Origin of the sequence: Picosynechococcus sp. NKBG042902 (genome assembly GCF_963864045.1) — a bacterium.
In the GTDB taxonomy this organism is placed as follows: Bacteria; Cyanobacteriota; Cyanobacteriia; order Cyanobacteriales; family MRBY01; genus MRBY01.
In genome coordinates this window covers 171,570-228,504 of record NZ_CAWLTV010000077.1, presented here as the reverse complement: position 1 = coordinate 228,504, position 56,935 = coordinate 171,570, and the positions used below count along the sequence as shown (strand labels likewise).

57 protein-coding genes and 1 pseudogene (2 of these 58 only partly in view) are annotated in these 56,935 nt (G+C 49.7%); 37 read left to right on the top strand and 21 right to left on the bottom strand.

From position 1 onward, the window contains the following. Positions 1–101: the 3' portion of a 30S ribosomal protein PSRP-3 gene (locus AACR41_RS16225; RefSeq protein ID WP_012306380.1), read on the top strand. The gene continues 202 nt to the left of window position 1, outside the view; the window shows 101 of its 303 coding nt (coding positions 203–303); the start codon falls outside the window, past its left edge; the stop codon is at positions 99–101. 151 nt (positions 102–252) lie between these two features. Here AACR41_RS16225 and atpC read toward each other — a convergent pair whose 3' ends face one another. The 5 genes and pseudogenes from atpC to dusA form a co-directional block, all read right to left on the bottom strand. Further along, the gene (atpC, locus tag AACR41_RS16220) at positions 253–657 is read right to left on the bottom strand and encodes an ATP synthase F1 subunit epsilon (RefSeq protein ID WP_012306379.1); all 405 of its coding nucleotides are present in this window, start codon (positions 655–657) and stop codon (positions 253–255) included. Between the two features lie 100 nt (positions 658–757). Further along, positions 758–2,209: a F0F1 ATP synthase subunit beta gene (gene atpD / locus AACR41_RS16215; protein ID WP_012306378.1), complete on the bottom strand. Its 1,452-nt coding sequence runs from the start codon at positions 2,207–2,209 to the stop codon at positions 758–760. Between the two features lie 156 nt (positions 2,210–2,365). Beyond that, a pseudogene (rsmG, locus tag AACR41_RS16210) lies at positions 2,366–3,114 on the bottom strand (16S rRNA (guanine(527)-N(7))-methyltransferase RsmG). Between the two features lie 31 nt (positions 3,115–3,145). Continuing rightward, positions 3,146–4,459 carry a four-carbon acid sugar kinase family protein gene (locus AACR41_RS16205; RefSeq protein ID WP_030005976.1) on the bottom strand — a complete coding sequence of 438 codons (1,314 nt, stop codon included), beginning with the start codon at positions 4,457–4,459 and terminating at the stop codon, positions 3,146–3,148. A 13-nt stretch (positions 4,460–4,472) separates the two neighbouring features. Next, the gene (gene dusA / locus AACR41_RS16200; RefSeq protein WP_445260571.1) at positions 4,473–5,438 is read right to left on the bottom strand and encodes a tRNA dihydrouridine(20/20a) synthase DusA; all 966 of its coding nucleotides are present in this window, start codon (positions 5,436–5,438) and stop codon (positions 4,473–4,475) included. Positions 5,439–5,622: 184 nt separating this feature from the next. Here dusA and ebsA point away from each other — a divergent pair, with 184 nt between their 5' ends. From ebsA to ispG, 3 genes are all read left to right on the top strand, one after another. Then, a complete protein-coding gene (gene ebsA, locus AACR41_RS16195) occupies positions 5,623–6,003 on the top strand; it encodes a type IV pilus biogenesis protein EbsA (RefSeq protein ID WP_012306374.1) in 381 nt (126 codons plus the stop codon). 76 nt (positions 6,004–6,079) lie between these two features. Next, positions 6,080–7,168 (top strand): phosphotransacetylase family protein, encoded by a 1,089-nt coding sequence (locus AACR41_RS16190; RefSeq protein WP_030005974.1) that lies wholly within the window; start codon positions 6,080–6,082, stop codon positions 7,166–7,168. Between the two features lie 71 nt (positions 7,169–7,239). Next, positions 7,240–8,460 carry a (E)-4-hydroxy-3-methylbut-2-enyl-diphosphate synthase gene (ispG, locus tag AACR41_RS16185; protein ID WP_012306372.1) on the top strand — a complete coding sequence of 407 codons (1,221 nt, stop codon included), beginning with the start codon at positions 7,240–7,242 and terminating at the stop codon, positions 8,458–8,460. A gap of 162 nt (positions 8,461–8,622) precedes the next feature. Here the strand turns inward: ispG and AACR41_RS16180 are convergent, their stop codons facing one another. From AACR41_RS16180 to AACR41_RS16170, 3 genes are all read right to left on the bottom strand, one after another. Beyond that, complete coding sequence (locus tag AACR41_RS16180; RefSeq protein WP_223209842.1) at positions 8,623–8,889, bottom strand: hypothetical protein; 267 nt, start codon at positions 8,887–8,889, stop codon at positions 8,623–8,625. A gap of 70 nt (positions 8,890–8,959) precedes the next feature. After that, a complete protein-coding gene (locus AACR41_RS16175; RefSeq protein ID WP_030005972.1) occupies positions 8,960–9,328 on the bottom strand; it encodes a hypothetical protein in 369 nt (122 codons plus the stop codon). 15 nt (positions 9,329–9,343) lie between these two features. After that, the gene (locus AACR41_RS16170) at positions 9,344–10,318 is read right to left on the bottom strand and encodes an aldo/keto reductase (RefSeq protein WP_030005971.1); all 975 of its coding nucleotides are present in this window, start codon (positions 10,316–10,318) and stop codon (positions 9,344–9,346) included. Between the two features lie 498 nt (positions 10,319–10,816). Between AACR41_RS16170 and AACR41_RS16165 the strand changes: the two genes are divergently transcribed. The 9 genes from AACR41_RS16165 (at position 10,817) to psb29 (ending at position 17,940) form a co-directional block, all read left to right on the top strand. After that, positions 10,817–11,176: an ATP synthase subunit I gene (locus AACR41_RS16165; RefSeq protein WP_030005970.1), complete on the top strand. Its 360-nt coding sequence runs from the start codon at positions 10,817–10,819 to the stop codon at positions 11,174–11,176. 54 nt (positions 11,177–11,230) lie between these two features. Beyond that, positions 11,231–11,971, top strand: coding sequence for a F0F1 ATP synthase subunit A (gene atpB, locus AACR41_RS16160; protein ID WP_173867214.1), 741 nt, complete (start codon positions 11,231–11,233; stop codon positions 11,969–11,971). 161 nt (positions 11,972–12,132) lie between these two features. Then, positions 12,133–12,378, top strand: coding sequence for an ATP synthase F0 subunit C (gene atpE / locus AACR41_RS16155; RefSeq protein WP_012306367.1), 246 nt, complete (start codon positions 12,133–12,135; stop codon positions 12,376–12,378). A gap of 149 nt (positions 12,379–12,527) precedes the next feature. Next, on the top strand, positions 12,528–13,013 hold the full coding sequence (locus AACR41_RS16150; RefSeq protein WP_012306366.1) for a F0F1 ATP synthase subunit B': 486 nt from the start codon (positions 12,528–12,530) through the stop codon (positions 13,011–13,013). A gap of 129 nt (positions 13,014–13,142) precedes the next feature. After that, the gene (locus tag AACR41_RS16145; protein WP_012306365.1) at positions 13,143–13,670 is read left to right on the top strand and encodes a F0F1 ATP synthase subunit B; all 528 of its coding nucleotides are present in this window, start codon (positions 13,143–13,145) and stop codon (positions 13,668–13,670) included. Then, on the top strand, positions 13,667–14,224 hold the full coding sequence (gene atpH, locus AACR41_RS16140; protein ID WP_030005969.1) for an ATP synthase F1 subunit delta: 558 nt from the start codon (positions 13,667–13,669) through the stop codon (positions 14,222–14,224). Before AACR41_RS16145 ends, atpH begins: the two co-directional genes overlap by 4 nt. A gap of 101 nt (positions 14,225–14,325) precedes the next feature. Next, complete coding sequence (atpA, locus tag AACR41_RS16135; protein ID WP_030005968.1) at positions 14,326–15,843, top strand: F0F1 ATP synthase subunit alpha; 1,518 nt, start codon at positions 14,326–14,328, stop codon at positions 15,841–15,843. Positions 15,844–15,927: 84 nt separating this feature from the next. Beyond that, on the top strand, positions 15,928–16,872 hold the full coding sequence (locus tag AACR41_RS16130; protein WP_030005967.1) for a F0F1 ATP synthase subunit gamma: 945 nt from the start codon (positions 15,928–15,930) through the stop codon (positions 16,870–16,872). A 303-nt stretch (positions 16,873–17,175) separates the two neighbouring features. Continuing rightward, positions 17,176–17,940, top strand: a complete 765-nt coding sequence (psb29, locus tag AACR41_RS16125) for a photosystem II biogenesis protein Psp29 (protein WP_012306361.1) — start codon at positions 17,176–17,178, stop codon at positions 17,938–17,940. A 54-nt stretch (positions 17,941–17,994) separates the two neighbouring features. On the opposite strand, the gene AACR41_RS16120 is transcribed toward psb29, so the two are convergent. Next, positions 17,995–18,468, bottom strand: a complete 474-nt coding sequence (locus AACR41_RS16120; RefSeq protein WP_049761560.1) for a hypothetical protein — start codon at positions 18,466–18,468, stop codon at positions 17,995–17,997. 251 nt (positions 18,469–18,719) lie between these two features. On the opposite strand from AACR41_RS16120, the gene cimA reads away from it, so the two are divergent. From cimA to AACR41_RS16085, 7 genes are all read left to right on the top strand, one after another. After that, on the top strand, positions 18,720–20,336 hold the full coding sequence (gene cimA, locus AACR41_RS16115) for a citramalate synthase (RefSeq protein ID WP_030005965.1): 1,617 nt from the start codon (positions 18,720–18,722) through the stop codon (positions 20,334–20,336). A gap of 388 nt (positions 20,337–20,724) precedes the next feature. Next, entirely contained in the window at positions 20,725–21,186 is a 462-nt protein-coding gene (locus AACR41_RS16110; protein WP_045441383.1) for a DUF2231 domain-containing protein, read from the top strand. Positions 21,187–21,189: 3 nt separating this feature from the next. Next, a complete protein-coding gene (locus AACR41_RS16105; protein ID WP_030005962.1) occupies positions 21,190–21,789 on the top strand; it encodes a DUF2231 domain-containing protein in 600 nt (199 codons plus the stop codon). Between the two features lie 19 nt (positions 21,790–21,808). Next, positions 21,809–22,702: a cytochrome c oxidase subunit II gene (locus AACR41_RS16100; RefSeq protein WP_030005961.1), complete on the top strand. Its 894-nt coding sequence runs from the start codon at positions 21,809–21,811 to the stop codon at positions 22,700–22,702. 82 nt (positions 22,703–22,784) lie between these two features. Beyond that, on the top strand, positions 22,785–24,440 hold the full coding sequence (gene ctaD / locus AACR41_RS16095) for a cytochrome c oxidase subunit I (protein ID WP_030005960.1): 1,656 nt from the start codon (positions 22,785–22,787) through the stop codon (positions 24,438–24,440). A gap of 123 nt (positions 24,441–24,563) precedes the next feature. Further along, entirely contained in the window at positions 24,564–25,157 is a 594-nt protein-coding gene (locus AACR41_RS16090; RefSeq protein WP_030005959.1) for a cytochrome c oxidase subunit 3, read from the top strand. 72 nt (positions 25,158–25,229) lie between these two features. Further along, positions 25,230–26,720 (top strand): GMC oxidoreductase, encoded by a 1,491-nt coding sequence (locus AACR41_RS16085; protein ID WP_030005958.1) that lies wholly within the window; start codon positions 25,230–25,232, stop codon positions 26,718–26,720. Here AACR41_RS16085 and AACR41_RS16080 read toward each other — a convergent pair whose 3' ends face one another. Both AACR41_RS16080 and AACR41_RS16075 read right to left on the bottom strand, forming a co-directional pair. Continuing rightward, complete coding sequence (locus AACR41_RS16080; RefSeq protein WP_030005957.1) at positions 26,721–27,578, bottom strand: pentapeptide repeat-containing protein; 858 nt, start codon at positions 27,576–27,578, stop codon at positions 26,721–26,723. A 653-nt stretch (positions 27,579–28,231) separates the two neighbouring features. Next, complete coding sequence (locus tag AACR41_RS16075) at positions 28,232–28,873, bottom strand: transglutaminase-like domain-containing protein (protein WP_228657462.1); 642 nt, start codon at positions 28,871–28,873, stop codon at positions 28,232–28,234. 222 nt (positions 28,874–29,095) lie between these two features. Between AACR41_RS16075 and ureE the strand changes: the two genes are divergently transcribed. The 4 genes from ureE to AACR41_RS16055 all read left to right on the top strand — a co-directional run bounded on the left by ureE (position 29,096) and on the right by AACR41_RS16055 (position 32,736). Then, entirely contained in the window at positions 29,096–29,545 is a 450-nt protein-coding gene (gene ureE, locus AACR41_RS16070; RefSeq protein WP_030005955.1) for an urease accessory protein UreE, read from the top strand. A gap of 107 nt (positions 29,546–29,652) precedes the next feature. After that, entirely contained in the window at positions 29,653–31,011 is a 1,359-nt protein-coding gene (locus tag AACR41_RS16065; RefSeq protein WP_030005954.1) for an MFS transporter, read from the top strand. Between the two features lie 23 nt (positions 31,012–31,034). Next, the gene (locus AACR41_RS16060; RefSeq protein ID WP_030005953.1) at positions 31,035–32,198 is read left to right on the top strand and encodes a glycosyltransferase family 4 protein; all 1,164 of its coding nucleotides are present in this window, start codon (positions 31,035–31,037) and stop codon (positions 32,196–32,198) included. Positions 32,199–32,271: 73 nt separating this feature from the next. After that, a complete protein-coding gene (locus tag AACR41_RS16055) occupies positions 32,272–32,736 on the top strand; it encodes a hypothetical protein (protein ID WP_030005952.1) in 465 nt (154 codons plus the stop codon). 31 nt (positions 32,737–32,767) lie between these two features. On the opposite strand, the gene AACR41_RS16050 is transcribed toward AACR41_RS16055, so the two are convergent. Both AACR41_RS16050 and rlmN read right to left on the bottom strand, forming a co-directional pair. Next, positions 32,768–33,064: a TatA/E family twin arginine-targeting protein translocase gene (locus AACR41_RS16050; protein WP_012306345.1), complete on the bottom strand. Its 297-nt coding sequence runs from the start codon at positions 33,062–33,064 to the stop codon at positions 32,768–32,770. Between the two features lie 34 nt (positions 33,065–33,098). Continuing rightward, entirely contained in the window at positions 33,099–34,139 is a 1,041-nt protein-coding gene (gene rlmN, locus AACR41_RS16045; RefSeq protein ID WP_030005951.1) for a 23S rRNA (adenine(2503)-C(2))-methyltransferase RlmN, read from the bottom strand. Between the two features lie 192 nt (positions 34,140–34,331). Between rlmN and AACR41_RS16040 the strand changes: the two genes are divergently transcribed. The 5 genes from AACR41_RS16040 (at position 34,332) to AACR41_RS16020 (ending at position 39,277) form a co-directional block, all read left to right on the top strand. Then, complete coding sequence (locus tag AACR41_RS16040) at positions 34,332–35,165, top strand: alpha/beta hydrolase (RefSeq protein ID WP_052349571.1); 834 nt, start codon at positions 34,332–34,334, stop codon at positions 35,163–35,165. A 9-nt stretch (positions 35,166–35,174) separates the two neighbouring features. Further along, positions 35,175–35,930, top strand: a complete 756-nt coding sequence (locus tag AACR41_RS16035) for a phosphonate ABC transporter ATP-binding protein (protein WP_030005949.1) — start codon at positions 35,175–35,177, stop codon at positions 35,928–35,930. A 26-nt stretch (positions 35,931–35,956) separates the two neighbouring features. Next, the gene (locus AACR41_RS16030; RefSeq protein WP_030005948.1) at positions 35,957–37,756 is read left to right on the top strand and encodes an ABC transporter ATP-binding protein; all 1,800 of its coding nucleotides are present in this window, start codon (positions 35,957–35,959) and stop codon (positions 37,754–37,756) included. A 62-nt stretch (positions 37,757–37,818) separates the two neighbouring features. Next, positions 37,819–37,992, top strand: a complete 174-nt coding sequence (locus AACR41_RS16025; RefSeq protein WP_012306340.1) for a hypothetical protein — start codon at positions 37,819–37,821, stop codon at positions 37,990–37,992. Positions 37,993–37,996: 4 nt separating this feature from the next. After that, positions 37,997–39,277 (top strand): FAD-binding oxidoreductase, encoded by a 1,281-nt coding sequence (locus AACR41_RS16020; RefSeq protein ID WP_030005947.1) that lies wholly within the window; start codon positions 37,997–37,999, stop codon positions 39,275–39,277. Here the strand turns inward: AACR41_RS16020 and AACR41_RS16015 are convergent. Beyond that, positions 39,274–39,768, bottom strand: coding sequence for a PH domain-containing protein (locus tag AACR41_RS16015; protein ID WP_030005946.1), 495 nt, complete (start codon positions 39,766–39,768; stop codon positions 39,274–39,276). The genes AACR41_RS16020 and AACR41_RS16015 overlap by 4 nt on opposite strands. Before the next feature lie 277 nt (positions 39,769–40,045). Between AACR41_RS16015 and typA the strand changes: the two genes are divergently transcribed. Then, positions 40,046–41,839, top strand: coding sequence for a translational GTPase TypA (gene typA / locus AACR41_RS16010; protein ID WP_030005945.1), 1,794 nt, complete (start codon positions 40,046–40,048; stop codon positions 41,837–41,839). Positions 41,840–41,936: 97 nt separating this feature from the next. Here typA and AACR41_RS16005 read toward each other — a convergent pair whose 3' ends face one another. Then, complete coding sequence (locus AACR41_RS16005) at positions 41,937–42,554, bottom strand: cation transporter (protein ID WP_030005944.1); 618 nt, start codon at positions 42,552–42,554, stop codon at positions 41,937–41,939. Between the two features lie 83 nt (positions 42,555–42,637). Beyond that, a complete protein-coding gene (locus AACR41_RS16000; RefSeq protein ID WP_030005943.1) occupies positions 42,638–43,003 on the bottom strand; it encodes an ArsR/SmtB family transcription factor in 366 nt (121 codons plus the stop codon). Between the two features lie 257 nt (positions 43,004–43,260). Here AACR41_RS16000 and acsF point away from each other — a divergent pair, with 257 nt between their 5' ends. From acsF to AACR41_RS15980, 4 genes are all read left to right on the top strand, one after another. Then, entirely contained in the window at positions 43,261–44,340 is a 1,080-nt protein-coding gene (gene acsF / locus AACR41_RS15995) for a magnesium-protoporphyrin IX monomethyl ester (oxidative) cyclase (RefSeq protein ID WP_012306336.1), read from the top strand. A gap of 275 nt (positions 44,341–44,615) precedes the next feature. After that, on the top strand, positions 44,616–45,458 hold the full coding sequence (locus AACR41_RS15990) for an inositol monophosphatase family protein (RefSeq protein WP_045441381.1): 843 nt from the start codon (positions 44,616–44,618) through the stop codon (positions 45,456–45,458). A 62-nt stretch (positions 45,459–45,520) separates the two neighbouring features. Next, positions 45,521–46,543 (top strand): daunorubicin resistance protein DrrA family ABC transporter ATP-binding protein, encoded by a 1,023-nt coding sequence (locus AACR41_RS15985; protein WP_030005941.1) that lies wholly within the window; start codon positions 45,521–45,523, stop codon positions 46,541–46,543. Between the two features lie 83 nt (positions 46,544–46,626). Next, positions 46,627–47,397, top strand: coding sequence for an alpha/beta fold hydrolase (locus AACR41_RS15980; RefSeq protein ID WP_030005940.1), 771 nt, complete (start codon positions 46,627–46,629; stop codon positions 47,395–47,397). A gap of 2 nt (positions 47,398–47,399) precedes the next feature. Here AACR41_RS15980 and AACR41_RS15975 read toward each other — a convergent pair whose 3' ends face one another. After that, on the bottom strand, positions 47,400–48,326 hold the full coding sequence (locus AACR41_RS15975) for a homogentisate phytyltransferase (RefSeq protein WP_045441410.1): 927 nt from the start codon (positions 48,324–48,326) through the stop codon (positions 47,400–47,402). Positions 48,327–48,395: 69 nt separating this feature from the next. Here AACR41_RS15975 and AACR41_RS15970 point away from each other — a divergent pair, with 69 nt between their 5' ends. Together AACR41_RS15970 and AACR41_RS15965 are read left to right on the top strand one after the other, a co-directional pair. Further along, entirely contained in the window at positions 48,396–49,559 is a 1,164-nt protein-coding gene (locus AACR41_RS15970) for a class I SAM-dependent methyltransferase (protein ID WP_030005938.1), read from the top strand. Between the two features lie 27 nt (positions 49,560–49,586). Continuing rightward, positions 49,587–50,663 (top strand): hypothetical protein, encoded by a 1,077-nt coding sequence (locus tag AACR41_RS15965; RefSeq protein ID WP_030005937.1) that lies wholly within the window; start codon positions 49,587–49,589, stop codon positions 50,661–50,663. Here AACR41_RS15965 and AACR41_RS15960 read toward each other — a convergent pair. The 4 genes from AACR41_RS15960 to AACR41_RS15945 all read right to left on the bottom strand — a co-directional run bounded on the left by AACR41_RS15960 (position 50,660) and on the right by AACR41_RS15945 (position 55,777). After that, entirely contained in the window at positions 50,660–51,217 is a 558-nt protein-coding gene (locus AACR41_RS15960) for a hypothetical protein (RefSeq protein ID WP_030005936.1), read from the bottom strand. The two genes, AACR41_RS15965 and AACR41_RS15960, sit on opposite strands and share 4 nt — an antisense overlap. Before the next feature lie 8 nt (positions 51,218–51,225). After that, on the bottom strand, positions 51,226–52,464 hold the full coding sequence (locus AACR41_RS15955; RefSeq protein ID WP_012306328.1) for a type II secretion system F family protein: 1,239 nt from the start codon (positions 52,462–52,464) through the stop codon (positions 51,226–51,228). A gap of 65 nt (positions 52,465–52,529) precedes the next feature. Beyond that, the gene (locus AACR41_RS15950) at positions 52,530–53,636 is read right to left on the bottom strand and encodes a type IV pilus twitching motility protein PilT (protein WP_012306326.1); all 1,107 of its coding nucleotides are present in this window, start codon (positions 53,634–53,636) and stop codon (positions 52,530–52,532) included. Between the two features lie 119 nt (positions 53,637–53,755). Further along, on the bottom strand, positions 53,756–55,777 hold the full coding sequence (locus AACR41_RS15945) for a GspE/PulE family protein (protein ID WP_030005935.1): 2,022 nt from the start codon (positions 55,775–55,777) through the stop codon (positions 53,756–53,758). 409 nt (positions 55,778–56,186) lie between these two features. Here AACR41_RS15945 and grpE point away from each other — a divergent pair, with 409 nt between their 5' ends. Further along, positions 56,187–56,935: the 5' portion of a nucleotide exchange factor GrpE gene (grpE, locus tag AACR41_RS15940; RefSeq protein ID WP_012306324.1), read on the top strand. It continues 1 nt past the right edge of the window; the window shows 749 of its 750 coding nt (coding positions 1–749); its start codon is at positions 56,187–56,189; its stop codon straddles the right edge of the window (only 2 of its three bases are visible, at positions 56,934–56,935).

Below are 56,935 nucleotides of genomic sequence, written 5' to 3'. Positions count from 1 at the left end.
CCACAGAAGTTATCAATTACTGGCAAGAACATGGCAAAAAGACCAGTATGGCTGAAGCCCAGGCAAAATTCCCTGAAGTGGCCTTTAGCGGCAGTAACTAAAGTCAATTGCCCCTGTGCTTGTCTTAAATGTAATCACTATCTAAGTTTTTACGATTGTTATTTTGTAATTAATTTCTATAAAAAAATGGGCAGCTCTAGGGCTGCCTTTTTATTGCAAAATTTTTCTTTTGGCTCTAGGGCGACACATTGCCTATGCCATGCCACCAGCCGCCATGTAGCGGGCCCGGGTCCGCTTGAGTTCTTTGCGGGCATCAAGGATTGCTTTACGATCTGCCGCATTGACTTGATCAAGTTGTGCCTTTGCACTTTCAAAGGCCTTGCGGGCTTCTTCAAGATCGATGTCTTGACCTTTGGCTGCAGTGTTAACCAGCACCTTCACTTCATTAGCTTCTACCTCAGCAAAGCCATCGGTAATTGCGATGTTCTCCCAACCACTGGTCCGGACGCGAATGACGCCGGATTCGAGGGCTGTGAGGAGGGGCGCGTGGCCCGACAAAATACCGATTTGACCAGAACTACTGGGGAGGATGACTTCTTCGACACTGTCATCCAGTACCGTCCGGTCTGGGGTGATCACTCGTACTTTTAAAGCCATTTGCTTAAATCTAATTCAAAAAATAAGGAAAATTCTGACGTTCAAGGTCAGCACCCCGCAGAACGGTAGCACTGACCTGATGTCTTAGGCGAAGCAGGGTTTAGCCTTGCTCTTTGAGCTTCTTACCTTTGGCGATCGCCTCTTCGATGTTGCCAACGAGGTAGAACGCCTGCTCAGGTAGATCATCTAATTCACCAGAGAGGATGCGCTTGAAGCCTTCAATGGTTTCTTCAAGGGTCACATACTTACCAGGAGAACCGGTAAATACTTCTGCCACGAAGAAAGGCTGAGACAAGAAACGCTCAATCTTCCGGGCCCGGTCTACGGTCAGACGGTCTTCTTCAGAAAGTTCGTCCAAACCAAGAATTGCGATGATGTCCTGGAGTTCCTTATAGCGCTGGAGGGTAGACTGTACCGCACGCGCCGTGTTGTAGTGGTCTTCGCCCACGATGCTGGGCTGAAGCATTGTACTGGTGGAATCGAGGGGGTCCACAGCAGGATAAATCCCTTTAGACGCCAAAGCACGGGAAAGTACAGTAGTACCGTCGAGGTGAGCGAAGGTGGTTGCCGGAGCAGGGTCAGTCAAGTCATCCGCAGGGACATAAACTGCCTGGATCGAGGTGATAGAACCTTCCTTGGTGGAGGTAATGCGCTCTTGGAGATCCCCAACGTCAGTACCGAGGGTGGGCTGATAACCTACCGCAGAAGGCATCCGACCGAGCAGTGCCGATACTTCAGAACCAGCCTGGACAAAGCGGAAGATGTTGTCAACGAAGAGAAGTACGTCCTGCTTGTTTACATCACGGAAATATTCCGCCATGGTCAAACCAGACAGACCAACCCGCATCCGGGCTCCGGGGGGCTCGTTCATCTGACCGTACACAAGGGCGATCTTGGAATCGTTGAGGTTATCGGGGTTGATAACGCCAGATTCGATCATTTCGTTGTAGAGGTCATTCCCTTCACGGGTTCGTTCCCCTACACCGGCGAATACAGACACACCACCGTGGTTGGTGGCGATGTTGTTGATCAGCTCCATCATGATGACGGTTTTACCAACACCAGCACCACCAAAGAGACCAATTTTCCCACCACGACGGTAGGGAGTAAGAAGGTCAACAACTTTAATGCCCGTTTCAAACACAGAAGGAGCTGTGTCAAGTTCGGTCAGCTTAGGAGCAGGGCGGTGGATCGGGGAGGTTTCTTCTGCACCAACTTCGCCTTTTTCGTCTACGGGTTCACCGAGGACGTTGAAAATCCGACCGAGGGTTTTCTTCCCTACAGGAACGCTGATGGGAGCACCCGTGTCGAGGATATCCATGCCGCGAACGAGACCGTCGGTGGAGCTCATGGCAACGGCCCGGACTTGGTTGTCGCCGAGCAACTGTTGAACTTCACAGGTGAGGTTGATTTCTTGGCCGTAGGGGTTTTTGCCTTGGATTTTTAGAGCGTTATAAATCCGAGGCATTTTGCCACTGGGGAACTCTGCGTCAATGACAGGGCCAATGATCTGAGTGATTTTACCTAAAGTTTTTTCTTGTGTAGCTACCATGCTTCTCTATTATCGATTGGTTTCGCTCTAGGCCAAATGCTGGCTTTGTTCCTAAAGTTTTAACCAAATGTAAAAATTTGCCATACTCAGGGTACCATCTCTTGGGATCAAGTAAACAAGATTCGACAGAGGGCCAGGGAGCTTGATCTATAAGGCTTAAACCGGGGCGAGGGGGGATTGTTTCGGCAGGCCGATCGCCCTGGGGAATTGGGGGGCTGTGGTCTGGTTTTTCTCGATGTAGAGACAAGTACGCTGGCCTTGAGTAATCGGGGTTGTAAATTGTTGTACGGCGAGGAGTTGACCACCACATTGGGCGATCGCCCCTTGGAGTTGTTCTGTTTCGGCCTCAGACCATTGACCCCGATAGAGAACCGCGAGGCCGCTAATTTTGAGTAGGGGTAAGAGATACTCCACACAGAGGGAGGCTTTACCCACGGCGCGGATCGTCGCGATGTCGTAGCGTTCACGGTGATTCGGATCTTGACCTAGGGTTTCGGCTCGGTCAGCGATGCCCAGGGTATTCAGTTGGAGGGTTTGGCTCAGTTCAACGAGGAAATTAATTTTTTACGGGTGGAATCGAGCAGGGTAATTTGCCACTCAGGAAAGGCGATCGCCAAGGGAATGCCGGGAAAGCCGCCCCCAGTGCCCACATCGATGGCTTTTTGGGGCTGGGTTAAACGCTCCGCCAATACGTCTAGTTTCAAAGCGGCGTAGGAATCCCACAAATGCTTTTCCCAAAAGTCTTCTGGAGAGGTGATTCGGGTCAGATTCAACCGCTGGTTGCCGTCGCAAATGCCGTGGTAAAGGGCAGCAAGGGCCGGATAGTGGGAGGAATCGGGTTGCCAAAGGTGAGGATCGGCATAGCGCTGGCATAGGTCACGAAATAGGGCTTCGATGTCGTTCATGGTTTCAAGAAAAATAAAGCCTAGATTGGGATCAACGGGGAATTTGGAGGCGTTGGTAAGCGGTGACGAGACTGTGGTGATCGCCCACATTGCCAGGAAACAGTACCACAGGTAACTGGGGAAATTGCGGGTGATCATGCTCCGTTTGCACGAGGCAACAACCAGGGATAATTTGGCCGAGCAACTGAATCGCCGAAACCCGCAAACCTTTTTGGAGTAGGGCATTGGTGGTGTTACCGCCTTTACTAATCACAAAGCCGAGATCTGCGGGCAACTGGGCAAAAATTTCAAGGAATAGAGCCGTGATATTTTTACCAAATTCAAGGTTATGTTGGGCTTGGTCGCTGGCCGCCACTTGCCGACTGGTAAAGAGTACGGGGGTTTGTCCGGTCTGACGAATTTTTTGGATCTGCTCTAGCATCGCTACTGCTAGTTGATTACGGCCTAGGGATGTTTGGCACAGATCTACGTCGATTTCAATGCCGACAACGCTTGTCAATTGCAGTAATTCCGCGAGTTGTACAGTGGTTTTTTGCGTATGGGAACCGACGATAATCAGGCCTGGTTTTGGCGATCGCCGCACGGTAAAACTTTCTTCTGGGGGAATCGGCTGGGGGCCAAGAGCCGCGAGGGAAGTCAGCAAACTGGCGGCACTGCGAAAGAGAAACTTTTTACCCTGGTGAATCGCTCGGAAGAGGTCGGGGATTAAACGATCAAAATCAGCCTGTTGTTCACCGTCGAGGACAACGTATTTTCCCTGCTGAAGTCCGCAAAAATAGCCCTGGAGATTTCCTGGGAGCTTCTCTGGACTGAGGCAATCCACTTGATTCGCTGTCACTGCGCCCTGGGTTTTCGTCGCAATAAAATCAGGTAAAAAACTGTCCTGAAAACCAAAGAGGCGATCGCCCGCAAATTCTGTCTCAGCCACGGGGATCAAGCGTTCATTTTCCTGGACATAGTGAATGCCGTTGCGGGTAATGCGGCCCCCCTCAAAAAATGCTGGGGCAAAAAAACAAGCATCAAACGGCCCTAATACGTTGGCGATCGCCTCAGTTTCTGCCGGGAAATGGCCCCTCAAGGTGGAATCCGAGCGACTGACGATCAGATATTTCTGGATATTTTCCTGGGTCAGGGCAATTTTGAGATTCCGACAAACTGCTGTGGTGGTGGCGATCGCCTCTGGTTCCGTCAAAGCGCGGGTATTCGCCAAAATAAAAATAATGGGGGCACTATTCCGTAAACCCAACCGCAGCATGTCCACATCCCAACGCAGCAACAACGGACAACTATGCACCGTTTGGGAGCCTGTTGGGTCATCATCAAGCACAATAATTTTTGCTGTCATGGTTACTGTCTTCCTAAACCATGGGGACCGGGTCGGCAATTCCCTTTGTTTGGGGCACTAGGGCCAAGGCTTGCTCAATAATTTCTCGCCCCACCGTCGTTCCCCGGCCCTCCTCCGTGATAAACCGCTTCCAGGCTTTGGTGCCAGGCTGGCCTAAAAACAGCGACAGCATATGACGGCTAATGCTGTGGAGTTTCACCCCGGCTTTTGTGGCACGTTCAATGTAGGGCAACATGTCCCCAACAATTTCATGGCGACTTTTGGGCTGTACCGCTTCCCCGTAGATATCGCGGTCCACCGTCGCAAACAGATAAGGGTTGTCATAGGCTGCCCGCCCCACCATTACTGCATCCACTTGGGTTAAATGGGTTTGAATTTGTTCTAACGCCGTAATGCCGCCATTAATTTCAATCCAGAGGTGAGGAAAGTCTTGTTTTAACCGATAAACATCTGCATAACGTAAAGGTGGGACCGTGCGGTTTTCTTTTGGGCTTAAACCCTGTAGCCAGGCTTTGCGGGCATGGACAGAAAAGCGATCGCACCCGGTTGCCGAGACAATCTCGATAAAGCGGCAGAGGTCTGCGTAACTATCTTGTTCATCGACGCCAATGCGATGTTTTACCGTAACGGGAATATTGACGGCCCCCTGCATCGCCGCTACACAATCGGCCACCAACTCCGGCTGGGTCATCAAACAAGCCCCAAAATTGCCCTGTTGCACCCTCGGACTGGGACAGCCCACATTGAGATTAATTTCGTCGTAACCCCAGTCTTCGCCCACCTTGGCACATTCGGCTAATTCCTTGGGATTATCGCCCCCCAATTGGAGGGAAATGGGATGTTCTGCGGCATCAAAGTCTAAAAGCTTGGGGCGATCGCCATGGATAATCGCCTGGGTGGTAATCATCTCCGTGTAGAGTAATGTCCGTCGGGTAATCTGGCGCATCAAGTAACGAAAATGGCGATCGGTGCGATCCATCATCGGCGCTACACTTAACAAATGGGGACAAACCACGGCATTGATCCTCTGCGACATAAACCAAAACGGATGAAGAAATATTCAACGGAAATTTCAGCCAATCCTAGAACAAAACAGAAACCAACCAACAGGCTACAATGCGATGTATTCTCAACGCTAACTGATTTCTTTAGAGCAATGCCCCATGGCTGTTTTTGACGATATCCAATCTGCAGGAAAGGGAGAAGTGATGGTTTATGCTCCCTACTATCCAAAAAATAAACAAAAAACACTGCCCAAAGCCCTCGGACTATACCAGATCGGCTCCGTTGAGGGGAAACGGGTGATCGAAAAAGGAGAAAGTATCCCCTTTGTGGCCAGTTGGTATGTCTCTAAATTACCGTCGGAAATGACCAGTTGTCGCCTTCAATTTGCGGCCCAGGCGGATCTCAGTTACAGCGTGACATTACCAAACCACCAGTTCGTAGATTACCTCATTGATCTCTTAATTGGCTTCGGCCGTGACGGGGCCATTGACTTTCCTAAGGATTTTTATCGGGAGCTTCTGGGCCTAAAAAAAGAATAGCGTCCTGGTTTGCTCAGTCGCGAAATTCCGTTATTGTGGAGGCTAAAGAATGTGAGCTTCTAAAGGAGTAGTGGGTGTGACCAATTCAACCCAACATATCGTCGTTGCTTCTACCGAACCCTACAGTGGGAAATCTGCTGTGCTACTTGGGTTGGTACAGAGCCTTAAGCAAAAAGGCATCTCTGTGGCCTACAGTAAGCCCATCGGTACAGTTTGGCATGACGAGCAGAATGGGCGTTTCACCCGCATCGAAGATGATCTCCGGTTCCTCGGGGAAGCCTTTGGTCTTAGGGAAACGGAAGTGCGATCGCCGGTACTTTTTCTGGATGAGGCAACGGTGGCCCAGCGACTCACGGGTCAAGACCAAACCGATTATCCCCAAAAACTCAAGGATGATCTAGGGGCGATCGCCAGTGACATTACCTTTATCGAAGCCCCCAAAAGTCTCTGGGAAGGGAGTTTATTTAACCTCTCTGCCGGAGAAATTGCGGCGACCCTAGGGGCCAAAATCCTCTTGGTCATCCCCTACCACCATAAGCTTTTAGTTGATAGTTTGTTGACAATTTATCGGTTCCTGGGCGATCGCCTCATGGGAGTGGTGATTAACAAAATTCCCCCCGAAGCCCTCGAAACCGCCGAGACTCAAATTAAGCCCTTCTTGGCCCAGCGGGGCATTGATGTCTATGGCCTTGTCCCCGCCGACCGGATCCTCCGCAGTGTAACGGTGCGGGAATTGGTGAAGCGCCTCAATGCGGAAGTTCTTTGTCGGGCCAATCGTCTGGATCTGATGGTCGAAAGTCTCACCATTGGCGCGATGAACGTTAACTCTGCTTTGAAATATTTCCGGCAACGGCAAAATATGGCGGTGGTCACTGGGGGCGATCGCACTGATCTGCAACTGGCAGCCCTAGAAACCTCCACCCAATGTCTGATCCTGACAGGCCATGTCGCCCCCCAAGAAATTATTCTCAACCGCGCCGAAGACCTAGAAATCCCAATTCTGTCGGTGGACTATGACACCCTGACCACCGTCGAAATCATCGACCAAGCCTTTAACCATGTGCGCCTCCAGGAGCCGATTAAAGTAGAAGTGGCCCAGACCCTATTCCAAAAGCATTTTGACTTCGAGCGTTTCTTGGCCCAGATGCCCTTTCCCGTTGCCTAGAACCTTTGCCAACGCTTATGCTTAGATCCTAGATACCAGCGACTTTTTGTAATTTCCTATCCTCAAGTTCCATGCAAGCTGTAGAGCGTCCTGTGCAAACGACCGATTCCCTTGTGGATACCACTATCCATCGCCGGAAAACCAGAGCTGTCAAGGTGGGCAATGTCACCATCGGCAGTGATTATCCCGTGGTTGTCCAGTCGATGATCAACGAAGATACCCTTGACATAGAGGGCTCCGTCGCGGCAATCCGCCGACTTCATGAAATTGGCTGTGAAATCGTCCGGGTAACTGTTCCGAGTATGGCCCACGCCCGTTCCCTGGCTCAGATCAAAGCGAAGCTCGCCGAGACCTACCAGGCAGTGCCAATTGTGGCGGATGTCCACCATAACGGCATGAAAATTGCTCTGGAAGTTGCCAAACACGTGGATAAAGTGCGCATCAATCCCGGTCTTTATGTTTTTGAACAGGCCAGTGGCGATCGCACCGGTTATACCGAAGCAGAATTTGCGGCCATTGGTGAAAAGATTCGTGAAACCCTCGAACCCTTGGTGGTTTCCCTGCGGGATCAAGGCAAAGCCATGCGCATCGGCGTCAACCATGGTTCCCTCGCCGAGCGGATGCTCTTCACCTACGGGGATACTCCCGAAGGCATGGTCGAATCAGCCCTAGAATTTATTCGGATTTGTCAGTCCCTCGATTTCCATAACCTGATCATTTCCATGAAGGCATCCCGTGTCCCGGTGATGTTGGCCGCCTATCGCCTCATGGCTAAACGGATGGATGAACTCGGTATGGACTATCCCCTCCACCTGGGCGTAACCGAAGCTGGAGATGGAGAATATGGCCGCATTAAATCTACCGCAGGCATTGGGACGCTCCTGGCGGAAGGCATTGGCGACACAATCCGTGTTTCCCTCACGGAAGCACCTGAAAAGGAAATTCCCGTCTGCTATAGCATCCTCCAAGCCCTAGGCCTACGGAAAACCATGGTGGAATACGTCGCCTGCCCTTCCTGTGGCCGGACGCTCTTTAACCTCGAAGAAGTGCTTCATAAGGTGCGCGAAGCGACAAATCACCTCACGGGTCTAGATATTGCCGTAATGGGTTGTATCGTCAATGGCCCCGGTGAAATGGCCGATGCGGATTATGGCTATGTGGGGAAAACGCCCGGTGTAATTTCCCTATACCGTGGTCGGGAAGAAATCCGCAAAGTCCCCGAAGCCCAAGGGGTTGAAGAACTGATTAACCTAATCAAAGCTGATGGTCGCTGGGTTGATCCGCCCCAATAGTTTTTGACAGAAATTCTCTCAATCATTTGTCACCCAGGCGATATCAATTTATCCCCTGGGTTTTTTCTCGTATCCGATCAATAAACCGATTAATGCAGAGCCGAATCCTTGATATTCAGACTGTCAATCATAGGAACGTTCTACGGTTTGTTTTTGTTCCTACTAATCTTCAGCGTCCTCAGGGTAACGGGCGTCATAGGCAGGACGTTCTGCTTCACTGACGAGGTGCTTAAGGGCATCCAGGCGGGAATTCAGCAGCAGTTGGGCAACGGTGGCTGCATCCCCTTCTTTGATCTGCATGGTAGCGAGGGAATCAAAGAGCTTTTGGTAACACTGGTTAAGCTCGTGGTGCAGCTGAAAACGAATTTCGGAGGTATCACGCATGGGCCTGGGGTTGATCAAGTCTGAAAAGAGCACGTACTTTTTCATAACACGCTCCCTTTCACAAGTTAAAGCGCGGCAATATATATTGATTTTCTCAAGAGCAGCGCCTACCGTTTTAATCGAGTCGTTCGAGCATAGAACCGGGGCACCAATCGGTAAAGCCATCAACGGTAAACACGACGTAATCAACCCCGTAGGCGTCCCAATAATCCACTACTTTGCCCTGTTTTTGCTCTGGATCTGCCCGGCGTTGCACAAGGCAACCAAGGGGGAACTCCTGGGCGATCGCCTTATCTTTCAAATCCCTGAGCTTGAGAATGCGGCCTTGTTGATCTGCCGATAATTGTTTCCAGGCGATCGCCTTAAAGTCGGGGTAGGCTTGGGTGAGCAGTTCAATTTCTGCCCAGGTTTGGGCTTGGGTGAGACATTCCGCCAATTGTTCGGGGGATTCAAGCACAGGGACAGGATGAGGAGCAGTGGTCATGGCAATCTTCAAAATTTAACGGGACTGAAACGGATTTTGCACCATGGTTTTTGTGACTTGGGCTGCTGCTTGATCCAAAGCGGCCACCTCCCCAGAAGACAACTGCCATCCTAGGGCACCAGCATTCTCCTGGGCTTGGGTGAGATTTTTTGCCCCCGGAATCGGCATTGTCCCTTTACAAATACACCAGTTTAAAGCGACCTGGGCCATGGTTTTTTGGTGCAGCGTCATCAGCTCCTGTAAACAGCTCTGCAACGGGGCTATATTTGGCAAAACTTGCTTAAAAACTCGCCGTCGTAAACCTTTGGGCAGCGGTTTATCCAAGCTGTATTTTCCCGTCAACAGACCAAGGGCCAGGGGACTATAGGCGATTAACTGAATCCCCAATTCGTCGCATACGGCTTTGACGTCATATTTCAGTACCGGATCCGTTGAAAGCAAAGAATACTGCACCTGCAATGTCCGAATCGGTACGCCCCAATCCTGAAACCAACGGTGCACTTCCCGCAGTCGCTGACCACCATAGTTGGATAACCCTACGCCTTTCACCTGACCCGTTTCGTACAGTTCTGCCAAACCCCGCAATAATCGTTTTTCCTGCCAAGGGGCATAATTTGCCGTTGACCAATGCATTTGCACTAAATCAATTGGCCGCTGGAGGCGTTTTGCGGAGGCGGCTCCAGCCCGCTTCATGGAGCCAGCGGTGAGCCGCCAAGGATAAGGAGCCAGTTTAGTCGCCAGAATGATTTCCTGTTGGTGACGGCCAGTGTAGGCTTGGGAAAATTGCCCCAAAAGGCTTTCACTACGACCGCTTAAACGCCCGGTTCCATAGGAATCCCCCGTATCAAAGAGGGTAATGCCGCTGGTCACACAGAAATTAAACACCTGTTGTAGTTCTTGATCCATGCTGGGTTGGTACCCCCACAGCAGGCGATTGCCCCAGGCCCAGGTACCACAGCCCATGGTAGGGAGAATAAGTTGCTCACGCATAACATCAGTTTGAATGGAGTGAAATATGGATAAAAGTCAGGAAAAGCTGATTAGCGCCGACTGAAAATTTGCCAACAGACCAGTAGGGTAACGCCAAAATAACCGGCGATCGCCACCCAATCTAACACCGCAGTCTCCATCGCCATAATCCTCCTAGAACGATTCATTCTCCCACCAAAGCAGGTTTGCGCCCTATAAAAATAACTTGAATCTCCCCAAACACAACCCACAAATCCCCATCTTTAGCCCTTTTACAGCCTTCGCCCTGGGTCATGGGGAACTTTTTAAGGATTGTGACAATGGCGTGATATGATTGCACGTGGTTTGTACTGTTTCCCTTGTACAAAGCAATATAGACAGTCAAATAAACTGATCAAAACCCTTGATCTTCTAAACCTGCTGAGCGTGAATTCATCTGAGTCTCAAAGCCAATCAGACATTCCCAACTCTTCTAACTCAACCTTAGAAAACAATGGGGATTCGGCAAGTAACACCCCAATGGACGAGTACTATCAGCTCAAACAGTCCATTTTTTTTGTGACTCTTGCCATCAGTGGGGCGATCGCCCTGTTGGTCTGGTACTTTTATTCTGCCCAAACAGCGGTGAGTTATCTCATTGGTGCTGGCGTTGGAATAATTTATTTGAGACAGTTGGCAAAAAGCGTAGAAAAAATCAGTAGCACTAATCCCAGAACCGGTTCCGGTCGCCTAGCCCTTTTTATCGGCTTGATCGTCATCGCAACCCAACTGGAGCAACTGGAAATTCTCCCCGCTTTTTTAGGGTTCATTACCTATAAACTTGCCATCATTGTTTATGTGCTGCCGAATAGTTTACTTACCGCAGACAAAACAAATTAGAATTCCGCCCTAGCCCTTGATTGTCGAGAGAAAGAACCGGGGAAAGATCATCAAATGGAAATGCTTAATAGTTTAACTACATTTAGTTTATTTCCCCTTGCTGAACTCGAAGTCGGCAAACATTTTTATTGGGAACTCGGTGGCTTAAAAGTTCACGGACAGGTACTAATGACCTCTTGGTTCGTTATTGCTGTTCTTGTGCTTGCTTCGATCCTAGCAACCCGTAATGTTCAGCGTGTCCCTGGTGGTTTCCAAAACTTCATGGAATACGCCCTCGAATTTATTCGGGATCTGGCTAAAAACCAGCTAGGCGAAAAAGAATATCGTCCTTGGGTGCCCTTCATTGGAACATTGTTCCTCTTCATCTTCATTGCCAACTGGTCCGGTGCCCTTGTGCCTTGGAAAATCATTGGTTTACCCGAAGGTGAATTGGCCGCTCCCACTAACGACATTAACACCACCGTAGCCCTAGCTCTGTTGACTTCCTTGGCATACTTTTATGCTGGGTTCAAAAAGCGTGGAATTGGTTACCTGAAAAAATATTTGGAACCAACCCCTATCCTGCTTCCAATTAACATTCTGGAAGATTTCACCAAGCCCCTCTCCCTGAGCTTCCGTCTTTTCGGAAACATCCTCGCGGACGAACTGGTGGTTGGTGTACTGGTTTTCTTGGTTCCCCTGATTATTCCTTTACCCTTGATGGCACTTGGTTTATTCGCCAGTGCGATCCAAGCGTTGATTTTTGCGACCCTCGCCGCAGCCTACATTGCTGAAGCGATGGAAGGTCATCACTAAGGGAAGGTTTGACTTCAGGATTATTGATAAAAGCCCGAAGGCTAGCTAGAAATTTCAACTTGATTTGTGTTTCTGGTCACTTTTTCTGTTAATTTTTTTGACGGGGATCTGTTTTAGAGACCTGTTTATACCCACTTCAATAACATCGAAAGGAAAAAATTATGGATTCTTTAACTGCTGCTGCTTCTGTTATTGCTGCTGCTCTTGCTGTTGGTCTTGCGGCGATCGGCCCTGGTATTGGTCAAGGTAATGCTGCGGGTAGTGCAGCCGAAGGGATTGCCCGTCAACCCGAAGCGGAAGGCAAAATCCGCGGTACTCTCCTCCTCAGCTTGGCTTTTATGGAAGCTTTAACCATCTACGGTCTTGTTGTTGCCCTCGTTCTTTTGTTTGCAAACCCCTTTGCATAAAAAGACACTGGACTGGGTTTAGGTCATTCGAGGCTGATTTAAAGGCAGCTCACCTGGATGACCTAGGCCCGTTTTTCCATGGGACAATGGGGTAACCCCCTAGATGTATAAACTCTATAAGACCCAAACACGGTGGGGTCAATTGATAAATGACACACTGGACAATTGTTTTAGCAACTGAAGCAGTCGAGAAAACCGCTGAGGGTGGTCTTTTTGATTTTGACGCAACGCTCCCCGTGATGGCCATTCAGTTTTTGGTCTTGGCGGCGTTGTTAAATAAGCTTTTTTATAAGCCTATTGGTCAAGCGATTGACGACCGTTCCGATTACATTCGCACCAACTTAGTGGACGCGAAAGAACGTCAGCAAAAGGCGGAGGACTTAGCCGCTCAATATGAGCAAGAACTCCGTGATGTGCGTCGTGAAGCCCAGGATGTAATTGCAAAAGCTCAGGCTGAAGCTCAAAAGGTCGTAGCAGATGAAGTGAAGTCTGCCCAGGCTGAGGCTTTGGCGGAGCGGGAAAAAGCAGCTCTGGAAATCGAGGCACAACGGGAATCTGCGTTCAAATCCCTTGAACAGCAAGTTGATTCTCTAAGCCAGGCGATCGCCTCTAAATTAGTTGGGGCAAAGCTTTAGGGTAGTGCGGTTTTCGCTGCCTAGATGGGAACTCTTGAAGATTTCAAGCTTTTATATCTTTAAGAAAAAGAGTTATCCATTTTTAGATGTATACACCATAAGCAAATAGCGCTGGGGTAGATCGATATCATGGGAATTATTTCCTACCTTGCCACCGCATCGGAGGGTGGTTTTCATTTAAACTTCGACATTTTAGAAACAAACATTATCAACCTTGCGATCATCATTGGGGTTCTGTACGTCTATGGGAGCAAGTTTATTGGCAATATTTTAGAGACGCGCAAAAGTAAAATTGTCGCCGATCTAGAAGACGCTGAAAACCGCGCGAAAAAAGCCCAAGAAGCACTGACAAAGGCCCAGAAAGATCTCGAACAGGCCCAGGCCCAGGCTGCCAAGATTCGGGAAGACGCTAAGGTTGCCGCAGAAAAAACCAAACAAGACATCTTAGCCAAAGGTCGCGACGAAGTTGAAAAACTCAAGGCCTCTGCGGTTAAAGAATTAAGCACAGAACAAGCGAAAGTAATCACCGAGCTGAAGCGACGGGTTGCAGAACTTGCTCTGGCAAAAGTGGAAGCTCAATTGCGGTCTGATTTGGATGAGTCTGCTCAAGCCAAGTTAGTCGATCGCAGCATTGCACAACTGGGAGGTGGCGCATGAAAGGCAATACAATGATTGCTCAGGTTGTTGAGCCCTATGCTGGTGCCCTGATGACCCTTGCGCAAGAGACCAATAAAGTCGAGGCATTTGCAGAAAATTGTCGGGCTTTACTGTCACTCTTCCAAGAGTCTGCGGAGTTCCGGTCTTTTGTGACGAATCCTTTGGTCAAAGCAGAGGATAAAAAAGGTGTTCTGCAAGGGGTTTGTGGCCAGGATGTAGATGCCTACTTCCTTAACTTTTTGTTTTTGCTTGTGGATCGTCGGCGTATTGTTTTCCTCGAAGGCATTTGCCAGGAATTCGTCGCCCTCCAGCGAAAACTGAACAATATTGTTCTCGCTGATGTCACGAGTGCGCAACCGTTGACCACTGACCAAGAAGCGGCGATCGCCGATCAAGTCAAACAAATGACCGGGGCTAATGCCGTCGAATTGAACATTAGCACTGATGCCGATTTGATTGGTGGTGTCGTGATCAAAGTCGGTTCCAAGGTCTTTGACGCTAGCTTGCGGGGCCAACTCCGGCGGATCAGCATGGATCTATTAGGCTCAAACTAAGCTGGTGCCAATTTTTTGGACCTGTTTTAACACCGGCCACTTAACTTTAAAAGTGTCTCAATAGACTGTCCCTAGAATTAACCTTATTTAACAGTACAGACATGATTAGTATCAGACCCGACGAAATTAGTAGCATTATTCGTCAACAAATTGAGTCCTACGACCAAAAAGTTCAAGTCGATAACGTCGGCACCGTACTTCAAGTCGGTGATGGGATTGCTCGGATCTATGGTCTTGAGCAGGCCATGGCCGGTGAATTGCTTGAGTTTGAAGATGGCACCGTAGGGATCGCCCTCAACCTTGAAGAAGACAACGTCGGTGCCGTATTGATGGGCGACGGTCGTGACATCCAAGAAGGCAGTAGTGTGAAGTCCACTGGCCGGATTGCAGAAATCCCCGTTGGCGACGCGACCGTTGGCCGTGTTGTTGATGCCCTTGCCCGTCCCATCGATGGGAAAGGCGACATTGACGCTACCGATACCCGCCTCATCGAATTCATGGCCCCTGGGATTATTGCCCGTCGCTCTGTCCATGAACCGATGCAGACTGGGATTACCGCAATTGACGCGATGATTCCCGTCGGTCGGGGTCAGCGGGAATTAATCATTGGTGACCGTCAAACTGGTAAAACTGCCGTTGCGGTTGACACAATCATCAACCAGAAGGGTGAAGATGTAATTTGTGTGTACGTGGCCGTTGGTCAAAAGGCGTCCACCGTTGCTCAAGTTGTTTCGACCCTCGAATCTAAGGGCGCTTTAGATTACACCGTCGTTGTTGCTGCGAATGCTAACGATCCGGCAACTCTCCAGTACCTTGCTCCCTACACTGGTGCGGCGATCGCCGAGCACTTCATGTACCAAGGTAAGGCGACCCTCGTTGTCTACGATGACCTTTCCAAGCAAGCCCAGGCCTACCGCCAAATGTCCCTGCTGCTCCGTCGTCCCCCCGGACGTGAAGCTTATCCCGGTGACGTTTTCTACTTGCACTCTCGTCTGTTAGAACGGGCAGCGAAACTCAGTGATGAACTCGGCGGCGGTAGCATGACCGCTCTACCGATCATCGAAACCCAAGCCGGTGACGTTTCCGCTTACATTCCCACCAACGTTATTTCCATTACCGACGGTCAGATCTTCTTGTCCTCTGACCTATTCAACGCAGGTTTCCGTCCGGCGATCAACGCGGGTATTTCCGTATCCCGGGTTGGTTCTGCGGCTCAAACCAAAGCGATGAAAAAAGTTGCCGGTAAGCTGAAGTTGGAATTGGCCCAGTTCGCAGAACTCGAAGCCTTTGCCCAGTTTGCTTCTGACTTGGATGCAGCAACCCAAAACCAGTTGGCCCGGGGTCAGCGCCTGCGTCAGATCCTCAAACAGCCCCAGAACTCTCCCCTCTCCGTTGCTGAGCAGGTGGCGATTGTTTACGCTGGCTTGAATGGCTATCTTGATGATGTTCCTGTAGATAAAGTGGTTGAGTTTGCTGCTGGCCTCCGTCAGTACCTCGCCACCAGCAAAGCCCGGTACGGTGAAATCATTGCCAACGATAAAGTGCTTTCTGAAGAAGCGGAGAACCTCCTCAAAGAGGCGATCGCCGAGCACAAGCAAAGTTTCGCCGCTGCGGCCTAAGCAAATGATCATGTCGTCTGCAGCCCATGGCCAGCATCACCAGTGGCTGCAGGCGGCCCAGAATCGAACTAAGGGATATTACTCATGCCAAACCTAAAGGGGATTCGCGACCGGATTCAATCCGTCAAAAATACCAAGAAAATTACCGAAGCGATGCGTCTGGTGGCCGCGGCAAAAGTACGTCGTGCCCAAGAACAGGTGACTTCCACCCGTCCCTTTGCTAACACCCTCTTGCAGGTACTCTATAGCCTCAAGAGTCGTCTCCGCCTTGAAGAAGCAGATTTGCCCCTCCTCAAGCAACGGGAAGTAAAGTGCGTCGGTCTGTTGGTCATCACTGGCGATCGCGGCCTTTGTGGGGGCTACAACGCCAACATCATCCGCAAAGCCGAACAAAGAGCAAAAGAATTAGCAGCGGCTGGTATCAGCTACAAGTTTGTGCTGGTGGGCCGTAAAGCGGTGCAATATTTCCAGAATCGCCAAGCTCCCGTTGCTAAAACCTATGCTGGTTTAGAACAAATTCCTTCGGCAGCAGAAGCGTCGGACATTGCCGATGAACTGCTCTCTTTGTTCCTCTCGGAAGAAGTGGACAAAATTGAACTGATTTACACACGCTTTGTGTCTTTGATTAGTTCTCAGCCCGTTGTGCAAACGCTGTTGCCTTTGGTACCTGAAGCGCTCACCAACCCTGACGACGAAACTTTCAACCTGATTACCCGGGGCGGTAAGTTCCAGGTCGAACGGGAAAAGGTAGCAACTGAAGTTAAAGAACTGCCCGCAGATATGATCTTCGAGCAGGATCCGAAGGACATTTTGAATGCTTTGTTACCGCTATATCTCAGCAACCAACTGCTGCGGGCGCTCCAGGAAGGGGCAGCCAGTGAGTTGGCGGCGCGGATGACGGCGATGAACAATGCCAGTGATAATGCTTCTGAACTGATGAAAACCTTGACGTTGTCCTATAACAAGGCCCGTCAGGCAGCGATTACCCAGGAGCTATTGGAAGTGGTCGCCGGTGCAAATGCACTCTAAAAGACGAACAAGTCATTCCCATTACCGTCATTAACGCCAACGGTTATTTGAAGACGGCTTTAATAACATGAAAGGGTGGCATAACCATGTCACCCTTTTTTTATGGTGGCCTAGGGAGGCGATCGCCAAAGAGTTTTAAGGAGTTTTTAGAGGGGATCAATTTACTGACCAAAAGAGATTTTTTGGGGTGAATTTTAATTGAAATATCGCGCTGTTAATAATCTGCCCCAGACCCATCACCTTGGCAAACGCCTCTGGAAACGTCAAAATAGAATATTGAAATGTCAATTGTGGGTTCCATTTGTGAGTCAAGTTCGCACCGTTTCCGATACGAAGCGTGATTTTTATACACACCATACTCGGCCAATTAATTCGATTTTTCGGCGCGTCGTCGAAGAACTTTTGGTTGAAATGCATTTACTGTCGGTGAACGCCGATTTTCGCTACGATCCTTTCTATGCGCTGGGCGTCGTCACTTCCTTTGAGCGCTTTATGCAAGGCTATCGCCCAGAGGCGGATAAAGTTTCTATTTTCCAAAGCATGTGCCAAGCGATTGGGGGCGACGCCAACCGTTACAAAGAAGATGCAATGGCCCTGGTTGAACTGGCAAAACGTTGTTCTGGGACGCAACTGATTGAGTGCTTCCGGCAAGATGTGCCCCCGGAAGGCGCCCAAGAATTATGGGAAAAAATTGAGGCGATCGCCAAAAATGATCACTTCAAATATAGTCGGTTGTTTGCCATTGGCGTCTATACTTTTTTGGGTGAATCAGAGCCGCAACTCCTCGAAGATACTGAGAAGCGCGACGAAATGTTGACCACGGTTACCGCTGGCCTCAATCTCCCTGAGGAAAAAATGAAAAAAGACTTAGATCTTTATCGCAGCAATCTCGAAAAAATGAATCAAGTCCTAGAGGTTTTAGAAGATGCCCTCGCCGTAGAACGGCAACGTCGGGAAAAGGCAGAAGCAGAGGCGAAGGCCAAAACAGCAGAAGCCACCGTAGCGACTGAAACCAACGACGAACAAGACGAACAAAAAGAAACCAGTGAATCCGGCTCCGATGCTTAGGATTACTTGTGCGAAACCTTGATTCTTAAATGTTATTTACTAACACCTTGATCTTCAGGATTTTTGATTGCCTTTGTGGGGTAAAAACTGCAGATCAAGGTGTTCTTTAATGGGTAATTGTGGCGGTGAAATCGTTCCCTCTTCTACGGTGTCGATAATCGCCTGTTCTTGAATAAAAAATTCCCCAAAATTTTGTTGCTGGAGTTGCAACTCATGGAATTGTAATTGCCCGGCGATCGCCAATTCTGCCCCAGGCTCCGGCAGCGGAGTTTCCGTAATCACCCAAATGCGCCCGGTGCTGTCCTGCAATTCGTAAGCACCTTGATCGAGGAGAGGCACCCGCTGGGTTACAGTTCCCTGGACATAGACCTCAGCCCCCGGTGAAACAGCCCCAAGACTGGCGATGGGCTGCCTGGTTGTACCCAGGTTTTCCTGTTGAGATAAAACTGTCCAAGGAGTACAGCCGATTAAATTTACAGCGATGAAGCCGCTAAGACACCACCGACTAACTTTGAAGGCGATCGCCATAGACAACACAAGCTTATAAACGCATCACAAAATCAAAAAAGTATCTCCAGTGTACTCGATTCCCCAGAAGCTTCAAAAATTTTGAGGCCAGTAGCGATTTTTTCAAGAGAAATTTCTAGAAAATTTAGCGATGTGCTGACCCCGAAATATCAACAAGATTGTCTAAATTTGTGGAATCGTATCGAGGCCCGCCTTAGCCAGAAACTCCCTTGCTAGGATCAAAAGCAGCATTTCTAGCCGACGGTTCCCCTATGGTTTCTCCCCAAAACCCAGTTCAGATCTACGACACCACCCTCCGCGATGGTTGTCAGCGAGAAGGGCTTGCCCTCTCCCTCGAAGATAAAGTCCGCATCGCCCAACACCTCGACCGCCTCGGCATTCCTTTTATTGAAGGGGGCTGGCCAGGGGCAAATCCAAAAGATGAACAATTTTTTCTACATCTCCGGGAATACCCACTCCAGCAGGCGAAAATTGTTGCTTTTTGTTCAACACGACGTCCCCATTCCGCCGTCGAAACGGACTCTCTACTCCAAGCATCCCTCCGGGCGCAAACCCACTGGATTACTCTATTTGGCAAATCCTGGGATCTCCATGTCACCCTCGGTTTAGGCACTACTTTGACAGAAAATTGCGCGATGATCCGGGAGAGCCTCGCCTATCTAAAATCCCAAAATCGGCGGGTAATCTATGATGCCGAACATTGGTTTGATGGCTACCAACAAAACCCCGAATATGCCCTCAAGACCCTCGAAGCAGCGATCCAAGGGGGAGCCGAATATCTGGTTTTGTGCGATACCAACGGCGGCACATTGCCCCAAGGAATTATGGCCAGTCTCCAGGATATTCAACGGGCATTTCCGGATCTCAAGATTCCCCTCGGCATCCACACTCACAATGATTCGGGGATGGCGGCGGCCAATGCAGTAATGGCAGTGCAGGCCGGGGCGACCATGGTACAGGGCACCATCAACGGCTATGGGGAACGGTGTGGTAATGCTAATTTATGCACGTTAATCCCCACCCTGCAACTGAAGTTAAATCAACCCTGTTTAGCACCGGAAAAACTACAACAGCTCACCAGTACAAGCCGCTTAATCAGTGAAATTGTGAATTTGGCCCCCGATGACCATGCGCCCTATGTGGGCCGTTCGGCTTTCGCCCATAAGGGAGGGATTCATGTCTCGGCAGTGCAAAAAAATGCCCTCACCTATGAACATACTGATCCGCAAACAGTGGGCAATGAGCGGCGGATTGTGGTGTCAGAGCAGGCGGGATTAAGCAATATTTTGGCTAAGGCGAAAAGCTTTGGTATTGCGTTAGAGAAAACGGATTTGGCCAGTCGAACGATCTTGCAGAAATTAAAGGATTTGGAGCATGAAGGCTACCAATTTGAAGCGGCAGAGGCGAGTTTTCAGTTGTTAATCCGCTCGGCATTGGGGCATCGGCAGGAATTTTTCAAGCTGCGGGGATTCCATGTGAATTGTGATGTGGGAGAAACTCAAAGTACGGCGATCGCCACGATCAAGTTAGAAGTGAACGGGAAAAATTTGCTCGAAGCAGCGGAGGGCAATGGCCCCGTTTCGGCCTTGGATCAGGCTCTACGGAAGGTATTGACGAAATTTTACCCAGAGATTGCTGAGTTCCAGCTAACGGATTATAAGGTACGGATTTTGGACGGAGCAGCGGGCACCGGGGCGAAAACAAGGGTCTTGGTGGAATCGAGCGATGGCTTGGAACGGTGGACAACGGTGGGGGTATCAGCCAATATTCTTGAGGCGTCCTATCGGGCTGTAGTTGAAGGCATTGAGTATGGTCTGTTGCGGCGATCGCCTTATCCCTCTGTGCCTTTACCTGTGGCAACCCTGTGACTCTAAATCTGCGGGGACGGTGTAGATTTTTTGACCCATTTTCCGATGCGGGAGAGTTGACATTTAGAGGCGATCGCCACCCCTCCTTTTTTGATCTGAGCTAGTATGGTTTGCAAGTCAAAATACCTAAAAAATTTTGGGTATCAGTATTCCTCATTGCCGTCTCTTGTTCTAGTTGCCGGACTCACTCAACTCAGATTTTTAGTTTATTTTCTGGTTCTGGTGTTGATCTACTATGACCCAAACCTACCAAACCCAAAGGACTCTCTTTTTGGAAAATTAGTAACTTAAAAGTTGCTAAGGCTTCGGAATTCTTGGGGACTGGGTCGCATCCTCTCCACGCAATTTTCATGTTTGATAATCTTCTCCCCCCCTCAACGAGCATAATCTGCCCTATCCCGACACAATTCACCCGATTGTGGTGCATTTTGTGATTGCAATGGTGTTATTTGCTTTTTTCTGTGATGTGCTTGGCTATTTCAGCCGCAACAGCAAACTCTATGAAGTGAGCTGGTGGAATATGTTCGTCGCCACGGTTTCGATTTTTATTGCCATTATCTTCGGACAAATCGAAGCAGGTTTGGCGATCGCCTACGATGCCGTTGAACCCGTGCTGAATCTCCACACGATCATTGGTTGGTCTTTGTCGGGGATTATCGCGGCCTTGACTGGTTGGCGCTACGTGATTCGCTCTAAAAACCCAGAAACCTTGCCGATGTCCTATCTGGGTATGGGAGCCATTTTGACGGGAATTGTCTTTTTCCAGGTTTATCTCGGCGATAAATTGGTCTGGGTTTATGGACTCCACACCACCGAGATTGTCCAAGCAGCGAAAGAGGGACTTTTATAAGCGATGTATTCTGATCTGATCCATCAACTCGATTTGGGGGCAAACGGCTTACCCTACAGCATTCCCATTCACCCGAATCTGGTGCATCTGACCCTGGGGCTGTTCATCATTGGCATTGCTTTCGATATTGTCGGTGTATTTTTTACTTTTGAGCGTCCGATTTTTAAATATCTGGCGATTCCTGCCACCCGCTCTAATTTTTTTGATGTGGGCTGGTACAACATGGTGGCGGCGTCAATCATTACCTTTTTTACGGTGGCGGCAGGTTTCTACGAAATGCTGTTGATGGATGCGCCGTCTGAAGTGAAGAGTGCCTGGAATTTTACTGCGATAGATACGATGATTTGGCACGGCATCGGCGGCGTGCTGTTACTGGCGTTAATCGTTGGCATGACGGTTTGGCGAGGCTTTCAGCGCTATGTTTGGCGCAGCGATCGCAGTCGGCAGGTGCAATGGTGGTATCTGTTGGCGGGACTGGTGATTATGTTTGTGATGTATGTCCACGGAACCTTGGGCGCTCAGTTGGCGGCGGAATTTGGGGCGCACAATACAGCAGGTCATCTGCTCCGACTCGGCGAAGATCCCAATGTGATGCTGCGGTAGGGGTGAGAAAACTTAGGCTATGAAATTAAAAACAATTATTTCACTTTCGGCGATCGCCCTAATTTTAGGGATATTTAGCTACAACGTCGGGCAATGGTCTTACAGTTGGTTGCCGCCCCAGGCTTCCGTGGAATCCCAACTGGTGGATCGGCTCTTTAGCACCCTGGTGGCGATCGGGACATTTATCCTGTTCGGCGTTGCCGGCACGATGACCTATTCGATCCTCTTCCACCGGGCAGGACGCTATGACACCAGTGATGGCCCCCCCATCGAAGGCAACGTCACCCTAGAAATCGTTTGGACAACGATCCCCTTCTTGATCGTGATTTATCTGGCCTATTTCAGCTATCAAACCTACCGCGAGATGAATATCCAAGCTCCGGGACATATACACCAAGAGGCTTTAGTGACCAATGTTTCTACAGGGAAAACCACCATGGAGATGCCCGTCACCAATGTGGAAGTCACTGCCAAGCAATGGGCCTGGATTTTCCATTACCCCGAAAAAAATATTACCAGCACCGAACTCCATCTCCCGGTAAATCAACGCGCCCACTTTATTCTGCGATCGCCCGATGTGATCCATGGCTTTTTTATCCCCGCCTTTCGGGTGAAGCAGGACGTGATCCCCTTTGAAGATACGGACTTTGAATTTACACCGATTAAAGAAGGCAAATACCGCATCCGTGATTCCCAATTTAGCGGCACTTATTTCGCAGCGATGCAAGCCGATGTGGTGGTGGAATCCCAGGAAGACTACCAAACCTGGTTAAACCAAGCCGCCCGCCAAACCCCGACCCCAGCACCAAACCAAGCCGTCAGTGAATACGCGCGCCGTCAACAGAAAGAAGACCGCGCCGCCTGGAAAACCGTGCCCCCTGCGCCGCCGCCCGTGGTGAATTATCATCCCTGATTTTGTTTGTTGACTTTTTTCCTCTGAATTTTTTTGTCAGTCTTCCATAAATTTTCTGTAATTCCGTAATCGCTCACAAACCATGACCCAAGCTCCCCCAGAAGCCCTGACCAACGAGGGACAACCCCTCACCAACCTCCCGAACTGGCGTACTTTCTTTTCCTTCAGTACCGACCACAAAGTAATCGGACTGCAATACATTGTCACGTCCTTTTTCTTTTTCCTCGTCGCCGGGATTTTCGCGATGATCATGCGGGGAGAACTAATCACCCCAGAACCGGATCTCGTGGATCGCACCGTTTACAATGCCCTGTTTACGATGCACGGCAGCATCATGCTGTTTGGCTGGACATTTCCGGTGTTGGCGGGCTTCGCAAATTATCTGGTTCCCCTGATGATTGGGGCACGAGATATGGCATTCCCCCGACTAAATGCGATCGCCTTTTGGATGGTTCCGGTGTTTGGGTCGTTGCTAATCCTGAGTTTCCTGGCTCCGGGGGGACCCGCCCAATCGGGATGGTGGTCTTATCCGCCGGTGAGTATCCAGAATCCAGCAGGGGTTTTACTCAATGGTGAATTTCTCTGGTTGGTTTCCGTTGCCCTGTCGGGAGTTTCCTCGATCCTGGGGGCGGTGAATATTGTCACGACCATTGTGCGGATGCGGTGTCCGGGGATGGGCTGGTTTAAAACGCCGGCATTTGTCTGGACGGTGCTGGCGGCTCAGATTATTCAGCTTTTTGGGTTACCCGCTTTAACTGCTGGGGCGGTGATGTTACTCTTCGATCTGACAGTGGGCACAACCTTCTTCGATGCCTCCCAGGGGGGAAGTCCAGTTCTGTACCAGCACTTTTTCTGGTTCTATTCCCACCCGGCGGTGTATGTGATGGTGTTGCCCGTCTTTGGCTTTTTCTCGGAACTGTTCCCTGTCTATGCCCGCAAGCCCTTGTTTGGCTACAAGGTGGTCGTCGTTTCCTCGATGATTATTGTTGTCCTTAGTGCGGTGGTCTGGGTACACCATATGTTCGCGAGTGGTACGCCCCCCTGGATGCGGATGTTGTTTATGTTTTCAACGATGCTCATCTCTGTGCCGACGGGGATCAAAGTTTTCGCCTGGGTGGCGACCCTCTGGGGTGGAAAATTACGCCTGGATACGCCGATGCTCTTTGCGATGGGGGGTTTGATTAACTTCGTTTTTGCAGGAATCACGGGGATTATGTTGGCATCGGTGCCGGTGGATATCCATGTGAACAACACCTATTTTGTGGTGGGGCATTTTCACTATGTGATCTACGGGGCGATCGTTTTTGGGATCTATGGGGCGGTGTACCACTGGTTCCCGAAAATGACGGGCAAGATGTACTACGAGGGTCTGGGGAAACTGCATTTTTGGTTGACGATGATCGGCACAACCTTGAACTTTCTGCCGATGCACCCGGTGGGTTTGATGGGGATGCCGCGCCGGGTTGCATCCTATGATCCGGAGTTTGCTTTTTGGAATGTGATTGCCAGTATTGGTGGTTTTATCCTCGGCATGTCCACGATTCCTTTTTTGCTCAATATGATTGCGTCCTGGATTAACGGCGATCGCGCTCCCGCAAATCCCTGGCGGGCGATCGGTTTGGAATGGCTTGTACCTTCTCCCCCGGAACATGAAAATTTCGAGGAGTTGCCCATCGTCATCGCGGAACCCTATGGCTACGGCAAATCGGAACCCCTCACGGAAAATCTGGGGGGTTAAACCCATGATTTTTTTGTTGTTGCCCCACCACCATTCGTAGGGGCGGTTCGCGAACCGCCCCTACCGTCCCCATCGAACGCCCCTACCTAGAAATTCAGTTTTTTTAACACTGCGATTATTGTTATGACTGCCATCAATGAAACCCCGATCTCGGTAACAAGTCACGGACATGGAGAAGAGGATCATCGTCTGTTTGGATTTATTGTCTTTTTGCTCTCAGAAAGTGTGATTTTTATCAGCTTTTTTGTGGGTTATATCGTCTACAAACTTTCGGCAACGGATTGGTTACCGCCGGGGGTGGAGGGTTTAGAAATCCATGATCCGGCGATTAATACGGTGGTGCTGGTTTCGAGTAGCGGTGTGATTTATCTGGCGGAACGGTTTCTGCATAAAGAAAATCTCTGGGGCTTCCGTTTTTTCTGGCTATTAACGATGGCAATGGGGAGTTATTTTCTCTATGGTCAAGCGGTGGAATGGCAGAGTTTAGAGTTTGGGTTTACGTCTGGGGTCTATGGCGGAATTTTCTATCTGCTGACGGGGTTTCACGGGTTGCACGTCCTGACGGGGGTCTTGCTACAAGGGGTGATGCTGGGGCGATCTTTCCTGCCGAATAACTACGCTGGTGGACAGTATGGCGTGGAGGCAACGTCGTGGTTTTGGCACTTCGTGGATGTGATTTGGATTATTCTTTTCGGGCTGATTTATCTCTGGCAATAATTGGGGCGATCGCCGCTCTTTTTCCCTACGAAAATTTGAGACATAAAATTTAGACATAGTGGTGTGTAAGTAATGATTATTGATGACCAAATTTATGACGTAATCGTGATTGGGACTGGGGCAGGCGGTGGCACAATCGCCCGAAAATTGGCGGATGCAGGCAAGAAAGTTTTGGTGCTAGAACAGGGGCAATTTTCCGAGAAGGAAAGCTCCGAATTAACCGAAGTCGAAGTTTTTAAAAAAGAGCAATACCACGCCCCGGAACAGTGGTACGACCAGCACGGTGAGCCATTCCATCCCCAAACCAGTTATTGCGTCGGCGGCAACACAAAAATCTATAGCGGGGTGTTGATGCGGCTCCGGGAAAAGGATTTTGAAGCGGTGGAACACAAAGATGGCATTTCCCCAGAGTGGGCGTTAAAGTACGCCGATTTTGAACCCTATTACACCGAAGCGGAAAAGTTATACCAGGTGCATGGGCAAGGCGGTGATGATGCCACGGAACCCTCCCGGAGTCAGGATTATGGCTTTCCCCCGGTCGAAAGGTTGCCCCAACTCGATGCAATTAATCAGCGTTTTAAGGATTATGGTTTGCACCCGAACTATCTCCCCATCGGCATCGGGCAGGAAGGACGCACCGACTCAGAAGACACAGGCATTAGTCCCGCCATCCGCGCCGGCGATCGCCTAACTTTGAAAACGGGGGCGCAGGTCACCTCCATCCACACCGACCCCTCCGGCAAAATCGTGAAGGGGGTGCAGGCGGTCATCCAAAACCAAGCCTTTTTATTTGTGGGGGACATCGTGGTTTTAGCGTGCGGCGCGATTAACTCAGCGGCATTACTCCTCAAATCAGCGAACGCCAAACATGAAAACGGTTTAGGCAATAGTTCCGGGCTGGTCGGTCGCAACCTCATGAAGCAGTTGATGACGGTCATCGTGGAGCAGGAACCCACCCTTAAAGATGGTCTTTTCCAGCGATCGCTCTATGTGAATGATTTCTATTGGGGTGACCAAGATTTCCCCTATCCTATGGGTCATGTGCAGGATTCCGGCGGCATTTTGCAGGATGTTATTTTCTCCGAATCGCCCCCTTTAATATCCGTGGCAGCGAAGTTCTTACCAAAATTTGGGCTGAAACAGTTGGCGACCCGCTCCCTGGGTTGGTGGCTACAAACGGAGGATTTACCGAATCCCGAAAATCGCGTGTGGCTCAAAAATAATAAGGTTCACCTCAACTACACCGAGAATAACCTCGAAGCCCACGACCGCCTGTTATACCGTTGGCAACAGATTCTTAAGGCGGTGGATAAGGAATTTAAAGGCACCCATCCCTACGCCCGGATGCCCATCTCCGTCGTCGCCCACCAGTGCGGAACCTGTCGTTTTGGGGAAGATCCCGCCACTTCCGTCCTTGATCTCCATTGCAAAATGCATGATCTGGAAAATCTCTACGTGGTAGACAGTAGCTTTTTCCCGTCTAGCAGTGCCACTAGCCCGATGTTGACGGTTATTGCCAATGCCCTCCGGGTCGGCGATCGCCTGTTAGAAATCCTTAGATAATTAATCCCAGTGATGTTGTCGCGCTTCTTCGACGATCCCCTGAGCTTCTTCAAGGGAAATATCATAGCGATCGCTCAATAATCGCGGAATACGGTTGCAGTCACGGTTGGGATTCATTTTTGGATGCTGGGCATAGGTAGGGAGAGCAACGTTACAAAGAAAGGGCGAGGGCTCTGCCTTGAGTTGAATGGGTTCAAGGTTAAGCACGTCCCGTGAATTGATAAAAAAGAGCAGGGCACCACTGAGATTCGCCTCGCTGAGGTTGGCATCACTCAGGAGGGTACAGTTGAGATCAGCATCACTGAGATTGGCATACCTGAGGTCAGCGCCGCTGAGGTTGGCGTATCTAAGATTCACACCGCTGAGATTTGCATACTGGAGCGCCGCACCGCTGAGGTTGGCGCCGTTGAGGTTGGCGCCGTTGAGGTTAGCCCCATTAAAATTAGCACCGCTGAGATTGGCACCACTAAAGTTGGCATCAATTAGGCTCGCACCGCAAAAGTCAACGCCATTGAGATCAGCACCACAGAAATTAGCATCATTGAGATCCGCACCGCAGAAGTCAGTGGTTTCCGTCTTTTTTGTGGCCCTGCGGAAACTGAAGAATAGGAAAATGCCGCCAACAATTGCGGCTATCGCCCGGAGGTCGCTGGTTAAAATTTCGCGATCACGATGGGAGTCAACTAAGGTAACGTTTTCGTTTTGAGATAAATGAGGATAATTAGCCTGCTGTCTTTGGCCAGGGAGCCACCATAAACACCCCATCATCCAGAGCACAACTGGCAAGGCGATCGCCCCCATTGTCCACCCCTTGTTAATTTCTTCCTTTGGCTGCCATGGCTTGAATCGCTTGGGCATTCTTGAGACTCCCCGAATACTGATCCCATTATTGCGTCCTCGATTTGGCAACACTCTAATCTTTATACAGGCTTCAGGATTCTCGGAAATGACAAAGGGGAATTGATACCAAAACCTCCACAGCCCCCAGAAATCGGGTGTTGTGAAGGTAGTGGACTGACCAAAATCAGCTTTACAGTTTTGGGGAACTCAGATTTTGTCGGTGATGGACGTTCTACCAATGTTCGGACATTGGGTGGCCGCAGCGGGCGCAGTCAAAACCTCCGGGTGGATCAACGAATGAGGGGCAACTACAACCGCTATGGGTGCATTTTCCTTTGCCGTTTACGGGGTGGTTTGGGGAAATATCTTTTCGAGGCAGCCGCCCAAATAAAAATCCTACATTTTTAGTCGGTTGAGCGACTAGTGTAAGGGTCTTAGTATTCATCGGTTTGATCGGGTTTACGACGAGACCCCTCCAGGCTAACCTTCCCGGTTGGCGATCGCTAAAAATCTCAAAATTTCCGTAATCAATGGTTAAGGCAGGGCGATCGCCTTAGCTTTACGTTTTTTACCTGTGACAACTCTTTAACATTGCCCACCACCTGCCGCAGATAACCTTTGCCTTCCAACCTACCTGAATTGTTAGTTGGCTAGCACACACTAACATTTGTCTATGCCAAACCATAATTTTTCGCAAATTCTATCGGAATATCTGGAAGGGTATGAAACATCTCATCCCACGTACTCTGTGATTGCAATGCTTTTATGATGACTTGAAGGGGTTCGTCAAGGATTACTGGAAAATCTGCTTCTTCGGTCAACTGGGTCTTAAATGCTAGTTGTTCTTGAGGGGGGACAAACTGAGCGTTGACTCCTTCTTTATTGCCCCTTGCGTCAACTCGATACCAACCAACTTCGGGCAGATAAATTCCATTAAATCCATGCAAACTATATGGCGCGCCCTTATCATCAACACTTAATCGTTGATAGCAAAATCCGGCGGGAATCTGATTTGCGCGCAACAGCGCTGCCAACAAATGACTTTTGGCAAAGCAATAACCCGTTTTATGCTGGAGAACATCTGATGCTCGCCAAGTCACAGGATTCATTTGATAATCATAACTATGACAAATTTCATCTCGTACCCACTCAAAACATGCTTTTGCGATCGCTATTGGTGTCTCATATCCCAATGCAATCTGTTTAGCACGCTCCAGAATTTCTGGATGTCGCCAGTCGATGACTTCACTAACTTTTAAATATTCTTCCATATTGCTTGATACGAGTCGTAAGACCTTAGCTTTAAATTGCATGGATATTTCTCATATAGGATTGTTGCAAAAGCAATATTACAGATTTGTAAGCTTGGCGTGATAACACCCCCGCCGCGTAAATTGTTGAATATGGTGCGTGGGGTCACTTGTCTCAAGCGTTACTTCTGTTATGTAAAGTCGAATGTGGAGTGATCTAGACTAAATTAATGCTTATGTCCTTAGGATAGACGTTTTTCGTTCACTTCCATTTCGCTAGAGCCGATGACTGACGCTGATTTAATCCTGGCCCAAAAATATCAACCCCAGGCACCGATCCAAGTAGATCTGGAGTTGTTCCTCACCGCTGCCGAACGTCAAAAGAGCCGCCAACGCCTAGAGTTAGACAATGGCCAAGCGATTCACTTCAACTTATCCCGTGGCAGCCATATCCATCCCGATGACTACTTTCAAGACGCGACTGGTTCTACTCTCGTACAGGTTAAGGCAAAACCTGAACCCGTGGTCACAGTCACGGCCTCGACCCCTTTGGAGCTACTCAGGGCGGCCTATCACCTTGGTAACCGCCACGTGCCCCTAGAGGTGCATTCCCAGTATCTCCGCCTGTCCCCTGACCATGTGCTCGAAGATATGCTCACTCGACTGGGGTTGCAACTGAAACAGGAAATGTTGCCCTTTTTTCCGGAAGATGGAGCCTATGGCCATCACCACTAAGCACATAATCCGGGCGAATCCTGGGCGGTAACTCCCCAACATAAGGCGATCGCAGGATTTATACTTAAGAGTGATTCCCTTATCAACTTTTTGGTTGCCGAGCACCCATGTCAACGGAAACGGATCTACCGACCCTCTCCCCTAAAGATACTTCCCAAACCGAGATGGGCGTGGCCCCGTCCCAGAGCGTAGATGGTTTTGGGCCTGTGTTGCGCAACCCGAAATTCCTCGTCCTTTGGCTTGGTCAAATCTTTTCACAACTGGCCGACAAGATTTATCTCGTGTTGATGATTGCTTTGATTGCCAGTCACTTTCAAACGGCGGATCAGAGCATTAGTGCTTGGGTCTCGGCGATCATGATTGCCTTTACGGTGCCTGCGATTTTGTTTGGTTCCGTTGCGGGGGTTTATGTGGATCGCTGGTCTAAAAAAGGGGTGCTGATTATTTCGAATTTGTTGCGGGGCGTCTTTGTTTTTTGCATCCCCCTCTTACTCTGGCTCGTGCAAGATCAACCCAATTGGTGGGAGCTTCCCCCTGGATTTGTCTTTTTATTGGGGATCACCTTTGCTGTTTCTACCTTGACACAATTTTTTGCGCCAGCGGAACAGGCGACTTTACCGCTCATTGTGAAGAATAAACATTTATTGGCGGCCAATTCCCTCTACACCACCACGATGATGGCCCTGTTAATTGTGGGGTTTGCGGTGGGAGAACCCTTGTTGGGCCTGGCGGATCAGCTAGTTGAATCTTTCGGGATTACGGGGACTTGGGGGAAAGAATTCGTAGTTGGGGGAGGCTATGCGATCGCCGGTTTGATTTTGTTGGCCCTGAAGACCAATGAAACGGAAACGGATCGCCAACGGGAACAGCCCCATGTTTGGGAGGATATTAAAGACGGCCTCAGTTATTTGAATCAAAATCACCGGGTGCGCAATGCGTTGATCCAATTGGTGATTTTGTTTTCTGTGTTTGCGGCCCTGGCGGTGTTGGCGGTGAGTTTGGCGGCTCAAATTCCGGGGTTAAAGGCGGAGCAGTTTGGCTTTTTGTTGGCCGCAGGCGGCGTTGGTTTGGGGATTGGTGCTTTCTTTTTGGGGCACTGGGGAAATCAGTTGCCCTACCGTACCCTCAGCCTTTGGGGTTCTATCGGCACGGCGATCGCCTTAATTGCCCTTTCTTTTTCGATCCACAATTTGGTTTTTGCCCTCTTGAGTACCACCTGCCTGGGCTTTTTTGCGGCCCTGGTGGGAGTGCCGATGCAGACGACGATCCAGCGCGAAACCCCGGCGATCCTCCGGGGGAAGGTTTTCGGTTTACAGAATAATGCTGTTAATATTGCTCTATCTTTACCTCTGGCCCTGGCTGGGGTGGCAGAAACCTTTTTTGGCCTGCAACCAGTGCTTCTAGGTCTTTCGGGATTGGCGATCGCCGGTGGGGTATTGAACTGGTATATTTCAATCAAATCCTAACGCACACCACAGGATCCCCCTCAATGCATGTTGCTTGGCTCGGTAAAAAATCTCCTTTTTGTGGCAATGTCACCTATGGCCGTGAAGTGACCAATCACCTCCTTGATCGGGGCTATCAAGTGAGCTTTCTCCACTTTGCCCAGCAGGAAGAATGTGACCAAAAATGGCGGGACTGCCCAGAGGTTTTTTTACCCTTCCTCTACAAGTCACAAATTTACACGATCCCCAGTCCGAAATCGAGTCAAGTGCTGATGCGATCGCTCCAAAAATTTCAGCCAGACCTCGTCCATGCCTCCCTGACCCTCTCGCCCCTAGATTTTCGGCTGCCCGACATCTGCCGCGAACTCGATTTGCCCCTAGTGGCTACCTTTCACCCTCCCTTTGACAGCAAACTACGCAACCTCAAATCCAGTACCCAATACCTCACCTACCAGCTCTATGCCCCCTGTCTAGCCAACTATGACCGGGTGATCGTCTTCTCAGAAATCCAAAAGGAAATGCTCGTCAAACTGGGAGTACCACGGGATACGGTGCGCATCATTCCCAATGGCGTCGATGAACAAAAATATGCCCCGGCCCTCAGTGCCTACCGCCATACCTTCCAAGCGAAACGGGTATTCATTTACCAAGGCCGCATTGCCCCCGAAAAAAATGTAGAAGCCCTCCTCAAGGCTTGGCGATTGGCCAATATGGGGGAAGATTGTGTGCTGTTAATGGTCGGTGATGGCCCTCTCAAGGCTTCCCTGGAATTGCTTTACACCGAAGATCAAGGGGTCCGCTGGCTTGGGTTCGTCGGCGATGAAACCCAGCGGATTGACCTCCTCCGGGCGGCAGATGTGTTTGTGTTGCCCTCTTTGGTGGAAGGATTGTCTTTATCACTCCTCGAAGCAATGGCCTGCGGTTTGGCCTGCATTGCCACGGATGCCGGCGCCGATGGGGAAGTACTCAACCAAGGAGCCGGGGTTGTCCTCGATACCCAGGGGGTCACCGGACAATTGAAAACCCTTTTACCCTTATTCCGCGAACAACCAGAATTAGTTACAATCCTGGGTCACAAGGCAAGGCAGCGGGTGTTAGAACGTTACACCTTGCAGAACAACATCAGTCAGCTCGAACAAACTTACCAAGAACTGTGTCCCACGGCGGCATCTGCCCCCCATCCGGCTCCAGTGCAAAGTTTTCCCTAAAAGGTTTACTGTTGGCCAAGGTTTATCATGGGGAGACCAATGTATTTTTTGGCGATCGCCTTGATATTGTTCTATGAATTTAGACCAACAACTGCAAATCCTCATTGACCAAGCCCCCCAGGATGGCAAGATGCCCCAGGTGATGGCCCAGGCGATCGCCCCAGTCCTCAAAGCCTTCGCCCAAAAATTACAATCCCTCGAATACTATGTTTGTCAATCTTTAGAGGGGGACTGGCTCATCACGACCCTTGCCCAACAGAGCGATCCCCAGCAGACCAAAACCGTTATTTACGGCTTCTCAAGCCTCGCCCTCGCCCAACAGCACCAGGGCAGCAATGCCGATCCGTCCCTAATTGCTGTGCCTCTGCCCGTCACCCACCTGTTGTTTCAGTTATTTTCGCTGGCCGCCGTTGATAGCTTGATCCTCACCGAAGCCCAGGGGAGCCTTGAAATTCGCCGCCAGGATCTGCAACAGGCCGTTCAACAACAATTATTAGGCGATCGCCCCCGTCAAACCCCAGGCAGTCAGTGGGCTTAAACAAGATACCAAGGACAAACCCGGTTAATCCCTAACTAGATGGGGTATCAGCTTTTGTTTCTTGATCAGAGGTTTCCGGTTTCGCTTCCGTGGCCTCGACTTTTTCGCCGTTCCCTTCCTCTAGGCGGGCCTGCATCGAAACAGTTTTTTCAATTTTTTCGGCTTCTTTCTTAAATTCTTCCTGGAACTCGTTGGAGGCATCCTGGAAACTGCGGATCGTTTTCCCAAGGCTCCGGCCAATCTCTGGCAACTTTTTCGGGCCAAAGATTAACAGAGCAATAATAAAAATGAGGGCCATTTCTGGCAGGCCAATCCCGAAAATATTCATAGATTCTGGGGGTTAAGGGTGGATTTTTGCTGTTTTATTTTACCGTTGCCGGGGCAGATCGTCGGAGGTTTGATCGCAGTTGACCGCAGGCCGCATCCGCCTCCAAGCCCTTAGAATAACGCACGCTCACCGCGATCTTGTGATCCTGGAGGATTTGCTTAAAGACATTGATCCGTTTTTTCCCTGGTCGCTGGAAAGGCACTTCGGTAATGGGATTGTAGGGAATCAAATTCACATGGCTTTGGAACCCCTTCAGTTTTTTGGCTAATTCGGCGGCATGGTCGGGCAGATCATTTACCCCCGCCAGCAAAATGTATTCAAAACTGAGGCGGCGATGGGTGATGGCGACGTACTCGCGGCATTCGTCCAACAGCTCCTCAATGGGATAATGGACAGCAGTGGGAATAATCGATTCCCGGAGGGCTTGGTTCGGGGCGTGGAGGCTTACTGCTAGGGTGATTTGCAGATTCTGCTGGGCAAGGGTGCGGATCTGATCGGGTACGCCCACGGTAGAAACTGTCAGCGATCGCTGGCCAATACCGATGTCTTGGTTCAGGCTTTGGATCGATTTAAGCACCTGTTCGAGGTTGGCGAGGGGTTCCCCCATACCCATAAACACCACATGGCTGACCCGTTGCTGGAAATCTTCTTGGACAGTGAGCACTTGATCAACGATTTCATGGGCCTGGAGATGCCGGGTAAAACCACTTTTGCCAGTGGCACAAAAATCACAGGCCATGGCACAGCCCACCTGGGAAGAAACACAGACGGTGAGGCGTTTTTCGGTGGGGATACCGACCGTTTCAATAATTAAGCCATCGTGGAGTTGGAGGAGATATTTGCGGGTGCCATCGGGGGCGGTACGTTGGTGGTGGATCTGCGATCGCCCCACGGGATAGGTGCCCATTTGTTCGCGCCAAGCCTTCGGAAAGACGGTGATTTCACTCAGGTCATGGATCCCTTTTTGGTAGAGCCAATTGTAGAGCTGTTTGCCACGGTAGGCGGGTTGACCAGTGGTTTCGATCCAGTGGGTCAGTTCCGGGAGACTTTTGCCGAGGAGTACGTCTTGGGGCATGGGTTGCAAGGAAAAGGGGCGATCGCCTGTGATTGGGTTAAGGGATAAAGTTAAACAATTCCTTTTCCATTGTGGCATAGGGGCCGCTGCTTCCTGATCAGGTGCCCAGACAATTGAAAAACTGTCCTTAAATCCTTGGCTCCCCCAGGGAATCTGCCTATGATTTAAAGGTGGCGTATGGCAAGGAGAATAATGGTTGGCTGGCTATTAATTGGACTGGTATTACTCTATCTGGGGGGCTGTGGTTATCTCTTTTTTGGGCAGTGGCGGATTATTTTTGAACCCCAAGCCCAACCCTTGCATCCAGTGCCATCGGATTTTGCTCTACCCTACGAAACGATCACGATCCCCGTCACTTCAACGCAACAATTAACGGGCTGGTGGCTACCCCAGAACAAGGGGGACAAAACGCTACTATTTCTCCATGGGAATGGCGGGTTAACGGCTTACAATTTCCAGGCGATCGCCCTCTGGTACCAAGCGGGCTATTCAGTCTTGGCCTTTAACTATCGGGGCTATGGCCAGAGCAGTCCTGGCTTTCCCCAAGAATCCCAGGTGTACGAAGATGCAGCGGCGGCCTATACCTTTCTCACCCAGACTAAGGGGATCCCAGCCCAGCAGTTGACGATCCACGGCCATTCCCTCGGCGGGGCGATCGCCATTGAATTGGCCCAGCGGTACCCGGTGGGTGGCTTATTTCTGGAGGGCACCTTTACCTCGATGTTCGCCATGTCTACCACCAAACCCCTCTATCGGATTTTTCCCGTCTCTTTCCTTTTACACCAGCGGTTTAATTCAGCAGCTAAAATCACCCAACTCCAGCTACCGATTTTCTTTTGCCACGGGGAATTGGATGAAACAGTCCCCAGTACCATGGGGGCGCAACTGTGGGCGATCGCCAATGAACCCAAGCAATTCCAAGCTGTGCCTGGGGCCGACCACCATAACCTAGCCGCCGTGAGTCCAACCACGATCCAGCAGGGCATTATCTGGCTCGAAACCAAGCGTGCTCTCTGCCACGGGTAATTAAAACAGATGACAGAACCAATTTTTGTGGGGCGATCGCTCTCTTGTCACTTCCGGGGTGTTGCGGCCCTGACGGAACTCAATTTTGAAATTTATCCCGGTGAGAAGGTGGGTCTGATTGGGGCCAGTGGCGCAGGCAAAAGTACGCTCCTTAGTCTCCTCAATGGTCAACAACAACCAACCCAAGGGCAATTGCTCATCTGGGGGGAAGCGATCGCAACCCTCTCCCCAAGGGGACGGCGACGCATCCAACGGCAGCTTGGTACCATTTACCAACAACTTCATTTGGTCGAGAGTCTGGCCGTCATTCACAATGTCAATGCGGGTCATCTGGGGCGTTGGTCGTTCCTCCAGGCAATGTTTTCCCTGATCTTTCCCCAGGAGCGTTCCTTGGCCGAAGCCGTCTTAAAACAGGTGGGCATTCCCGAAAAACTCTTTGCCAAAACCAGCGACCTATCGGGGGGACAAAAACAACGGGTTGCTTTGGCGCGGGTCTTGGTGCAAAATCCGGCGGTGATCCTTGCAGACGAACCGATTTCTAGCCTTGATCCTCAATTAAGTCGGGAAATGATGGATCTGCTGGTGCAGCTTTGTGAAACCCAAGGAAAAACCCTCGTCGTCAGCCTCCACTCCCTGGAATTTGCCCGGAGCCACTGCGATCGCCTAATTGGTCTCAAGGGCGGCAAAATTCTGTTCGATCAGCCCACCACAATGGTCAGTGAGGCCCAAATCAACCACCTCTATGGTGAGCAATCGATATACTAGATGTCTGCATTTCTTGAAAAATTTCCATGGCGATCGCATCCTCTTCTGTTCCGAAAAATGATTGGCAACTGGCCGGGAAGCTCCTTCCCTACGCCAAGAAAAATCTCATTACCCTTGTTGTGTCGATTGTTTTGCTAATTCCTTTGGCGATCGCCGGTGCGGTGCAACCCCTCGTTGTCGGTCAGGCCGTTTCCCTATTGCGGGGCGAAACCGTGTGGGGCATCCTCGCCGATCTCAGCATTCCAGCAGGGATTAACCGTTTAATCTGGATTCTGTTGGCCACCATTGTGATTCGCTTGGCCTTCACCTCGATCCAAGGGTACCTCGTCCAAAAAGTGGGCCAGGAAATTACCGCAGGCATCCGCCAGGATTTATTCGATCACGTCACGTCCCTTTCTTCTCGCTTCTTTGACCGGATGCCCGTCGGGAAGCTCGTCACCCGTTTAACCAATGACGTGGAAGCCCTGGGTGATGTTTTTGCCAGTGGGGCGATCGGCATTATCAATGATGTCATTTCCCTGGCCGTGATTATTGTTTCGGTTTTCCTGTTGCAATGGCAGCTAGCGACGCTCCTCATTTTGATGTTGTTGCCCGTCACCTTTTTGATCGTTTATTTCCAGGGGCAGTACCGCAAAGCCAACTACCAAGCCCGGGAAGAACTATCCCAACTGAACGCGATGCTCCAGGAAAACGTTGCGGGGATCAATATCGTGCAATTATTCCGCCGGGAGGCCCTGAATGCCGAGTTATTCCGGACGGTTAATGACCGCTATCGTCTGTCCGTTAACAAAACAATCTTCCATGATTCGGCTGTTTCTGCCACCCTGGAATGGATTTCGTTGGTGGCGATCGCCGGAGTGCTCTGGTTGGGGGGCTGGCTGATTTTCCAGGATGCCCTGAGCTTTGGGGTGTTGTCCGCCTTTATTCTCTATTCCCAGCGGTTATTTAATCCCCTGCGCCAATTTGCCGACAAATTCACCATGTTCCAGTCGGGACTAACGGCCATCGAACGGGTGACAGAATTGATGTCGGAGCCCATCGAGATCCAAGATAAACAACAGCATTTAACGACTTCTCTAAATCTCTCGGATTCGGCCTCCGGTGAAATTATTTTTGATAATGTTTCCTTCGGTTACAAGCCTGGGGAATATGTCCTGAAAAATCTGAATTTTAAGATCAAACCCGGTGAAAAAATCGCCCTTGTGGGGCCAACGGGAGCAGGCAAAAGTTCAATCATTCGTTTACTCTGTCGTCTGTATGACCCTAGTGAAGGACGCATTCTCGTTGATGGCATTGACATTCGTGATCTGCCCCAAGAAGATCTGCGGCGGCACATTGGCGTCATCCTCCAAGAAAGCTTTCTTTTTGCCGGGGATGTTCAACGCAACATTACCCTGGGGGAAGAGTATCCCTTTGAGGCGGTAAAGCAGGCCGCAGTACTGACCAACGTCGATCAACTCATTGAGGAACTGCCCCAGGGGTATCGCACAGCCCTCCGGGAGCGGGGTACAAATCTTTCTGGGGGTCAAAAACAACTGTTGGCCTTTGCCCGGGTCGCAATCCGGGATCCGAAAATTCTGGTACTCGATGAAGCGACGGCAAGTCTGGATGTGGGTACAGAGGCGCTAATTCAGTCGGCCCTAGAACAACTCCTCGAAGACCGCACGGCGATCATCATTGCCCACCGTCTCTCAACCATCCGGGATGTGGATAAAATCATTGTCCTAAAGCAGGGAGAAATCCTCGAAACGGGGAACCACGATCAACTCCTCGCCCAAAATGGGTTGTATGCCAGCCTCTATCGTTTGCATATGTTGGGAGACTAGACGGGGCGTTTCCTTTGCTTGGTATGATAATGGACACAGAATTTTCACTAAGGAACGGGCCGATGACAACCCACTTCATTACCGCAGAAATTGATCTCCAGGAAAATCCGGCAGATTTGCCCAAGGAAATTGAAGCAGAGCTCGAAAAGCGGGGTGATGTGCTCCGGTGGGCGATTACCGAAGTTGAAGAAAATACGGCAAAAGTTGAGGCGATCGCCTTAACTCCAGAAGACTAAAATCATGGCTTTGGTGGTTGATCCCGGTACCCAGAATATCGATCTAAAAGCGTGGCAATATTGTCATCCCCATTGGCATCGGCAGATGGAACGGATCAGCCGTCAAAGCCCCGAAGCTCTGCTTGTGCCCCACTCCCGCGCAGCCCTAACGGAAATCTTCCGCACAGCCCACCGGGAAAAAATTACGATTATCCCCTGCGGTAACGGCACAAAGCTCGCCTGGGGTGGACTCACTCCGAAAGTAGATTGGTTGGTGAGCACCCGGCAGTTAAATCGCATCGTGGATCACGCCGTTAATGATCTAACCATTACGGTGGAAGCAGGGATCACCTTTGCTGAACTACAAAACCATCTCAGGCCCCATAAACAGTATCTCCCCCTCGATCCTAGTTTCCCCAACCAAGCAACCCTAGGGGGGATTGTAGCCACGGCAGATACCGGCAGCTTGCGTCAACGCTACGGTGGTGTGCGGGATTTACTCCTGGGGATCACCATGATCCGGGCCGATGGCACCTTGGCAAAAGCCGGGGGAAAAGTAGTTAAAAATGTGGCGGGCTATGATTTGATGAAGCTCCTCACAGGTTCCCATGGCAGTTTGGCGACGATTACCGAATTAACGTTTCGCCTCTATCCGATTCAAGAGCAGTCCCAAACGATCTTAATACTTGGGTCGTCCGCGCAAATACGCCAGGCCCAGAGCCAAATTTTAAATTCTGTACTTACGCCAGCGGCGGCAGATTTACTTTCGCCACAACTTCTGCAACGGTTACAAAGGGGAACTGGAGAAGACTGGGGCTTGCTGCTGCGTTTTGAGGCGATCCGCGAGAGTATTACGGCACAACTGCAGGAGTTAGAGGCTATCAGGCAGCACCTGGATTTAGTCAGCCAACCGGAGCACCTGGATCTGTGGGAACAACTACGGGAAGCTTTATTTGGGGAAATGGTCGTCGCCAAGGTCGGCATTCTATCCCATCAAAGTATGGCTTTGCTGCAACACATTGAGACCCTAACCAATGGTCAGGCGATCGCCCGGATCCATTGCAAAAGTGGTCTAGGTATCATTGCGTTGCCCCATGATCAATTTCTCCGGCAATTCCGAGCCATCCGGGATTTTTGTCAGGCTCACCACGGTTTTTTCACAATTATGGACGCACCCTATCGCCTCAAGCAGCAATTTGAACCCTGGGGCTATCCAGGTAACGCCCTGCCGTTGATGCGCCGCATTAAACAGCAATTTGATCCCCAAAATATCTTGAGTCCCCAGCGTTTTGTGGGCGGCATTTAACGACCGAGAATAGCGGTGACAAATTGTTCAGGCTTCTCTGGGGTGACGACAATGGTCTGGTTAGGCCATTTCAAAACCACTGCTAACCGAACCGCCGTGGCATAGGCATTGTAGTGACCCAACTTTTTGTTCCAAAACTTTCCGGTAAAGGCAAATAGACCACCATTACCAAACAGTCGTAACGAACCATCCATGGCGGTGGGATCGTAGGTGGCACTTTCTAGATTTTCTAAAGCGATTTCTGTGCGCCACCCCAAGCGTTCAACATAAAGGCGATCGCCGTCCAGATGATAGCCTCGCACCATAAATAATGCCGTCATTACCACAATGCCGATGGGCAAAATAATCCACAGCAAAAAATAAGGATTCTGTTGTTGGAGTCCTAAAATCAAAAACAGCAGCACCATGGCCAACAACACTACGCAAACAAGAGTTGTAATGGTGATTAAAGTTTGACTCCAGGGAGCCTTAAAAAACAGACTATTTTCCATAACCGTGACAAAAAGCTGATTTCACGGTAGCAAAGTTCCCCAAGAATTACGGCAGCGGTAAAGTTTTATCTCTGTTGGCCAGTATTGCCTGGCGCCCTTCAACATTTCCGCACATTTATCTCGTAAATCTTGGCCGTGACGGTGCTACCCTGGATTTTTCGCCCGTCCAATAGCCGAAACTTCACAACTTAAATATTAAGAAAGATGATAATTAGGCTACAATTGGGCAGAAATTGTCAAAAAAATTTACAGGTCTTAGGAACCATCCGTAAAATTTATGTCTCTTCCCATTCGTAACGTCGCGATTATTGCCCACGTTGACCACGGTAAAACGACCCTTGTTGATGCTCTCTTACATCAATCCGGCATTTTCCGAGAAGGCGAAGACATCCCCGATTGCGTGATGGACTCCAATGACCTCGAACGGGAACGGGGTATTACGATTCTTTCCAAAAATACCGCCGTCCGTTACAACGACATTCTGATCAATATTGTTGATACCCCTGGCCACGCCGACTTTGGTGGTGAGGTAGAGCGCGTCCTCGGCATGGTAGACGGTTGTATTTTGATCGTCGATGCCAACGAAGGCCCAATGCCCCAAACCCGTTTCGTCTTGAAAAAAGCCCTCGAAAAAGGGTTACGCCCGATCGTTGTCGTTAATAAAATCGACCGCCCCAACGTCAATCCTGAAACCGCCGTTGATAAAGTCTTTGATCTGTTCGTTGAACTCGGTGCCGATGACGATCAATGTGACTTCACCACTCTCTATGCCTCTGGTTTATCTGGTTTCGCCCGGGAATCCCTCGACGATACCAACGAAGATATGGAACCCCTCTTCCAAGCGATTTTGCAGCACGTTCCCCCGCCAGCCGGAGATGTTAACAAGCCCCTCCAGTTGCAGGTTACGACCCTTGATTACTCCGATTACCTGGGCCGGATTGTCATCGGTCGTCTCCACAACGGCACGATTAAAGCGGGACAACAGGCAGCCCTGGTCAAGGAAGATGGCACCATTGCCAAGGCAAAAGTGGCTAAACTGATGGGCTTTGAAGGCTTAAATCGCGTTGAACTCGAAGAAGCAACCGCCGGGATGATCGTCGCTGTTGCTGGGTTTGCCGATGCCAATATTGGGGAAACGGTGACGTCCCCTGAAGATCCCCAAGCTTTACCGCTGATCAAGGTCGATGAACCCACATTACAGATGACCTTCTCTGTAAATAATTCTCCCTTTGCGGGCCAGGAAGGTTCTTTTGTGACCTCTCGCCAAATCCGCGATCGCCTCGAAAGAGAACTCGAAACCAACGTGGCCCTGCGGGTCGAAGATGGCGAGTCCGCCGATAGCTTTGCTGTGTCCGGTCGGGGTGAACTGCACCTGGGTATTTTGATTGAAACCATGCGTCGGGAAGGTTACGAATTCCAAGTGGCCCAGCCCAAGGTGATTTACCGCGAAGTAAATGGCAAACCCTGTGAACCCTTTGAATACCTTGTGCTCGATGTCCCGGAAGAAGCGGTGGGTAGCTGTATCGAACGACTCGGTCAGCGCAAAGGGGAAATGCAAGATATGCAAGCTGGCGCAGGTGGACGGACTCAACTCGAATTTGTGGTACCCGCCCGTGGTTTGATTGGTTTCCGGGGTGAATTTATCCGGATCACGCGCGGTGCTGGGATCATGAACCATAGTTTCTTGGAATATCGACCCCTCTGTGGCGACTTTGACACTCGCTATAACGGCGTCATCACTGCCTTTGAAGAAGGCACAGCAACCTTCTATGCCCTCAAGAACGCTGAGGATCGCGGTCAATTTTTCATTACCCCAGGCACTAAGGTTTACAAAGGCATGATTGTCGGGGAGCACAACCGTCCCCAAGATCTAGAGCTAAACGTTTGTAAGGCGAAGCAGCTCACGAACCATCGGGCTGCCAGTGGTGATGAACTAGTTCAGTTACAAGCCCCCATGGAAATGAACCTAGAGCGCGCCCTCGAATATATCGGCCCTGGGGAACTCGTAGAAGTCACGCCTGAATCTATCCGTCTTCGCAAAGTGGAAACGAAGAAAATGGCAAAACGCTAATGTTCTAGGCATGACCCAACACCTGAAGGGTGAATGTTAGTGATTTTAAGAAAGGCTGATCCTGCCATGATGTGGGATCAGCCTTTTTTTTTTCTAGTTATTGTTGTTGCATTTCTCGCCACGATTGCGACAAAACTTTACTGGCTGATTTGGCGAAGACAAAGGTCAGGAGAAAACCCACCAACAAATCTGGCAGATTAGAATTCGTGAGAAACACCAATCCGGCAGCAATTAACACGGATGTATTGGCAATGATGTCATTGCGGGAACACAACCAAACAGAAGACATATTGAGATTATCGTTGCGATGACGTGTCAAAAGCAGTAGACAGAGTAAATTCGCGAATAACGCGACAATACCAATCATGCCCATGATGGAAGCTTCCGGGCTAACGCCTGCGAACAATTGGTAGCTTGCCCTTGCAAACACTGCAACCGCAAACAAAAACATAATGACTCCCTTAAGGAATGCGGCTCCAGCCTGGGCCTGCACACTCTTGTTAATGACATACAGGCTGCTGGCATAGACCAAGGCATCTCCCAACATATCCAAAGAATCTCCAGTTAAAGAGAGGGAACCCGCTCGAATCCCAGCCCCAAACTCGACCAGAAACATTGCTGCGTTGATAAACAACACGACCCAAAGTACTTTTGCTTGTTGTTGCTTTAGTTTCGACAACGCACAAGCTTTAGCTTGACAGCAATTATCATCCATGACTTGGTTTTACATTTCGATATTCAAATTAATATTAGAATGTTTTTGCCGATAAGTGCAGATCAAGTTGAAGTTGATTTGTTTTATTGTGCAAGTTTGTTAAGGGCGTGACTCAGGATTTCAGCAACCCGTTGATCTCGGAGGGAGTAATAGGCTAGTTTCCCTTCATTCCGATATTTCAGGATTTTGAGATCGCGTAATTTTCGTAAGTGATGGGAAGTCGTGGCAATTTTGATGTTGAGTAAAGCCGCAATGTCACACACGCAGAGTTCTTCACTTGTACTGAGAGCGGCCAGGATCTTGAGACGGGATTTGTCGGCTAAAGCGTTAAAGAGAATCTGAGCTTCTTCGAGTAAATCACCCTCTGGTAATTGTTCACTGGCTTGGGCCACCAAATCCGTATTAACACAGCGGACTTGGCAGATATCCTGTGATTTTGGCTTTATCACAACTTTTAAGGGCGCAAATTCTACAATTTAATTGTACTCATTGGGTCATCGATCCCAGAAGGCGATCGCCTTTATTTCGCGATTTATCTTGCAATATTTTGTAACAATGTGTATCAACTATTCACAAAAAAGGGTTTAAACCCTGGTGTAGAGCTTGTTAGACTGTAACCTAATCAAAACCCCAAGTCTCACGCGGTTATATTTGGCAAAAAAGAGACTGATCCCCATAAAAAACGGAAGCAATAAACATTACAGATATGGTAAGCACTGTTAACAAATCTGCTGGCGTAGAGGAATTGCGCCCCGGCGTGAAGGTTCCGGCGAAGGAAACTATCCTGACTCCCCGCTTTTACACCACCGACTTCGATGAAATGGCGAAGATGGATCTTTCCGTCAACGAAGAAGAGATGGAAGCGATCATCGAAGAATTCCGCGTGGACTACAACCGTCATCACTTTGTTCGGGATGAGTCTTTTGATATCTCCTTCGACCATATCCAAGGAGAAACCCGGCAACTCTTCATCGAGTTCCTGGAGCGCTCCTGTACTGCTGAATTTTCCGGCTTCTTGCTCTACAAAGAATTAGGCCGTCGCCTCAAAGACAAGAATCCCCTGTTGGCTGAAGGGTTTAATCTCATGTCCCGGGACGAAGCGCGCCACGCTGGTTTCCTCAACAAAGCGATGACGGACTTTAACCTGTCCCTTGACCTCGGTTTCCTCACCAAGAGCCGCAGCTATACTTTCTTTAAGCCGAAATTTATTTTCTACGCTACCTACCTTTCGGAAAAAATTGGGTACTGGCGTTACATCAAGATTTATCGTCACCTCGAAAAGAACCCCGAAGACCGCATTTATCCGATCTTCAAGTTTTTTGAAAATTGGTGCCAAGACGAAAACCGTCACGGGGATTTCTTTGATGCGCTGATGAAAACCCAGCCCAATATCCTTAATGACTGGAAAGCGCGGTTATGGTGCCGTTTCTTCTTGCTCTCTGTCTTTGCGACGATGTACCTCAATGATACCCAGCGCCATGGCTTCTACGAGTCCATCGGCTTGAATGCGCGGGAATTTGACAAGGAAGTGATTTGGGAAACCAATAACACCGCTGGCCGGGTTTTCCCGATCATTCTCGATGTCGAAAAGCCTGAGTTCTACGAGCGTTTAGAAACCTGCGTCAAGAACGGCGAAAAACTGCGGGAAATTGATGCCAGCGATGCGCCTGCGCCTGTGAAGCTGTTGAAGAAGTTACCTGCTTATCTCTCTAACGCAACCCAATTCATTAGTCTCTATCTGATGAAGCCGATTCGTGTTGATCAACTGGCTGGTACTGTCCGCTAACACCCTTTTGGAGAATACCCTCCCTCCGCCTTCGGCACCTCCCTCAAGGAGACACCCCTCTAACTCCCCTCAAGGGAAACACCCTCCGCCTTCGGCACCTCCCTCAAAGAGAGGATAATTTGCCTCCTTCTTTTTTAGAGGGAGGATTTTTTTGTCTAGAGATAGCGAGATTGCAGGGTTTTGGGCTATGGTTGTTTAGCCAGACGAGGTATTGATTGACTCAGTGGCGATCGCCTTTTTTGGACTGGGATAACGTTTCTGGATCTAGCACACCGATGGTTGATGCATTATTTTGGACGGACATTTTGACCTTTGCGGCGGACACAAGTCACCGGATTGGCGCAGAATTAACGGAAAAATTTGGGAAGCTCACGGCAGTTCGCAAGGCCGATGGTAGCTTGGTGACGGAAGCAGATCGGTGGTCTGATCGAGAAATTTGTCAGGCGATCGCCACAGCCTTCCCTGACCATGGCATTCTCAGCGAAGAAAAAACGCATATTTTGCCTGGAAATGATTGGTGTTGGGTGATTGATCCCATTGACGGCACAACGAATTTTACGCGGGGCATTCCGATCTGGGGCATTTCCCTGGGGCTACTCTACAAAGGCACCCCTGTTTTTGGCTATGTGCATTTCCCTTGGTTGCGCCAATCCTTCCATGGCTATTGGTACGGAGACTCCGGTTTAACGGGGCCGACCGGGGCGTTTTGTAATGGCGAACCGCTCCAGACCAGCGACGACGAGCCGAGCCTAAACCATATTTTTAACCTCTGTGCCCGCAGTACGGCGGTGGCAGCTCAACCGAATTTCCCTTGTAAGATTCGCTTGATGGGGGTTGCCAGCTATAACGTTTTAATCGTGGCTTCGGGGGCGGCCCTAGGGGGAGTGGAAGCGACGTCGAAAATTTGGGATATTGCGGCGGTGTGGGCGATTATCCAGGCGGCTGGGGGAGCCATTGAACCCCTCGAACCGAACCCGATGTTTCCTTTAGAAATCGGCAAAAATTATGGCGATCGCCCTTTTCCTTGTTTAACGGCGAGTCGGGCAGAACTGATTCCCGTCTTCAAACCCTGGGTACAATTTATTGGCGATCAAGTCTGCGAAAAATACGGATTGTAAAGAACTTCGATACAATACACAACTGAGTATTTTGACGAACCATTGCGAGGACTCCCCCGACCATGACTGTTGCGGTTGCCATTGACCACCTCCAGAAAAGCTACGGCACCACCCAAGCGGTAAAGGATGTCTCCTTCACGGTGGAACAAGGAAAAATATTTGGGCTTTTGGGGCCAAACGGCGCAGGCAAAACGACGACGATTCGCTGTCTCTGTACCCTCGCCCAACCGGACGGAGGCCAGATCGAAGTCTGCGGTATTTCTGCTCTGACCCAACCGAAAGCAGTGCGACAACGGCTCGGCTATGTGGCCCAGGAAGTGGCGATCGACAAAATTCTTACCGGGCGGGAACTGCTGAATTTACAGGCGGCCCTCTACCATCTCCCGAAAAGCTTTATTCCCCAACGGGTGGAACAACTCCTTAATGCCCTAGGTTTAACCGATTACGCTGACCAGAAAACAGGCACTTACTCCGGTGGTTTGCGCAAACGCTTGGATTTGGCGGCAGGTCTGCTCCATCAGCCAGATGTGTTGGTTCTAGACGAGCCGACGGTGGGCCTCGATATCGAAAGTCGCGTTGCAGTTTGGGACTTTCTGCGGCAACTGCGGGCAGCGGGCACAACGGTCATTATCACCAGCCATTATCTTGAAGAAATTGATGCCCTCGCCGATAGTGTCGCGATCATTGATCAGGGCAAAGTCATCGCCAACGGCACCCCCAACGAACTCAAGGATAAAGTGGGTGGCGATCGCATTACGTTACGCATCGAAGAATTTACCTCTGCCCAGAATGCCGAACAAGCGAAAGAAGTGGTATCGGCCTTGGATTTTGTTGAGAGCGTGATTATTAATGGCTCCCAAGGGAATTCTTTGAATCTGGTGGTGAGTCGCCAGGGCAATCACCTGAGCACCATTGAGCAAAGCATTCAAGCGGCTGGACTGCCCATTTTTAGCTTGAGTCAAGCGCGGCCTAGTTTGGATGACGTTTATCTCGCGGCTACGGGTAAGACCCTCATGGATGCCGAAATTGAAGCGGCCAGCAAGCGAGATCTCAAAAAAGAGAAAAAGCAACAAATGAAAGGTTAAGCCAATCCATCGTTTCTGGAGAATTTATCCACGCAAAAGTTGATCGCTCAAAAACCCTCGCTAAAGATTATCAAAAAATATTTATGGGATGTGTTGTTCGGAATGGACGCCTACGTTTAAATCAAGGCCAGATTTTTTGGCGAGAAACAGGAGAAGGAAAGGCGATCGCCTTTATTCACCGGGAATATAGCGACGGTAGTCAGTGGTTAGATTTTTTTGAAAATTTAGGGCCAGATTATCAATGCTTTGCGCCGGATTTGTTGGGGTTTGGGGATTCTGATCCAGCAGTTTCGTCCCAGTCTATTCAATGGCAAAGTGAAATTTTAGCGGAATTTTTTAGTCAGTTAAATCTTAAGAAAATATATTTTGTGGGAGATTCCCTTGGGGCTTGGGTCGCCACTCGTTACGCCCTGAACAATCCTCAACAAATTCAAGGTTTGGTCTTACTTTCTCCCATCGGTTTTGAAGCCCCCAATAATGCTGGTTATTTCCTTGAAAAATGCTTATTATTACCAATTCCAATTTTGCCTTGGGGACTTAAATTACTCTACCCCCTAGGTAAGCTAATTGGCCTCGGTCAAAAGATTCAAAAACTTCTTAACTATCGACAACAGTTGCTTAAATATCCGGCCAGTCGGCGACTTTTGTTTCAGCGGCATCCCAGTGAAATTCAGGCAGAATATCTAAACTCTGAATTGTCTCAGCTAACTGCACCTACGTTAATTGTTTCAGCCGATCAAGGCTCCCACCAAGCGCTATTGTTTGCCCAAAAAATTCCCCAATCACAAATGGTTAAAGTCCAAGACAAAATAGAGGCGATCGCCTTGATTAAAAACTGGCTAAAACAACAATGATTTTAAAGCCAATGGGCGAGGGGAAACAAAAGATATTCCAGAAAGAAGAGTTTCCAAATAAATTGATAAAAGCTGGCAATGGATTTTTTCGATTCAAGATCAATCTGACGACTACGCCACCACAGCAGAGCACCCAGGATAATGTGACACCCAATAAATAGCAGTTGATTCAAACTGGTGGTCATCGTTATTTCACCGACAATCATACCGGCGTAGCAAGCAAAAATAATCCCCAACGAAAGCTGAAAAATCCGTTTTTTACCCAACAAAATTGTAAAGGTTGTGATTTGATATTGGCGATCGCCCTCTAGATCCGGTACGTCTTTGAAAATGGCGATCGCCACCGTAAACACAATAATAAACCCCGTCAACAGCCATACCGTCGGCGTAATCACCACTGGGTTCTGTAACATCGTCTGAAAATGGGCAAAAAGGCCAAGGTTCACCACCACACCCCGCACCGTAAAAATACACATCGCTGCGAGTAGGGGAAACCGTTTCAGGCGCACTGGGGGCAGAGAATACATTGTCCCGATGGCCAAGCTCCCCCACACCGTCACCCCAAGCCATAAACCACTAAAAGCACTCAAAATCAGCGCTAAAGCTCCGCAAAACCAGACAATACCCCAACCTGTTTTTCGAGAAAAATGTCCCGCCGCCACTGGTAAATGGGGTTTATTAATTTTGTCAATGTCAATGTCCGTCAGTTGATTGAGGCCGACAATAAAGACATTGCCCGCCAGACAAGCGAGCCAAGCACCAAGCACCGACTGACCATAGCCCCAGGAAAATGTTTCAGGGGTCACCGCCAACAGCGCCAAGGCCCAAACACTCAGACTCGTGCCGATAATCGTATGGGGTCGGGAAAATTGCCATAGGGAAGCAAGAAATGACGGTCGCGGGGCAGTGGGAGAGATAGAAGACTTCACAGGTAAAAGGTTGCACCTCAAAAAGGCGGCAGCATACACTAATCGCACATCATTTTAACGGACTTGTCCATGGCTTCTCCCCTTTTGGCGATCCTCCAGGAAAAACTCCAGACCGCACCGCACCAGCGCCTCACCTTTGCAGAGTTTATGGAATTGGCGCTCTATCATCCCACGGCAGGTTACTACAGTAGCGGGAAAGTGGCGATCGGTGCCCAGGGAGATTTCTTTACGGCCACATCCCTCGGCCCAGACTTTGGGGAATTATTGGCAGAACAGTTGCTCCAAATGAAACAAATTTTGGGGCGATCGCCGTTTCAGATCGTCGAAATGGGAGCAGGCAAGGGCGATTTGGCGAAGGATATTTTGTTTTACCTCCAGCAGCATTATCCAAAAGAACTTGAAGAAATTAAATATTATATTATTGAAAAATCCCCGGCTCTCCGCCAGCAACAACAGGAAAAATTAGCGGGGTTTTCCTATTGCAAAATTCAATGGTGCGATTGGTCAGAGTTGCCAGAAAATAGTATTCAAGGCTGTTTTATTTCTAATGAATTGCTTGATGCCTTTCCGGTACATTTAGTCACAGTGAATGCCGGGAAACATCAGGAGATTTACGTTCAATATAATCCCGCTCAAAATACATTGGAAGAAGTGAAGGATTCTCTATCTACACCAGAGATTCAAGCTTATTTTGATCACTTAAATATTGATTTCTCTAATTATCCTGATGGTTATCGCACAGAAGTTAATCTAGAGATGCTGAGTTGGTTAGAGCAGCTACAGACCAAACTAAAAACCGGTTATATTCTCACCATTGACTATGGCTATCCAGCGAAAAAATATTATCATCCCCAACGGTCTCAGGGCACTTTGCAATGTTATTTTCAGCACCGTCGCCACGATAATCCCTACGCTAATTTAGGCGAGCAGGATCTAACAGCCCATGTGGATTTTACCAGCCTCCAAAACTATGGCGAATCTCTAGGATTAGCAACTTTAGGTTTAACGCAACAGGGACTTTTTTTGATGGCTTTAGGGTTAGGCGATCGCCTCAATGCTTTATCCCAAAATCCTACCGATGTGATGACTCTGTTTCGCCGCCGGGATGCCCTCCATCAGTTGATCGATCCTATGGGTTTAGGGGGCTTTTATGTCTTGGTTCAGGGAAAAAATCTCACGGATGATCAGCTTCAGACTTCCCTAAAAGGTTTAACCCAGCCCCCCATGGTCTAATAGTTTTCAACGATTGCGGAAGGTTCTATGCGTCCTGTTTTGTATTTGGCGATTACGAGTCATGGGTTTGGCCATGTGGTGCGGGTGGCTTCGGTGGCGACCCAGGTACAGAAATTACTGCCCGATGTATTGCTGATTTTTGTGACGACAGCGCCCCACTGCTTGATTCGCAGTTATGTCAAAGGGGATTTTATTCAACGGCCAAAACGCTTGGATGTGGGGGTGATTCAGGCGGACAGTTTCTCCATGGACTACGACGCGACCCTAGAGAAATTGCGGGAAATTCGTCGGCGATCGCCCCGGATTATTGCGGGTGAAGTGGACTTTTTACGGTTGAACCGCGCCCAATTGGTTTTAGCTGATTTGCCGCCCCTGGCGATTCCCATTGCCCATGGTGCGGAGATTCCCTGTTGGTGTATGGGAAATTTTGGTTGGGATTTTATTTACCGTGCTTGGGGTGGAGAATTTATTCCCGAAGCCGATTGGATTACAGAGCTTTATCGTGAAGGCGATCGCCTGTTTCGTTTACCGCTGCACGAACCCATGGAGAATTTTGCAAACGTTACCAATGTGGGACTGACGGGCGGCGATCCGCAATATGATCTAGCAATCCTACGGGAAAAATTTCAATTAACTCATCCCAAGGAAAAAACTATTCTTCTCAGTTTTGGCGGCCTCGGTTTTGCCGGAATGCCCTATGAAGCCTTGGCGCAATTTCCTGATTATCAATTTATTAGCTTCGACCGGAACGCCCCCGATTTAGCAAATCTCCGCAAAATTACTGAGACCCAATACCGCCCCGTTGACTTCATGCCCCTGTGCGATCGCATTATTTCCAAACCGGGCTTTAGTACCTACGCCGAAGCCCTGCGCCTTGATCTTCCCGTTGTGACCTTGCCTAGGGATGATTTTGCCGAAGGGCCAATTTTAATTAAAAACCTCCAACAATATGGCTACCACCAAATTTTAGATCCAGAGCAATTTGCCCAGGGTGATTGGGATTTTCTTCGGGAATCACCCCAACCGCCCCAAGGCAATCAACCCATCGATAAAACGGGCACAAAGGCGATCGCCCAAGCCATTGCCGAATTTCTCAGCCATTAATGCTCTGTGACGAAAACCTCAGGTACAGACTCCGGTTCAGGAAACGGTGATTCCCCCAGAACAAAGGGGAGATGCGCCCCCGTAAGTCCCTTAATAATGTGCTCAGGGGTTGTCGGGAACACCACAAACAGAGGGTGAATTTGGGCCGGAAGATTACTGATCATGTGGGCCTCCGACTCTGGCAATAACCACTCGTAATCTTGATCAAGGTAAACCTGGGTATGACGCCAGCGCAGCAATAGCTCTGAAAAAGTTTCCCCAGGCCGATGAATAAACACCATAATTTCGGCATCTAGCTTAATTTGCCACTCCGGATCACAGGTCAAAATCGCCAGATCACAGGGCAAAATCAAGGTTTTTGGAGTGGAATGCTGTTCATTTCTGCTGAGGTGGCGCATCACCGGCAGCGGCATCACAATTAAACTTCCCTCAGGACGCCGGACACTGGGCACCAAAGAAAGGTAAGGGCGATGTTGCTTCAGTAAGGCGATCGCCGTTTGTCGATCACTGTAGGCCGCTAAAAGCGTTTCATACTGACTTTGCTGTCCAGTCATCGTTTGCTCTAACCCAAATCTTCAAATACCTTAAACATCGGCAGATACATCGAGAGCAAAATAACACCAACCATCGCCGCAATAATCACCATCATCGCTGGTTCTAAAATACTGGTCAGCGCCTTCACCGTCTGCTCTACTTCATCTTCGTAGAAATCTGCCACCTTCATCATCATGCTATCTAATTCCCCTGTTTCCTCACCAATGGTCATCATTTGAATCGCAAGGATCGGAAAAACCCGGTCGCGATCGAGGGCAACACTTAACATCCCCCCTTCTTGAATTTCAGACTTGGCATCATTAATCGCCTTGGCAATGACCACATTCCCCGCCGTTGCCCCGACAATATCAAAGGAATTGAGGATCGGTACCCCAGACCGGGTTAATGTCCCGAAGATCCGACAGAACCGAGCCACCGCATTTTTCCGGAGCAAATCCCCAAACAGAGGCAACTTGAGTAACAAAGAATCGATTTGCCACCGCCCCATTTCGGTGTTGTAATAACGGCGGATCGCAAAAAAGAGAATGTTGGCACCAATAATCATCAGGAGCACATTCCCAAAAGGCATTGGCAATAACCCTTCGCTAGTCCGCAGAAAGTTACTGATCCCCATCATGATGATCGTTAAAGCCGGCAGTTCTGTGCCAATACTTTCAAAAATATCGGCAAAAACCGGAATCAAAAAGACGGTCATCCCAAAGAACACCGCCACCGCCAAAAATGCCACGGCCATTGGATAGGTCATGGCTGATTTGATTTGGTTTTCCAGTTTGGCCATGTCTTCGAGTACCTTCGCCAAACGGTTCAGGACTTCATCGAGCACCCCACCAATTTCACCGGCTTCTACCATGCTGACATACAGGGTATCGAAGCATTCTTCGTGGGGCCGCATCGCGTCGGAAAGATTCACCCCCTGCTGAACTTCGGCCTTGATGGCAGTGAGGGCTTTACGCATCTTGATGTTGGAGTGGTTTTCTCCCAAGATGCTTAGACAACGAACGATCGCCACCCCAGCATTGATCATCACCGCAAATTGTCGCGAAAATACGGCTTTATCTTTGATGGAAACTTTCGCGAGGGCCTCTTCTAAAAACGAGAGATCGATTTCCCCCGGCTTCATGATCTTGCCCACTTCTGGATAGCGCGTCGCTAGCATGGTGCGGGCTTGTTCGGGGGAATTGGCTTCGATTTTTTCTTTTAGCTTTTGACCGTTGCGATCAACAACTTGTGCGACATACTGTGCCATGGCTTTCGTTCACTGGGAAAAATGGAATAAAGGGTGCTCTTGCCAGCTTAACTGACAATATTTATTTAGCGACGTTTTGCGGTTGGGCTAGCCCCCAAGGCTCCCCCAACGAGTCGTTGTAGTTCATCGGGTTTACCACTCTTCGACAGGGCTTCTTCAAAGGTAACGGTGCCTGTGGCCACTAAACCCGCCAGGGCTTGCTCCATGGTTTGCATGCCGAGTTTCATCCCCGTTTGGATTGCTGAGTAAACCTGGGCGCTTTTTCCTTCACGAATCAGGTTGGCGATCGCCGGGGTGACAACCATAATTTCTTGGGCCATAGAGCGCCCGAATTCACCGGGTTTCGGATTCGCTTTTTTCACCAGACATTGACTAAAAACAGCCAAGAGAGAGTTGGAAAGCATCGCCCGAATTTGGGGCTGTTGAATCGGCGGGAACACGTCTAACATCCGGTCGATGGTGCTGGCGGCGGAGTTGGTGTGGAGCGTCCCGAAGACGAGGTGCCCGGTTTCAGCGGCGGAGATAGCCAAGGAGATGGTTTCGAGGTCTCGCATTTCCCCGACGAGGATGATGTCTGGATCTTCCCGGAGCGCGGCCCGGAGCGCATTGGCAAAGCTTTTGGTGTCTTCTCCCTTTTGCCGTTGGTGGAAGAGGCTTTTGTGGTTTGGAAAAACGTATTCGATGGGGTCTTCGACGGTGAGGATATGTTCGGCACGGGTGCGGTTGATCAAATCCAACATCGCAGCCATGGTGGTGGTTTTCCCAGAACCCGTTTGGCCCGTAACCAGCACCAAGCCCCGGGGACGCTCGGCCATTTCCCGCACAATATCGGGTAAACCGAGTTGATCAAAGTTGGGAATTTTCGAGGACAAGGCCCGCAGGCAAGCGGCATAACAGCCCCGTTCTTTGTAGACATTGACCCGGAAGCGCGCGAGTCCTTTCACGCCATAGGAACAGTCTAGTTCCCAATTTTGCTCTAGGTCTTTGCGTTGGGTGTTGTTGAGCATACTGAAGATGAGCTTTTGGGCATCTTGGGCGGAGAGGGGCTCGTCATTAATGGGGCCAAGTTTCCCACTGACTCGGAAATAAACGGGGGCACCGGCCTGGATGTGCATATCGGAGCCGCCCATTTCTACGAGTTGCTCCATGAGGTCTTCGATCATGTAATCCATTGGCTTGTTACTCCTTGGGCGATCGCCTGGGATAGGAAAGAAAAAAGTTGGGGTGAAAGATTGTCGCTGCCATTATTCTGCCCAAAAGGCGATCGCCAGGGAACAGAGAGTGAAGAGTCTTAACTAAAGCGGGGCGTCATACAGTAGGGACAATCTAGCCAATCCGGCTGCAACTCAGCATTACAGGTGTCACAAACCAGGCCCGTTTTTCGTTTCGCCTTTAGTTCTGCCTCAAGGCCAGAATCCGTAAAGGTAACGCGGTCTACCTCTTCAAAGGTTGTATGGCCTTCTTTGACCAACTCCAAACTGTAGGCCAAGATACTCAACATGCCCTCTTGCACTGCCACTTCTTTGATCATGTCCGTGGTGGCCCCGGTATTAATCAACCGTTCAATTTCTTCACTATTTTGCATAAACTCATAGACCCCCACCCGGCCTTTGTAGCCGCCGCCGCCACATTTAGGACAGAGACTGCCGGCTTCTTTGGCCATTTGGATTTGCTCTGGCGTCAGGGTATTGGCCCGGTACACCGTTAAAGGATGGCGATCATTACTGGAAAGGCCGTAGCGTGCCAGCTCTTCCACTGTGGGCTGATAGGGGATGCGGCATTCCCCACAAACCCGTCGCATCAAGCGCTGGGCCAGAACTCCCAGGAGTGACCCGGAAATCATAAAGGGTTCAACTCCCATCTCATCTAGACGGGCGATCGCCCCTGGAGCATCATTGGTGTGGAGAGTCGTTAGTACCAAGTGCCCCGTTAAAGCTGCCTCAATGGCTGTTTTTGCCGTTTCCTTATCCCGGGTTTCTCCCACAAGAATGACATCTGGATCCTGCCGCAAAAATGCCCGCAAAATTGACGCAAAATCCATCCCCTTTTCCCGGATGACCTGCACCTGGGTAATGCCCGGCAAAGTATATTCAATGGGGTCTTCTGCGGTACTGATGTTGATGCCCGGCTCGTTGCGCTCCGCCAGAATTGAATACAAAGTTGTTGATTTTCCTGAGCCTGTTGGCCCCGTCACCAAAATTAGACCAAATGGCCGCTGGGCCATTTCCCGCACCTGCCCCAGAATATCTTGGTTGGTAATTAACAAATCCAAGCCCAACTGGGTTGAAGAATTATCGAGAATCCGTAAAACAATTTTTTCGCCGTAGCGACTGGGTAGGCTATTGACCCGAAAGTCCACCTTGCGCCCCTTAAACACCCGCCGAATCCGACCATCCTGAGGCGAACGACGTTCGGCAATGTCTAGGTCCGCCATAATTTTGAATCGGGCCGTCACCGCTGGCACAATCCGTTTGGGCAGCGGATCAAAAGCATATTGCAGAACCCCATCTTTACGGAAACGAATCCGCAGATCATTTTCTTGGGGTTCGATGTGAATATCTGAGGCCCCTTCCTGGAGAGCTTTAAGTAGCACTTTATTGACAAGTTTGATCACCGGAGCAGAGCTAGCCTGATTTTCATTCATCAGGTCAGCGCTTTCTTCTTCCTGCTCGTCTAATTCCCCGGCTACACCGAGATCAAGATCTTCGATATCAACTGCTTTTTTCAGTTCTGCTGCTTCGGCGGCCTTGGCTGCTTGTTCCTGCTGTTGGATTTGAATCTGGACTTGCTGTTCTAAATAGCCATCTAGAACCTGACGATAGTCGTCTTCTGTGATCACGATGCGCCGTAACGTCAGATTTTGCAGGCGAAAAAGACGGTTTAAATCATCTTGGGCGGCTAGGTTATCGGGCTCTACCATCGCCACAATCACTTCATCTTGAACCCGCCGGATCGGGAGGAGACGATGGCGGCGACATAATTCTACGGGCACGAGGGAATTGATCAACTCGCCCATCTGATCGATGTCAATTTTTTGAACTTCTGGGTCAATGGAATTGAGACCGTAGAGGATCTTCAGTTCAAAGAGATGATGTTTTTTGTACTGTCGGACTAGCTCAGGGGACAGGGCTTTCCCGGTTAGTTCTTCGACAATGGCCGTGAGGGGGCGTCCACTACGCCGGGTTTCAACGAGGGCTTTTTCCATCTGTTGATGGTCTACAACTCCCTGTTGAATGAGCTTGTTGCCGAAAGGAGAGAAATCATTGCGGAGGGCAAGGGCTCTTGTCCGTTTGGGAAGGGAAGAGTGGGTCATAGGAAAAACCAGACAGCATTGGCAAATGACGGCAGACTAGGCAAAAAAGAAAAGCAGGATAGTTGTTGGCAATATGATGATTCGTAGTTCAATGCTGAATGTAGCAGAAAGAATCTGCTTTTTGGGATCAAGGGGATCGGTCGGGGCTTAATAATGGCAACTGTCTGTGTCGGTTACGATGCCAGGGTTGTTTCTTCCTAATATAGCGGTTGCTTGAAGTTTTATTCTTTTTACCTGGGAAAGACGGGATCCATAGGGGACAATGTTACATTTGGTAATGTTAAAAGACCTATATTTGATGTTTTTACTCTAGGTTAGGCGATCGCCCACCATCACTACTAGGATAGAAACGACTAAAAACATCGATATAACCCAATAGCCAATCCTAAAACAACTAGTTCAAGCAACCATGGTAGAAGACGCGAAAAATCTTGATAGCCCAATTGATCCAGGAAGCACGCCCGAGTCTGTTTCCGACGAGGCCCCCGAGACAACCATCGAGTCTAACCTTGGGGAGGATGCCACAACGATCGAAGCTCAAGGAGAAACAAACACCGATACGGCAGATCAAGCCCCTGACCAGGAGGTCGATGACACGCCCCTCGATGGTGCCGAACTAGAAGCTGTCATTGCCGCTCTCCAGCAGGAGGTCAGTACCCTGCGCCAACAGCTCAGTACCCAAAGTCAACAAACCGAAAATTTCAAAAGCCAATATATGCGGATTGCCGCCGATTTTGAAAATTTCCGCAAGCGCACCAGCAAAGAAAAAGAAGAAATGGAATTGCGGATCAAGTGCAATACCGTCAATGAAATCTTGGGTGCCGTTGACAACTTTGAGCGGGCTAGATTGCAGATCAAGCCCTCCACCGATGGCGAAATGACAATCCACAAAAGCTATCAAGGGGTTTATAAACAACTTGTCGATGGATTGAAGAAAATTGGTGTCTCTGCCATGCGTCCAGAGGGAGAAGAATTTGATCCCAATTTCCACGAGGCGATCTTCCAAGAACCCACCAGTGAGCACCCAGAAGGCACTGTGATTGAGCAGGTCGTGCGTGGCTATCTTTTAGGAGATATGGTGTTACGCCATGCCATGGTTAAGGTTGCCGCCGCGCCCGAAGAACCCCCCAGCGGTGAAACCAGCACCAGTGAAAGTTA

Excerpts from the sequence above, each read along its gene's own strand:
- atpC (WP_012306379.1), bottom strand. The coding sequence starts at position 657 with ATGGCTTTAAAAGTACGAGTGATCACCCCAGACCGGACGGTACTGGAT.
- atpD (WP_012306378.1), bottom strand. The coding sequence starts at position 2,209 with ATGGTAGCTACACAAGAAAAAACTTTAGGTAAAATCACTCAGATCATT.
- AACR41_RS16205 (WP_030005976.1), bottom strand. The coding sequence starts at position 4,459 with ATGACAGCAAAAATTATTGTGCTTGATGATGACCCAACAGGCTCCCAA.
- dusA (WP_445260571.1), bottom strand. The coding sequence starts at position 5,438 with ATGGATCGCACCGATCGCCATTTTCGTTACTTGATGCGCCAGATTACC.
- ebsA (WP_012306374.1), top strand. The coding sequence starts at position 5,623 with ATGGCTGTTTTTGACGATATCCAATCTGCAGGAAAGGGAGAAGTGATG.
- ispG (WP_012306372.1), top strand. The coding sequence starts at position 7,240 with ATGCAAGCTGTAGAGCGTCCTGTGCAAACGACCGATTCCCTTGTGGAT.
- AACR41_RS16180 (WP_223209842.1), bottom strand. The coding sequence starts at position 8,889 with ATGAAAAAGTACGTGCTCTTTTCAGACTTGATCAACCCCAGGCCCATG.
- AACR41_RS16175 (WP_030005972.1), bottom strand. The coding sequence starts at position 9,328 with ATGACCACTGCTCCTCATCCTGTCCCTGTGCTTGAATCCCCCGAACAA.
- AACR41_RS16170 (WP_030005971.1), bottom strand. The coding sequence starts at position 10,318 with ATGCGTGAGCAACTTATTCTCCCTACCATGGGCTGTGGTACCTGGGCC.
- AACR41_RS16165 (WP_030005970.1), top strand. The coding sequence starts at position 10,817 with ATGGACGAGTACTATCAGCTCAAACAGTCCATTTTTTTTGTGACTCTT.
- atpB (WP_173867214.1), top strand. The coding sequence starts at position 11,231 with ATGGAAATGCTTAATAGTTTAACTACATTTAGTTTATTTCCCCTTGCT.
- atpE (WP_012306367.1), top strand. The coding sequence starts at position 12,133 with ATGGATTCTTTAACTGCTGCTGCTTCTGTTATTGCTGCTGCTCTTGCT.
- AACR41_RS16150 (WP_012306366.1), top strand. The coding sequence starts at position 12,528 with ATGACACACTGGACAATTGTTTTAGCAACTGAAGCAGTCGAGAAAACC.
- AACR41_RS16145 (WP_012306365.1), top strand. The coding sequence starts at position 13,143 with ATGGGAATTATTTCCTACCTTGCCACCGCATCGGAGGGTGGTTTTCAT.
- atpH (WP_030005969.1), top strand. The coding sequence starts at position 13,667 with ATGAAAGGCAATACAATGATTGCTCAGGTTGTTGAGCCCTATGCTGGT.
- atpA (WP_030005968.1), top strand. The coding sequence starts at position 14,326 with ATGATTAGTATCAGACCCGACGAAATTAGTAGCATTATTCGTCAACAA.
- AACR41_RS16130 (WP_030005967.1), top strand. The coding sequence starts at position 15,928 with ATGCCAAACCTAAAGGGGATTCGCGACCGGATTCAATCCGTCAAAAAT.
- AACR41_RS16120 (WP_049761560.1), bottom strand. The coding sequence starts at position 18,468 with ATGGCGATCGCCTTCAAAGTTAGTCGGTGGTGTCTTAGCGGCTTCATC.
- cimA (WP_030005965.1), top strand. The coding sequence starts at position 18,720 with ATGGTTTCTCCCCAAAACCCAGTTCAGATCTACGACACCACCCTCCGC.
- AACR41_RS16105 (WP_030005962.1), top strand. The coding sequence starts at position 21,190 with ATGTATTCTGATCTGATCCATCAACTCGATTTGGGGGCAAACGGCTTA.
- AACR41_RS16100 (WP_030005961.1), top strand. The coding sequence starts at position 21,809 with ATGAAATTAAAAACAATTATTTCACTTTCGGCGATCGCCCTAATTTTA.
- ctaD (WP_030005960.1), top strand. The coding sequence starts at position 22,785 with ATGACCCAAGCTCCCCCAGAAGCCCTGACCAACGAGGGACAACCCCTC.
- AACR41_RS16090 (WP_030005959.1), top strand. The coding sequence starts at position 24,564 with ATGACTGCCATCAATGAAACCCCGATCTCGGTAACAAGTCACGGACAT.
- AACR41_RS16085 (WP_030005958.1), top strand. The coding sequence starts at position 25,230 with ATGATTATTGATGACCAAATTTATGACGTAATCGTGATTGGGACTGGG.
- AACR41_RS16080 (WP_030005957.1), bottom strand. The coding sequence starts at position 27,578 with ATGCCCAAGCGATTCAAGCCATGGCAGCCAAAGGAAGAAATTAACAAG.
- AACR41_RS16075 (WP_228657462.1), bottom strand. The coding sequence starts at position 28,873 with ATGCAATTTAAAGCTAAGGTCTTACGACTCGTATCAAGCAATATGGAA.
- ureE (WP_030005955.1), top strand. The coding sequence starts at position 29,096 with ATGACTGACGCTGATTTAATCCTGGCCCAAAAATATCAACCCCAGGCA.
- AACR41_RS16065 (WP_030005954.1), top strand. The coding sequence starts at position 29,653 with ATGTCAACGGAAACGGATCTACCGACCCTCTCCCCTAAAGATACTTCC.
- AACR41_RS16060 (WP_030005953.1), top strand. The coding sequence starts at position 31,035 with ATGCATGTTGCTTGGCTCGGTAAAAAATCTCCTTTTTGTGGCAATGTC.
- AACR41_RS16055 (WP_030005952.1), top strand. The coding sequence starts at position 32,272 with ATGAATTTAGACCAACAACTGCAAATCCTCATTGACCAAGCCCCCCAG.
- AACR41_RS16050 (WP_012306345.1), bottom strand. The coding sequence starts at position 33,064 with ATGAATATTTTCGGGATTGGCCTGCCAGAAATGGCCCTCATTTTTATT.
- rlmN (WP_030005951.1), bottom strand. The coding sequence starts at position 34,139 with ATGCCCCAAGACGTACTCCTCGGCAAAAGTCTCCCGGAACTGACCCAC.
- AACR41_RS16040 (WP_052349571.1), top strand. The coding sequence starts at position 34,332 with ATGGTTGGCTGGCTATTAATTGGACTGGTATTACTCTATCTGGGGGGC.
- AACR41_RS16035 (WP_030005949.1), top strand. The coding sequence starts at position 35,175 with ATGACAGAACCAATTTTTGTGGGGCGATCGCTCTCTTGTCACTTCCGG.
- AACR41_RS16030 (WP_030005948.1), top strand. The coding sequence starts at position 35,957 with ATGGCGATCGCATCCTCTTCTGTTCCGAAAAATGATTGGCAACTGGCC.
- AACR41_RS16025 (WP_012306340.1), top strand. The coding sequence starts at position 37,819 with ATGACAACCCACTTCATTACCGCAGAAATTGATCTCCAGGAAAATCCG.
- AACR41_RS16020 (WP_030005947.1), top strand. The coding sequence starts at position 37,997 with ATGGCTTTGGTGGTTGATCCCGGTACCCAGAATATCGATCTAAAAGCG.
- AACR41_RS16015 (WP_030005946.1), bottom strand. The coding sequence starts at position 39,768 with ATGGAAAATAGTCTGTTTTTTAAGGCTCCCTGGAGTCAAACTTTAATC.
- typA (WP_030005945.1), top strand. The coding sequence starts at position 40,046 with ATGTCTCTTCCCATTCGTAACGTCGCGATTATTGCCCACGTTGACCAC.
- AACR41_RS16005 (WP_030005944.1), bottom strand. The coding sequence starts at position 42,554 with ATGGATGATAATTGCTGTCAAGCTAAAGCTTGTGCGTTGTCGAAACTA.
- acsF (WP_012306336.1), top strand. The coding sequence starts at position 43,261 with ATGGTAAGCACTGTTAACAAATCTGCTGGCGTAGAGGAATTGCGCCCC.
- AACR41_RS15990 (WP_045441381.1), top strand. The coding sequence starts at position 44,616 with ATGGTTGATGCATTATTTTGGACGGACATTTTGACCTTTGCGGCGGAC.
- AACR41_RS15985 (WP_030005941.1), top strand. The coding sequence starts at position 45,521 with ATGACTGTTGCGGTTGCCATTGACCACCTCCAGAAAAGCTACGGCACC.
- AACR41_RS15980 (WP_030005940.1), top strand. The coding sequence starts at position 46,627 with ATGGGATGTGTTGTTCGGAATGGACGCCTACGTTTAAATCAAGGCCAG.
- AACR41_RS15970 (WP_030005938.1), top strand. The coding sequence starts at position 48,396 with ATGGCTTCTCCCCTTTTGGCGATCCTCCAGGAAAAACTCCAGACCGCA.
- AACR41_RS15965 (WP_030005937.1), top strand. The coding sequence starts at position 49,587 with ATGCGTCCTGTTTTGTATTTGGCGATTACGAGTCATGGGTTTGGCCAT.
- AACR41_RS15960 (WP_030005936.1), bottom strand. The coding sequence starts at position 51,217 with ATGACTGGACAGCAAAGTCAGTATGAAACGCTTTTAGCGGCCTACAGT.
- AACR41_RS15955 (WP_012306328.1), bottom strand. The coding sequence starts at position 52,464 with ATGGCACAGTATGTCGCACAAGTTGTTGATCGCAACGGTCAAAAGCTA.
- AACR41_RS15950 (WP_012306326.1), bottom strand. The coding sequence starts at position 53,636 with ATGGATTACATGATCGAAGACCTCATGGAGCAACTCGTAGAAATGGGC.
- AACR41_RS15945 (WP_030005935.1), bottom strand. The coding sequence starts at position 55,777 with ATGACCCACTCTTCCCTTCCCAAACGGACAAGAGCCCTTGCCCTCCGC.